The sequence below is a fragment of the Pseudomonas sp. B5(2017) genome (assembly GCF_002112825.1).
GTDB classification, from domain to species: domain Bacteria; phylum Pseudomonadota; class Gammaproteobacteria; order Pseudomonadales; family Pseudomonadaceae; genus Aquipseudomonas; species Aquipseudomonas putida_Z.
In genome coordinates this window covers 1-57,671 of sequence record NZ_NEIR01000014.1, presented here as the reverse complement: position 1 = coordinate 57,671, position 57,671 = coordinate 1, and the positions used below count along the sequence as shown (strand labels likewise).

Here is a 57,671-nt window from a genome sequence, read left to right as displayed (position 1 = left end):
TGAACAGGTAGCCCAGGCCGCGCACGGTGTCGATCGGTTTGAAGCCGTGCTCGCCCTCGAGCTTGCGCCGCAGGCGGCCGACCAGCACTTCGATGACATTGGGGTCGCGTTCCTCGTCACCCGGGTACAGCTGCTCCATCAGGCGGTCCTTGGCCACCACCTGCTGGTGATGGCGCATGAGGTATTCGAGGATGCGGTATTCGTAGGCGGTCAGGGCCAGGGGCTGCTCGTCCAGCGTCGCCTGCTTGCGGTTGAGGTCGAGCACCAGCGGGCCGGCGGCAATGGTCGACTGTGTGAAGCCGCTGGAGCGGCGCAGCAGGGCGTTCAGGCGTGCCTCGAGTTCTTCGAACTGGAACGGCTTGACCAGGTAGTCGTCGGCACCGGCGGCCAGGCCCTCGACCTTGTCCTGCCAGTTGCCGCGGGCGGTGAGGATGAGAATGGGGAAGGTCTTGTCCTGGCTGCGCAGGCGCGTGATCAGCTCCAGCCCGCTGATGCCAGGCAGGCCCAGGTCGATGATGGCCAGGTCGAAGTGGTATTGCCCGGCCTGGTACAGCGCCTCCTCGGCATCGGCGACCGCCTCGACCACATGGCCGCTTTCGCCCAGGCGGGTGTAGAGGTGATGGCGAAGCAGGGCTTCGTCCTCGACCACCAGCAGTTTCATGTGCAGCTCCTTGATATGTATTGCCTGTACCGGCCCTTTCGCGGGTAAACCCGCTCCCACAGGTACTGCACAGGTTTGAAGAACTGCGCGATCCCTGTGGGAGCGGGTTTACCCGCGAAGAGGCCGGTACAGGATAACCCGGCTCGCCCGTCAGAACTTGTAGCTTGCAGCCAGGTAGGTCTGCGCGCTGCTGGTCAGGCGCAGGGTGCCGTCCTTCGGCCCGCCGTGCGCACCCACTTCGGTGGCGGCGTTGGTACGCAGGTAACGATAGCCCAGTTCCACCGAAGCCTTGTCGGTGATGTCCTGGATCACGCCGGCCTGCAGGCCATACGCGTAACCGTAGTCGGTATCCCGGCTGGCACCCGGGGAGTCCTGGGTCAGCTTGGTCACGCCCAGGCTGCCGCCGCCGAACAGCTTGGTGGTGTCACCCACCGGCAGGAACAGGTCGTAGCTGCCCAGCAGGTTTTCCTGGCGCAGCTTCAGGCCGCTGTGGTCGCCCGAGACATTGTCGTAAGTCATGTAGTAGCGGCCCTGGTCATTGATCTTGCCCACGCGCACGCCCCAGGTGTCGTCCTTGCCGATGATGCCGTCGGCGTTGAGGTGGTCGGTGTTGCGCTGCAGCAGGCCGGACTTGCGAACCTTGTCGCTGGTCTGGCCGTAGGTCAGGCTGGCGAAGTTGTCGTCAGCGGCCTGGGCAGTGGTGATGCCAGCGGCGCAGACGGCCATGGCGGCAAGCAGGGTGTTGAAGGTTTTCATGGCTGGATACTCCAGTTGAGTGCGCTGTTTCGGTCTGGAAGCTAGAGTAAGCAGGGCACCCTGAACCGCGACTGAACCCTGGCTGAACCTCGGCTGAACGAACCGTTTGCAGAACAAGGAGTAGTGACCATGCGCGCCCTGCTGGCCTTGACCCTGATGTGCAGCGCCGCCCTCGCCCAAGCGGCGGTACAAACCCGCGAGATCCCCTACCAGGACGCCGACGGCAACCGCCTGGTCGGCTACTACGCCTATGACGACGCCATCGAAGGCAAGCGCCCCGGCATCGTCGTGGTGCATGAGTGGTGGGGGCTGAACGACTACGTCAAGCGCCGCGCCCGCGAGCTTGCGGCGCTGGGCTACAACGCGCTGGCCATCGACATGTATGGCGACGGCAAGCAAACCGAACACCCTGCCGACGCCAAGGCGTTCATGACAGCGGCGACGAAAGACCCCAAGGCCGCGGAGCGGCGCTTCGATGCCGGCCTGGAGCTGCTCAAGCTGCAGCCCAATACCAACAAGCACCAGTTGGGGGCAGTGGGTTACTGCTTTGGCGGCAAGGTAGCGCTGGATGCCGCGCGGCGAGGGGAAAAGCTCGATGGCGTGGTGAGCTTCCACGCCCCGCTGGGCACGCAGACACCGGCCAGGCCGGGCGTGGTGCGGGCCGATATCCTGGTGGAGCATGGTGCGGCGGACACCCTGGTGACCGAGCAGCAGGTGGAAGCGTTCAAGGCGGAAATGGATGCAGCCAAGGTCAATTACCAGTTCGTCAGTATTCCCGGGGCCAAGCACGGGTTCAGCAACCCGGATTCGGACCGCATGGGGCACGGTGAACATGGCGGGCCGGATATTGCCTATGACCAGGCGGCGGATGCCAGTTCCTGGGCGGATATGCAGGCGTTCTTCAAGAAGGTGTTCAAGTAAGGAGTGCCGGGGCCGATGTGGGAGCGGCCTTGCGTCGCGAAAGGGGCGCAAAGCGGCCCCAGGATCTCAGCAGTTCTGCAAAATCGCCGGGGGGCGCTGCGCGCCCCTTTCGCGACGCAAGGCCGCTCCCACAAGGATGCATTGCCACGCTGGCTCCCTTAGTGCCCGTACAGCTGGCACAATACCCCCCATGAACACACTCCCCGCCTGCTGCGCCCCGCTCCAGCACCACTGGCCCCTGCCCCGCCCACTACCCGGCGCGGTGCTGGTCAGTTGCTACTTCGACCCCGCCCGCCTGGCACCCGACGACTTCCAGCGCGCCGGCGTCGTGCCAGGCGCCAGCCTGCAGCGCTCGGTGGCCAAGCGTCAGGCCGAGTACCTGGCCGGCCGGGTATGTGCCCGCGCCGCGCTGCAGCGCCTGGACGGCCGTGACTACGTGCCCGGTACCCACGAGGACCGTTCGCCCATCTGGCCCGCCGGCATCCACGGCTCGATCACCCACGGCAAAGGCTGGGCTGCCGCCGTGGTTGCTGCCGAGGGCAGTTGCCAGGGCCTGGGCCTGGATCAGGAAGCACTGCTGGATGACCAGCGTGCCGAGCGGCTGATGGGCGAAATCCTCACCCCGCCCGAACTCGAGCGCCTGGACCGCCGCCAGCTCGGCCTTGCCGTCACCCTGACCTTCTCGCTGAAGGAAAGCCTGTTCAAGACGCTCTACCCGCTGACCCGCCAGCGCTTCTACTTCGAGCACGCCGAAGTGCTGGACTGGTCCGCCGAAGGCCTGGCCCGCCTGCGCCTGCTCACCGACCTGTCGCCGCAGTGGCGGCATGGCGCCGAACTGCAGGGCCAGTTCTGCCTGCAGGACGGCCACCTGCTCAGCCTGGTCAGCGTCTGACCGTCACAACGGTGCCTGCTGCCGTGGCCAGTTCAGGCTGAAGCAGGCACCGCCCAGCGCGGCGCTGCGCCCCACCGTGGCCCGCCCCGCGTGCCAGTAGATGATCCGCCGCACGATAGACAGGCCCAAGCCATGCCCGCCCGAGGCGCGGGTACGGCTGTCGTCGAGGCGGGTGAACGGTGTGAAGATGCGGTCCCAGACGCCCTCGGGGATGCCCGGGCCGTCATCCTCCACGTCGATGCGACAGCGTTGCTGCCCCAACTGGTAGCTCAGGCGCACCTCGGCCTCTGCGTGGCGCATGGCGTTGCCCACCAGGTTCTGCAGGGCCCGGTGCAGGTAGCGCGGTTCGGCCTCGACCCAGGCGCCTTCGCCATCGGCGCCCTGGCACTCACCACGCACCACCCGTACCTCGGCACGCAGCGGCGCAAGCTCTTCGATCACCCGGTCGAGCAAGGCGTCCAGGTCTACCCGCTCGAACTTCAGCGCCGGTGCGCCCTGCTCCAGGCGGGCGTAGGTGAGCATCTCGTCGACCAACTTGTCGAGGTCCTGGATATCGCCGTCCATGCCCGCCAGGTGCTTGGCGCGGGCCTGCTCGGTGGTGGCACTTTCGATCATCTCCAGGCCAAAGCGCAGGCGTGCCACCGGCGTGCGCAGCTCGTGGGAAACCGCCCGCACCAGCTCGCGCTGCATGGTCAGCGAGCGCTGCAGGTGCTCGGCCATGCCGTTGAAGGCCGCGGCCAGGCGCCCCACCGAGTCGGCATCGCCGGCCGGCACACGGGTGTCCAGGCTGCCCTGGGCGATGCGCGTGGCGGCAATCTCCAGGCCCGACACACGCCGCTCCAGTTGGCGCACCAGCAGGTAGACCACCAGGCCGATCAGGCACAGGCCAAGAAAGGTGATCAGGACCAGCAACTGCGGCGGATACGGGTTGAGCTGGTACAGCGGGCCGATTTCCAGCACCCAGGGCGAACCCGCCAGCCCGGCGAACACGCGGATCGAGTCACCATCCTTGCCCAGGGCCATGACCGTGTCGCCCTCCTCGACCCGGCGCCGCTGGTCATCGTCCAGGCTCACCCGCTCGATGCGCTGCAGGGCCACGCCAAAGCCGAAGCCCTTTTCTTTCTTGATCTGCGCCAGGCGCTGCTGCTGTTCGGTCACCGGGTAGCGCACCAGTTCGTCGGCCAACAGATAGAGGGTGGCCCGCGCCAGTTGCTCGCTGATCTGTTTGATCTGCGCTACCAGCATCAGGTCTTCCTGGCCGACCTTGCGCAGCACCTGGGCCGCATGCGGGCCGGTCTTCTCGACCACCACCAGGCCGCGGTACAGGCGCGCCCGCTGGCCGCCATCGAGTGTGCGCGCGGTCATCGGTTGCAGCGCCAGTGGCACGCCGAGCAGGCGCTCCCAGATCAGCAGCGAGCGCTTGCGCTCGGTGTCGTTCTGCAGCGCCAGGTTGTCGGCCATCAGGCTGAAGGTACCCTGGGCCAGGCCCTCGCGGTGCTGGGCGGCACGTACTTCGTTGACCAGGTGCAGGCTGAGCACCCCGAGCAGGGCCACCAGCACCAGCACGGCCAGCATGCCGCCATAGATGCGCAGGAAGATCGAGTTGTTCATGGGGCCTCGCCGACGAACAGGTAGCCCTTGCTGCGCAGGGTCTTGATCAGCCTTGGCTGGAGCGGGTCGTCGCCGATCTTGGGGCGGATCCTGGAGATGCGTATGTCGATGGAGCGGTCCTGGCCGTCGTAGCCGACGCCACGTAGCGCGGTGAAGATCTGCTCGCGCGTCAGCACCCGCCCGGCGTTGCTGGCCAGCAGCCAGAGCAGGTCGAATTCGGCGCCGGTCAGCTCGATCAGCTGTTCCCCCAGACGCGCCTCGCGCAGGCGATTGTCGATGCGCAGCGCGCCGAAGGCCAGGTCCTGGCGCTTGCTGTCCGGTGCTTCGCTGCGGCGCAGCAGGGCCTGAATGCGTGCCAGCAGCAGGCGTGGGCGTACGGGTTTGCAGACGTAGTCGTCGGCCCCCAGGTCCAGGCCCTGGACCTGGTCGAGTTCATCGCTGCGGGCGGTCAGCATGAGGATCGGGCCGGGGTACTGGCTGCGCACTCGGCGGCAGATGCTCAGGCCGTCCTCGCCGGGCAGCATCAGGTCGAGAATGACCAGGTCGGGCTGGCTGTCGACGATGCGCCGCGCGGCGCGCGCGCCATCGCCCTCGACGCTGACTTCGTAGCCGTTGGCCTGCAGGTACTCGGCGGTGAGCTCGGCCAGGCGCTGGTCGTCTTCGACGATGAGGATGCGGGGTGCGGGGTGGTCCATGGCTTGTGCCTTTGTTTGTTGTTTTTCTGTGGCCTGTGCCGGCCCCTTCGCGGGTGAACCCGCTCCCACAGGGACCGAGCCGCTTTCGAAGCCTGTGCAATACCTGTGGGAGCGGGTTCACCCGCGAAAGGGCCAGCACAGGCAACATAACCCTTTAACCAAAAAGCAACATCCCCTGGGAATACTACGGCTGCCATCCGGTACTGCCAACCTGCCAGCAGCCCCTAGACTGAACCGTTTTTTGTGATAGGGTTCGCGCCCGAAAAATTCTGCCCCGGGGCAGCAAGGCGCAGAAAAATACTGCAAACCACTTGGCACAAGGCCTACAGCGAATACCCACCATTCACTCACAAAGTACGCACAAGTTATCCACAGGCGCTCGCCTTGCAAAGCCCCCGATACCGCATTATCTTGTATCCCGATCGCAGCGAACCACTAGATATAGGGGTTCGTGCAAAATCACACACAAAAGTCAACCCGCAAAATCAAGCGATTTTTTCGGGTGAACTTCAAGTGATTCCAGCAGCCAAACCGCTCCTGCGGAGGCGACCGAGGCAAGCCCTTCCAGGGCCTTGTTCGGGTATGGGTGTTACAGGCCAGGCCTGGCATCCATCAGCAACAGTTTTTGGGCCCGGCCCAGAACCTTTGACTTCGGCCAGGGAGCGGCGAGCCAATTGCCCTTATTCCTGAGTCTGTCCCGAAGTTGGTACGCCCGCGCGGGCGGATGCGCATGCATTGCCCATCCCCGCCGGGCCATCGAGCAAGTGGACGGAACGGTGGGCGCCCAAAAGGCGCCTGAACAATATAGAAACTGTGGAGACACCCACCCATGCAAACCGACACAACTCGCGAGAACCCGCAGGCCAAGGTGCCGCAGGCCGCCGATTCCAACCAGGATCTGGCCGCCACCGCTCCCGGCCAACTGCGTGTGATCAAGCGTAACGGCACTGTCGTCCCCTACACCGACGACAAGATCACCGTGGCCATCACCAAGGCGTTCCTCGCAGTTGAAGGCGGCACCGCCGCCGCTTCGTCGCGCATCCACGACACCGTCGCGCGCCTGACCGAGCAGGTCACCGCCACGTTCAAGCGTCGCATGCCATCGGGTGGCACCATCCACATCGAAGAAATCCAGGACCAGGTCGAACTGGCCCTGATGCGCGCCGGCGAGCAGAAGGTCGCCCGTGACTACGTGATCTACCGCGAGCAGCGCGCCAAGGAGCGTGCCACCCGCGTCAACACCGAGTCCGTGGTCGAGCCGCACCCAAGCATCCGCATCACCCTGGCCGACGGCAGCCTGGCGCCGCTCGACATGGCCCGCCTGAACACCATCATCAGCGAAGCCTGCGAAGGCCTGGCCGAAGTCGATGGCGACCTGATCCAGCGCGACACCCTGAAGAACCTGTACGACGGCGTGGCCATCAAGGACGTCAACACCGCCCTGGTGATGACCGCCCGTACCCTGGTCGAGCGCGAGCCGAACTACTCGTTCGTTACCGCCCGCCTGCTGATGGACACCCTGCGCGCCGAAGGCCTGGGCTTCCTGAACGTGGCCGAGAGCGCCACCCACCACGAAATGGCCGACCTGTACGCCAAGGCCCTGCCGGCCTACATCGACAAAGGCGTCGAGTTCGAGCTGCTGGACCCGGCCCTGAAAGGCTACGACCTGGACCGCCTGGGCAAGGCCATCGACCACGAGCGTGACCAGCAATTCACCTACCTGGGCCTGCAGACCCTGTACGACCGCTACTTCATCCACAAGGATGGCGTGCGCTTCGAGCTGCCGCAGGTATTCTTCATGCGTGTGGCCATGGGCCTGGCGCTGGAAGAGAAAGACAAAGAAGCCCGTGCCATCGAGTTCTACAACCTGTTGTCGTCCTTCGACTACATGGCCTCGACCCCGACCCTGTTCAACGCCGGCACCCTGCGCCCGCAGCTGTCCAGCTGCTACCTGACCACCGTGCCGGACGACCTGTCGGGCATCTACCACGCGATCCACGACAACGCCATGCTGTCGAAATTCGCCGGTGGCCTGGGCAACGACTGGACTCCTGTGCGTGCACTGGGCTCCTACATCAAGGGCACCAACGGCAAGTCGCAGGGCGTGGTTCCGTTCCTGAAAGTGGTCAACGACACCGCCGTTGCCGTCAACCAGGGTGGCAAGCGCAAGGGCGCCGTGTGTGCCTACCTGGAAACCTGGCACCTGGACATCGAAGAATTCATCGAGCTGCGCAAGAACACCGGTGATGACCGTCGTCGTACCCACGACATGAACACCGCCAACTGGATCCCTGACCTGTTCATGAAGCGGGTCTTCGATGACGGCAAGTGGACCCTGTTCTCGCCTTCGGAAGTGCCAGACCTGCACGACCTGACCGGCAAGGCCTTCGAAGAGCGCTACGAGTACTACGAAGCCCTGACCGAGTACAACAAGATCAAGGTGTTCAAGACCATCCAGGCCAAAGACCTGTGGCGCAAGATGCTGTCGATGCTGTTCGAGACCGGCCACCCGTGGCTGACCTTCAAGGACCCGTGCAACCTGCGTTCGCCGCAGCAGCACGTGGGCGTGGTCCACAGCTCGAACCTGTGCACCGAGATCACCCTGAACACCAACAAGGACGAGATCGCGGTCTGCAACCTGGGCTCGATCAACCTGCCGAACCACATCGTCGACGGCAAGCTGGACACCGCCAAGCTGCAACGCACCGTGAACACCGCCGTGCGCATGCTCGACAACGTGATCGACATCAACTACTACTCGGTGCCGCAAGCGCGTAACTCGAACTTCAAGCACCGCCCGGTCGGCCTGGGCATCATGGGCTTCCAGGATGCGCTGTACCTGCAGCACATTCCGTACGGCTCCGATGCTGCCGTCGAGTTCGCCGACAAGTCGATGGAAGCGGTCAGCTTCTACGCCATCCAGGCGTCCTGCGACCTGGCCGACGAGCGCGGTGCGTACGAGACCTTCCAGGGTTCGCTGTGGTCCAAGGGCATCCTGCCGCTGGATTCGCAACAGATCCTGATCGAGGCCCGTGGCGCCAAGTACATCGACGTCAACCTGGAAGAGTCCCTGGACTGGGCCCCGGTGCGCGAACGCGTCAAGAAAGGTATTCGTAACTCGAACATCATGGCCATCGCGCCGACCGCGACCATCGCCAACATCACCGGCGTGTCGCAGTCCATCGAGCCGACCTACCAGAACCTGTACGTGAAATCGAACCTGTCGGGCGAGTTCACCGTGATCAACCCGTACCTGGTCCGCGACCTGAAGGCCCGTGGCCTGTGGGACTCGGTAATGATCAACGACCTGAAGTACTACGACGGTTCGGTGCAGCAGATCGAGCGTATTCCGCAAGAGCTGAAGGACCTGTACGCCACCGCGTTCGAAGTCGAGACCAAGTGGATCGTCGATGCCGCCTCGCGTCGCCAGAAGTGGATCGACCAGGCCCAGTCGCTGAACCTGTACATCGCCGGCGCCTCGGGCAAGAAGCTGGACGTGACCTACCGCATGGCCTGGTACCGTGGTCTGAAGACCACCTACTACCTCCGTGCCCTGGCCGCGACCAGCACCGAGAAGTCGACCATCAACACCGGCAAGCTCAACGCCGTTTCCAGCGGTGGCGACAGCGCCCCGGTCCAGGCAGCCGGCCCTGCGCCAGTGCCGAAGGCCTGCGCGATCGACGAGCCTGACTGCGAAGCCTGCCAGTAAGGCCAGGCCGAGGCTTCCTGCGGGAAGCCTCAACGCGTTTTCCGCACCACTGCGGACCCTGTGGGAGCGGGTTCACCCGCGATGAGGCCGGCACTCCCGCCGCCTCTCCACAGCCAGACACAACAAGCCGTGGCTACAAAGCCGCGGCCAGCCCTTTTCGGGCACCTCAGATTTGCGTGCACCGCACCGCAACCAAGATCCACCGGCCATACTTGATAGATGGCCCTCAAGCAGGAGCATCTCACCATGCTGAGTTGGGACGAATTCGATAAAGAAGACGGCGAAGTAGCCGCCAAAGGCAACACCCCTGCGCAGGCCGCTGCCGCCGCCACCCTCGACAAGCTCGACAGCGCCGGTGGTGCCGCCGCCCTGGAAGCCCGTGCCGCCACCGCTGACGACTCCGACGCCGTCAAGCGCGCCAAGGCTGCCCTGAACGACCTCGACATCGCCGAAGGCCTGGCCGAGCTGGAAGGCTCCGGCGCCCGCGTGCGTGTTGACGAAAAGCGCATGATCAACTGCCGCGCCGACCTCAACCAGCTGGTACCGTTCAAGTACGACTGGGCCTGGCAGAAGTACCTGGACGGCTGCGCCAACCACTGGATGCCGCAAGAGGTCAACATGACCGCCGACATCGCCCTGTGGAAGAGCATGGACGGCCTGACCGAAGACGAGCGCCGTATCGTCATGCGCAACCTCGGCTTCTTCTCCACTGCCGACTCGCTGGTAGCCAACAACCTGGCCCTGGCCGTGTACCGCCTGATCACCAACCCGGAGTGCCGCCAGTACATTCTGCGCCAGGCCTTCGAAGAGGCGATCCACACCCACGCCTACCAGTACTGCATCGAGTCGCTGGGCATGGATGAAGGCGAGATCTTCAACATGTACCACGAGATCCCATCGGTAGCGAAGAAAGCCGCCTGGGGCCTGAAGTACACCCGCGCCATCTCCGACCCGGAGTTCAACACCGGCACCGTCGAAACCGACAAAGAGCTGCTGCGCAACCTGATCGCCTACTACTGCGTACTGGAAGGCATCTTCTTCTACTGCGGCTTCACCCAGATCCTGTCCATGGGCCGCCGCAACAAGATGACCGGCGTGGCCGAGCAGTTCCAGTACATCCTGCGTGACGAGTCGATGCACCTGAACTTCGGTATCGACGTGATCAACCAGATCAAGATCGAGAACCCGCACCTGTGGGACGCGGCGATGAAGGAAGAAGCGACCCAGATGATCCTGCAAGGGACCCAGCTGGAGATCGAATACGCCCGTGACACCATGCCACGCGGCGTGCTGGGCATGAACGCAGCGATGATGGAGGACTACCTCAAGTTCATCGCCAACCGTCGCCTGACCCAGATTGGCCTGAAGGAAGAGTACCCGGGGACTACCAACCCGTTCCCGTGGATGAGCGAGATCATGGACTTGAAGAAAGAGAAGAACTTCTTCGAGACCCGCGTGATCGAGTATCAGACTGGTGGGGCGTTGAGCTGGGATTGATATCCGAGCGAGCATAGAGAAGGCTGCCGATTGGCAGCCTTTTTTATTGGCCGGGAAAAGCCGAAGAGGAAGCTTCCTACAAGGTTCTCATTGTGACTTTTGTATCGTCGCGATAACGTCTGTCGGCGCTTAAGAACGCTCACGCAGCGGTATTCCGTTCCCGTTAGCAGCGGCTCTCCAAATCAGGATGGCCAAGATGGACAGTTTCAATACACCTACCCTCTTCACCCGCCACAACCGCCCCCTCCACACCCTCTGGCTCGAATCCCAAGCCTGGTTCTGCGCCCACGAACTCGGCCGGTTGAGCGGGCACTTCTACGACGAACACTGCATGCGCAAGCTCGACCCGGATCAGTACCGCTCCGTGCAGTTGCTGCGCTATGGCAAATACCAGGAAACCACGATGGTCAGCGAATCCGGGGCCTATACCTTGTTGGCGCATCACCATGTGCCGGAGAACCGGCATTTGCGCTGGTGGCTGACGCATGAGGTGGTGGCGGTGCTGCGTGATCGGCAGGAGGACGGGGTGGAGGATGTTCCGCGACTGGGGCAGATGTGCTGGCCTGGGGGGCGGAGCGCGACGTTGTTGTATTGGCAGAGTGAGCCTTGGGTGAGGATGCGGGATATGCCGGTGGTGCTGGCTGGGGAAATGCAACAGCTGCTGCCGGTAGAGAAGCCGAAGTTGAGTTGGCGGGAGTGTGCGCAGCGGGCGCTGCGGTTGCATGGGGTTTAAGCGGCGGGTTTGCCTGGGCGGGCCTCTTCGCGGGTGAACCCGCTCCCACAGGTACTGCGCTGGCTTCGGGTTAATGCTGTACCTGTGGGAGCGGCCGTGGCCGCGAACACCGGCGCAGCCGGTGCCATGCACCGCGTCGCCTGCTTCGCGGGCTTGCCCGCTCCCACAGGTACTGCGCTGGCTTCGGGATCACGCTGTACTTGTGGGAGCGGCTTTAGCCGCGAACACCGGCGCAGCCGGTGCCATGCACCGCGTCGCCTGCTTCGCGTGCTTGCCCGCTCCCACAGGTATTGCGCTGGCTTCGGGATCACGCTGTACCTGTGGGAGCGGCCGTGGCCGCGAACACCGGCGCAGCCGGTGCCATGCACCGCGTCGCCTGCTTCGCGGGCTTGCCCGCTCCCACAGGTACTGCGCTGGCTTCGGGATCACGCTGTACTTGTGGGAGCGGCTTTAGCCGCGAACACCGGCGCAGCCGGTGCCATGCACCGCGTCGCCTGCTTCGCGTGCTTGCCCGCTCCCACAGGTATTGCGCTGGCTTCGGGATCACGCTGTACCTGTGGGAGCGGCCGTGGCCGCGAACACCGGCGCAGCCGGTGCCATGCACCGCGTCGCCTGCTTCGCGGGCTTGCCCGCTCCCACAGGTACTGCGCTGGCTTCGGGATCACGCTGTACTTGTGGGAGCGGCTTTAGCCGCGAACACCGGCGCAGCCGGTGCCATGCACCGCGTCGCCTGCTTCGCGTGCTTGCCCGCTCCCACAGGTATTGCGCTGGCTTCGGGATCACGCTGTACTTGTGGGAGCGGCTTTAGCCGCGAACACCGGCGCAGCCGGTGCCATGCACCGCGTCGCCTGCTTCGCGTGCTTGCCCGCTCCCACAGGTATTGCGCTGGCTTCGGGATCACGCTGTACCTGTGGGAGCGGCCGTGGCCGCGAACACCGGCGCAGCCGGTGCCATGCACCGCGTCGCCTGCTTCGCGGGCTTGCCCGCTCCCACAGGTACTGCGCTGGCTTCGGGATCACGCTGTACTTGTGGGAGCGGCTTTAGCCGCGAACACCGGCGCAGCCGGTGCCATGCACCGCGTCGCCTGCTTCGCGTGCTTGCCCGCTCCCACAGGTATTGCGCTGGCTTCGGGATCACGCTGTACCTGTGGGAGCGGCCGTGGCCGCGAACACCGGCGCAGCCGGTGCCATGCACCGCGTCGCCTGCTTCGCGGGCTTGCCCGCTCCCACAGGTACTGCGCTGGCTTCAAGTTCATGGTGAACCTGTGGGAGCGGCTTTAGCCGCGAACACCGGCGCAGCCGGTGCCATCCACCGAGGCGCCTGCTTCGCGGGCTTGCCCGCTCCCACAAATGCCGGTGACATCCACAGCTAGTTCATTTGCTTGCCTACAACACCACTGCCCTGCTACTTCCCCTCCCCAACCGGCTCCACCCGCTGCACCACGATCTGCATATGGCTCGCCATGTCGCTCAGTATCACCTCCCCTTCCTTGTACTCCGGGGTGATCATCAGCGAGCGGACAAAATGCTCGTTGCCACCTTCGCGCTTTTGCACGTTCTCGAACGCCACGATGATCGTGTCGTTGCGCCAGTTGCTGATGTCGAAACCGCCCGCAGCAACGAACTCACTAATGTCGCGCTCGTCGTTGAACACATTGGCAGGCAGGATCAGCAGGCGGTCCTTGAGAAACACCTGATAATACTGGCGAGGCCCCACCGGCCAGTTCTGCTCCACCACGTGCTCGATGCGCCAGTGATGGACGTTATTCTCATAGACCACGACACGCTCGACCTTATGGCCATTGCAAGCAACGAGCAAGGGCAATAGCAAACCACCGAGCCAGGTACGCTTTCGGCGCAGATTCATCCCGATCCCCTCGTTACATCAGAGAAAGGTGTCATTTGGAGGTTTTAGCCGCGCGACGGTTGAATTTACGGATGTCCCGATACTCCACCAGGCGCACGCGCATCTCGCGGTAACGCTGGCTGTTGATGATCAGCAGAGCCAGCAAACCGAACACCAGGACGGAAATGTACGCCCCCATGTGCGGGCGATAACCGTAGCTGGGCAATGCGGCGAGCAAGGCAACCACGAGGATGCCGATCACACCGCGCACGCCCCAGGCAAAGCCACGCACCATGGCGATATGCGAGGCGGTGCTCACTACACCGGCTGCCGCCAGCACCATCACCGAGAGTTCAGGGTCTGAGCTGCGCATATAGGTGGAGAACACCAGCGAGACGGTGCCACCCAGCGCCATGCAGGAAAAGAAAAACTCGGCAATGAACACGCCGAAATAACGGGAAAGAAACGTTTGCAGCTCCTGGTCACGGGTCACTCGGTAATCTCCTCGTAAAGCCCCACTGCAACCGATTGCACGAAGCTACTGCTGCCAAAGCCCGACAAGCCGCCTATCGAGTCTTTGATCAAGGTACGCGTGGCATGCTGAATTTCGGTAGGGGTAAAACGTTTGATCGCAGTACCCGCCGCTTGCTTCAGCTTGAGCTGCTTGGCAGTGAGCGACGGATGCTTGATGAGCAGAAGCTCCTCGGCCAGCGCCTTGCGTTGCTGCCGCGACAGGCTATGGAACAGCTCCCTCCAGCCCTTGCCGGTAGCCGCTTTGCGAGCCTGCAGGAACCGCACGGTGTTCAGGCTCGATGCGCCCACACCTGCCAGCGCGACGCCGTCCAGTATGCTCATCACGGTCTGGACCGTGTCGTTACTGTCGAGCCAGTCGTTCTGCCCTGGGTCGAACACTTCGTTGAACACTCGGTACCCGCCCATCATGCACTGCCCGGTACCCGCAGCCGCGGCGGCATAACCGACCGCCGTCAACACCATGCTGGCGCCGCCAGTGAACGGTACGGCAATGGTGCCACTGAACATGACGACCCAACCAAGATAGGCCGAGAGGCAACCCAGACTGGCGTTCACGGCCTCTGCCATCACCTTGCGCTCACGCGCGCCGGTTTGCAGCTGGGTCATGAACTGTTCAGGTGACTTGTAAGGTGCTGCCTCCTGCAGAATCACACGCTTGGGCGCAATGCTGCAGATAGGCTTGAATTCGCGCAGCACGATCACGTTGTACTCGGCATCGATATACACAACACCAGCACCCACGATACCCGGGTCGGCATCGATGGCCCTGAACAGCTTCTGCTGGTCGACGGTCAACAACAGCCGCTGACGCGCCATTTGCTGCCGGTAGCCGCCCAGGGCGCCGGACATCAGATCAGTCACGACAACTCTCCTTGATTACAAAAGCCGCTGCGCCGGCCCACGCACGCCCCGTGCAGGTCAGGCGACCTGCCAGGGGGCTGCACGTGCACCGGCGCGAGCGCAACGGAGCGTGGGTTACACGTTCGGGCAAGGCACCGGCGCCCAGTCACCCATGTCGGGGCTGCGGCACATCTTGTTGACCTGGTCGACGCCGGCATTGGCCACCTGCTGGGCCTCGGCTTTCTTGGTAGTGGCCTTCTGCAGGGTCTTCTCGGTGGCGACCGCCTCTTGCGGCACGTTCGTGTTCACCTTGACGGCCTGGGTCTTCTTCTTGCCAGTGGTGGTCTTGGGCGGTTCAGCCACGGTCGCTACCTCGGTACGGGCCACGCCAACCTGCTTGAGGTCCTGCTCGTAGGCCTGGGTGTAGTTGTCGAGGTTTTCCGCAACGCGGCCGTTGACGGTGGCCAGCAGCTTGTTCGACTCCTGCAGGCCCGAGACGATCTCGGCCAGGCGCTTGCGCCCTTCGGTGTCGTTGATGCGGTTGGCCTTGCGGCCGTCGATCAGGCTGGTGAACTCACGCTGGTAGCAGCTCTGCGAAGCCTTGGCATAGGCCGTGGTGCGGTCCAGGTCGGCAGCGCTCTTGTCGATGTCGGTGGCGTACGAGGCAATGCGCTGCTTGTCGTCACTGATCTGCTTCTGGCGCTCGGTGTAGTAACCGGCCGCACCGCCCACCAGGGCACCACCCGCCGCACCGATGGCAGCATTGCGGCCGCGGTTGTCGCCGTCGACCAAGGCGCCGGTCAAGGCACCGCCGAGGGCCCCGATGACGGCGCCTGTGGCAACCGAGCGGGTCATGTCACCGTCGGTGGAGCGCAGGTGCTGCACGGGCTCGTAGCAGCTCGGGTAGTACTCGACCTTGGTCGTGGCACCAACCTTGGACACCGGAGAGCTGGAGCAGCCTGCCAGCAGAACAGTGCTGAAACCGGCGGCGAGCAGCAGGGCGGAACGGGCATGGGTAGCCGTGAAGATGGTCTTGAACATGTCACTTTCTCACGTGGGTGGTTAAAACGGGGGGCTTCATGCCACCCCGCGGTTGCGTCAGGCAGAAGCCACTACGAAGGCCGCGCGGCGGCCGATGCCAGGAGCTCCTTGAGGATCGTTGCCGGGTCGGCCCGCCGGTTCTGGCGGTACTCCCCAACATGGCGAACGAACAGGGTCGCGCGGCTCACCAGGCTCTTGCCCAGGACCGGTTTGCGGTTGAGTTCTTCCTTGACCCGCTGGAACTGCGCCTGGATCACCGCATCGGTGTAGCGCGTACCACTGGCCAGGTTGTCGATGTAGATCGCCACGGCGCCATCGAGGGCGGCGCGGCCGTTGGCGATGGCTGCGGCGTACATGCTCACGGTGGTCTGGTCGCCACGCGCCTTGGCCTCGGCCTGGGTGTTGCGCAGGTTGGTCAGGCGAATGTTGTAGTTGTTGATGGTCTCGGCCACCAGCGCGGCAGACTGGATCAGGTTGCCGGCAGCCTCTTCGCGCTGGCGACCGATCAGCGAAACGCTGCGCTTGAGTTCTTCGTTGACCAGCCCCAGCTCGGCCTGCTGACGCGGGTCGGCGGTGGCGGCGATGATGCTGTCCAGGCGCTTGGTCGGGTCCTGCACGGCATCAATATCGTCGGTAAGGCTGGCCAGGCGCCCTTCCTTTTGCCACTGCTCGAACAGTTCCTGGTAACGCGAACGGGGTGCCGACAAGGCGCCGATGGCCACCCGGAAGCCCGTGGTCTCGTTGCGCTGTTCGGTACCGTCAGCGCCGAACAGCGGGTACTCGCGGCGCATGCCGGTAAACAGCGTGCCCTCGCCTTCCAGGTAGTTGCCGCCCTTGACCACGAAGCCGCCATAGGCGCCTTGCAAGCGGCCGGCATGCACCAGCTGGAACGACTCCTGAACCATTTCGGCGGCATTGCCGATCACATCGAACAGCCCCAGCGGGTTCGGCAGCCGGGTACCGATCGGCATCAGGCGTGCGGCCTGCCCGGTGCCGCCAGCCACCTGGTTGAACACTGCCCAGTCGCCAAGCGGCCCGTCGCTGTCACTACCCTGGACCTTGCGCGGGAACAGCCGCCCTTCCAGTTCCTGGCGGCTTACCGCAGAGCCGCCACGGGCAGCGAACTCCCACTCCACTTCGGTGGGCAGGCGCACAAAACCGACCCCGCCGTCCTCGGCCTTGCTGCCCCGGCCACTGATCGGCAGCAGGTCACGGTGATGCTTGAGCAGCCAGGCACTGTAGACCGCGGCAAAGCGCTCGGCCTCGAAACGCGACAGCTTGACCTTGGGCAGGCGCCCCGCCGCCGTGGTATCGGGCTGACAGGCCGGCGCCGCCTCGCCGCTGGCCAGCGTCTGGGCCTGAGCCATCACCTGGGCATACTGCCGGGCGCTGACCTCGTACTTGCCGATGAAATACATCATCGGCTTGAGCGGGCCAACCTGGTCGAGTACGGGCAGGTTGGGGGCGACAGCCTTCTGCCAGGCGGGCGAAAGGTCCTGGAGGCTGAACTGGCCATTGATGAAGTCACGCCGATAACCGGAAATGAACGACTGCTGGTAGCCGGCCTCGCCCTCGCTGAACGGGTAGCCGAGGTTGACCTCGCGGTCGTCCAGGCTGCCCTGGGCCAGCACGTAGACGCTGCGCAGTACCAGTTCGCCGCCGCATGGCAGCGGCAGGCTGACGTCGCCTGGCAAGGGCTTGGGGTTGTCCAGCTTGCTGGTGTCGACCGGCTGTGCCGGGGTGCTGGCGGCAGCGGCGTTGGCCGGCTTGGCCGAATTGGCAGGCGGCTCGTCGGTACCCGGCGAACAGGCCGCCAGGCCCAGCGTGGTCAGAAGCAGGGCCGTAGCCCCGAGGCGAAGTTCAGACATCACGAATTCCTTGACTGGCATCGATGCGCGTCACCCGCCAGCCACCCAGGGCAGCAGCGGCTGTGCTGGCCAGCAGCACCGCAGACAACGCAACGAAGTAATGCATGGGCAACAGATGGCTGGCGTATTCGCCTGGCACCTGCGTGAAGATCCGGTTGAGGCCCTGCTCGGCCAGCAAATACAGGCCGCCGGCAACTGCGGCCGCCAGCACGCCGCTGTACAGCGCCTGCAGCACCACGAACAGCAGCAGTGCGGCCGTGCCGAACCCCAGCAGGCGCAGCACCGCCAGCTCACGCTGCTTGCGCTGTACCGCCGCCACCGCGCCAGCGGCGATGGCTGCCACGGCACCGGCCACGGCCAGGCTGGTGATGATCCAGAACACCAGGTCAAGGTTGCGGCTCAGCGCCTGCACCTGGGCGATCTGCGCTGATTGGGTCGATACCAGCCACTTGCGTTCGGCAAAGTAGGCGCGCAGCGTCTCGACATCAGCCAGCCCACGGGCATACAGGCGAAACGCCGGGTATATCCGCTGCGCATCATTGCCTGCGGCCTCGCCCGGCCAGCCCAGCGCCGGCACGCCGCGCCCGTCGCGGTAGTCCTCGACCGCTTCGAGCAGGGCCAGGGAAGCAAACAGGCCATCGCGCTCGAACGCCGCCAACGGCAGCACGGCAGCTACCTGCAGGCGCATCTGGCGCCATTGCACCTGGCCGGCCTGCTGCCGGCTGAAGCTGGCCTGCAGCTCATCACCGGCAGCGGCACCGAGCTTCTCGGCAGCGGTAAAGCTCAGTACCACCTGCTGCAGGCCCTGCGGCGGCGGCACCTGTTGCAACAAGGGGTCACCGGCAGCGGTCGGCAGCATCTCGACGGTTACCGCACGCCCCTTGGCAGGCAGCAGCAGCTCTGCAGTGGCGGCGATCTGCCGGGTCCGCGCGATGGCGAAGGCGACGTCCGGTCGCTGCCCCAGGGCATCGATGAAATCGGCGCGGAAACGGCCCCCGCCCAAGGGAATGATCTCGCGTACGCTCGGGTCGCGTTGCAGCCGCTCGGTCAGGCTGCCGACCAGGCCGAACTTGAGACCGAACAGCACCAGCAAGGGCGCGATCACCGCGACCAGCGCCAGCACGCTGCACGCCGACAGCCGCGCATCGTTGCGGTAGTCCTGCCAGGCCAGGCCGGCGATCAGCCACGGGCGCATCAGACGGCCTGCGCCAAGGTGGCGGTGACGCCGCCGTCGGCATCGCGCCGGCAGGCCATGCGCAGCACGCTCAACCCGGCCCGGCGCGCCAGCGCTTCGTCATGGGTGGCGAGCACGCAGGTCACCTGGCGCGCCTGTGCTTCACGCAGCAGCAACTGCATGACCCGCTCGGCGTTCACCGGGTCCAGCGCCGCGGTAGGCTCGTCGGCCAGCAACAATGCCGGCGCATGCGCCAGGGCCCGGGCGCAGCTGACCCGCTGACGTTGCCCCAGCGACAACGCGGCAGGTTTCTTGGCCAGCTGGTCACGCACGTCCAGCGCCTCGGCCAGGCGTTGGACGCTGCCGTCCTCGCCCAGCCCCAACAGCTGCCGTGGCAGGCTGATATTGCCGCGCACATCGAGGAAACCGAGCAATCCGCCGGCCTGCAGCACATAGCCCAGCTGGCGGCTGCGCAGCGCCGCCAACTGATCGAGGCGGCGCTGGCGCCACAGGCCAGCCACATCGGTGCCGGCGAAGACGAAGCCCTCGGCGGCATCCGGCGCCAGCACCAGCGCCAGCAGGTCGAGCAAGGTACTCTTGCCGCAGCCGCTGGGGCCGACCAGGGCCACCCGTGCCCCTGCCGCCAGCTGCAGCCGGTCGATCTGCAGGCTGTAGCGCTGGGCACCCTGGCCGCGCGTCTTGTGCACCGCGTGCAGGCTGATCATCACGGCAGCGTCGACAGCGGAACACGGTACAGGGCATCGCCCGGCTCGGCCTTGCCGAAGCGCACCCAGTTGGCCATGTCGTTGTGGAAGGTTTCGTACAGGCGGATCTTCGAGTCCAGCTCGTCGATGAAATCCTCCTGTTCGGCCACCGACAGCGACAGCCACAGGTCCTCGGTCATGCTCAGGGACTTGCTGCGGTACGGCAGGCCTTCGAGGTATTCGCCCAGTACCCCGCCCTGGGCCAGGTTTGCGCCCTTGCGCAGGGCACCCGGATCGCGGCTCATGTAGGCACTCGCGCTGGCGATCTCGTTGAAGAAATCACCCGGTGAACTGCGGGTCTTGCGCGCGGCATCGACGATCAGCTTCAGCGACTGCTGCAGGTCATTGAGCTGCAGCTTGGTCAGCATCACGCACACCTGCAGGCTCGGCAACGCCGGGTTGGCAAGGTCATGGTCGGCGGCCCAGGCGCTGACCAGTTGCGGCGCCTGGCTGGCGCCGTTACGGCCGAGGAAGTCCATGTGCATGGCATAACCGATCGCCTGGGACTTCGCCGCCAGGCTCGCGCCCGAGCCCAACTGGGGCAACGGCTGCGGCTGCTGTTCACGCACCTGGTGCACCAGTTCGGCGAACGTCGAGCCGATCTCGCGCACGCGCTCGCCAAAGGCGCCCACATCACCGCCCGGCACAGCCACGTACAGGTCACCGATCTGCGGGTTGCTGTCGGCGGTAAGCACGCGGTACTGGCTTTCGGCAGCGCCATGGTTTTTCGCACCGGCCGGGGTGCGCAGGTGCAGGGCGTATATCCTGATCTGCTTGCTCAACGCAGCCTGGCGAACCTCGGCCTCGTTCATCTGTGTGCTGCTGTAGGGGTCGTTCTTGCGCAGGGCACCGGCATCGCTGACCAGCAGGACGATACGCCCGCCATAGCCCGACCAGTCCATGCCCTCCACGGCCTGCATCACGCCGGCAAAGGCATCTTCGTTGAACGAATGGCTGGAGACGCTGGTGGCCTTGACCTGCGCGGCAGCCTTGAGGAAGCGCGCCGGGTCGCGGCCCTCCTCCAGGCTGACCAGGGTCTTGCTCAGGTAGTCCAGGCCCGGGGTGCGCTTGACGCTGTTGCGAAAGCCCACCAGGCCGAAGCTGACATTGCCCAGCTCGCCCCGTGCAGCCAGTTGCGCCTGCAGTTCGCTGACCACCTGGCGCACGCGGTCGATGTAGGGTTGCATCGACACCGACGTGTCGACCACCAGGACGATGCCGGTACGGAAGCGGTTCTCCGTTGCCACGGCCGCACCGGCAGCCGTGGCCGCCTGGCTGCGAACGCTGCTGCCGGGGTCGATGGAGGCGACATTGAGCAACTGCACCGGCTGGCCGTCGGCGCCGAAGCTTTCGCGGTAGTCGAAGATCGGCATCAGGTAGAACTGGTTCTGCGGCACCGCGCTGGCGGCGGGCTCCAGGGCCAGCACCTGGGGCACCTGGTCGGGCTCGTTCTGCGCCTTGAGCAGGTCGGCGCGGGCCTTGCCGGTGTCGTCGAGCAGTTGCTGCAGGTCATCGGCCTGGCGCATGAACATCACCGGTGAACGGCCGGAACGCTCGGTAAACTTCAGCACCAGGCTTTGCTTCCAGTCGCTGGTTTGCGCCGCAGGCAACCAGCCGTCGCGCTGGCCGCTGCTGGAGGCGCCAACTTCCAGCCAGGGCTGGCCGTCGATGTCCTTGCGCTGGTACACGTACAGCACCGAGAACGCCGGCAGCGGTTCACCCGCGCTGTCACCGGGCCGTGCGCGCAGTTGCACTTCGGGCTTGCTCAGCACGCGTTGGAACAGGGTTTTCTTGCCCGGCATCAACAAAGGCCGGCCGTCTTCGCTGGCCGCTGGCGGTGGAGCGGTTGGCGTCAGCGGTTCGCTCGCGGTTTGCGCCACGGGCGGCTGCACATCCGGTTGGTCGCTGCCACTGCGCAACCAGAACAAGGTCGCGCCCAGGCCCAGTGCCGCGGCTATGGCCACAGCCAGCATGGCCTTGGCCGGCATGCCCGAGGCTGGTTTCGGCGGCGCAACGGGCCTGGGCCGGGACGGCTCCTTTGCAGGCGTGGGTGAGGCGACCGGCTCGGCCGTGGCCTGCGGAATATCGATGGACACCGGCGTCAAGCCGCCAAGGTCTGCCTTGCCCGGCATCGCGACCGGCAACGGCCGGATCACTGTGCTGTCCTGGTCATCGGCAGGCAAGCGGTCGAGTGCGGCCAGCAACGCGTCGGCATCGGCGAAGCGTTGATCGGGGTCCTTGGCCAGCAGCCCGCGCAGGATGTCCTGGTAGCGCCCGTGCTCGATGGGCAGCTCCGGTAGTGGCTCGGTCAGGTGGGCCAGTGCGGTCGACAACGCATCGGTGCCACGGTAGGGCAGCTCGCCGACAAGGATCTCGTACAGCACCACCCCAAGCGCATACAGGTCGGCGCGGCCGTCGATGTCCATGCCCCGCGCCTGCTCCGGGCTCATGTAGCTCGGGGTGCCGACGGCGAAGCCAGCCTGGGTGAACTGGGTGCGGTCATCCAGCGACTTGGCGATGCCAAAGTCCGAGAGCACCGCCGTGCCGTCGGCGCGGAACAGGATGTTGGCCGGTTTCACGTCGCGGTGCACCAACCCCTGGCCGTGGGCATAACCCAGCGCCTGGGCGATCTGCCGCACGTACAGCAAGCCCTGCTCGGGTGCAAGCCCGGCGGCGATGCGCTCCTTGAGGGTGCCGCTGGGCAGGTACTCCATGGCCATGTAGTACAGCTCGCCGACGTTGCCGATGTCATGGATGGTGGCGATGTGCGGGTGCGCCAGCCGCGCCAGGGTGCGCCCTTCGCGCAGGAAGCGCTCGCAGAAGGTAGGGTCGGCGGCAAGGCTCGCGGCCATCACCTTCAGCGCCACCTTGCGCTGCAGCGAGCGCTGAGTGGCCAGGTAGACACTGGCCATGGCGCCCTGGCCAATCTCGCTGTCGATGTCGAATCCGGGAATCTGCATGTTCGGGGTGCTCTTCATTTCGCCTTCACCACCACGGCGGTGATGTTGTCAGGGGCGCCACGGGTCAGCCCCAGGTGTACCAGGCTGCGGACCACCTGATAGGGGTCGGCGTGGCCGAGCACGTCGGCGATCTCGTGGTCTTCGGCGGTCTTGTTCAAGCCGTCGCTGCACAGCAGGTAGGTGTCGCCCGGCAGTACCTGCACATCCACCGCCTGGAGTTCGAGCTGGTCCTCGACGCCGATGGCGCGGGTGACGATGTTGCCGCGCGGGTGCACGCGGGCTTCGGCCTCGTTGAGCAGGCCGCTGTCCTGCAGTTCCTGGACATAGCTGTGGTCATGCGACAGGCGCTCGATGCGACCATCGCGCAGCCGATACAGGCGGCTGTCACCAGCCCACAGGCCTACCGCCCGGTCGCCGCGTGCGGCCAGGATCACCACCGTGCTGCCCATCATCGCCACGCCCCGGCGCAAGGTCTCCTCGCGTACGGCGCTGTTGACCTGGGCCAAGGTGTCGCGCAGGGCCTGGGTGAAATCCTCCAACCCATCGATGAGCGGCAACTGGCGCAGGCTGTCCACGGCCAGGCTGCTCACATAGTCGCCGGCGGCATGCCCACCCATGCCGTCGGCAACGGCCCACAGGCCATCCCAGGTCAGCTCCAGGCAGGCGTCTTCGTTGATCTTGCGGACCATGCCTACATGGCTGTAGCTGGCCGCGCTGTAGTGCACGCGGCTCATGCTGGTCTCGCCTCGCTGCCCAGCAGGAACGCGGCGAACTGCTCGCTGCGCGGCAGGCCCTGGCTACGCAGCAGGCCAGGTGCGATCCGCTCGCTGCCCAGGCCCCACCACAGGCTCATGCCTTCGCAGGCACATTCGGCCAGGGCCAACGCCCTGCCCTGCGGCGTGCTGCCGTCCAGCCGCTGCAACCCGCCCACGGCCACACGTGGCCCCTGCAGCAGCGGCCGGGGTTGGTCGAAAGGCTGCAAGGCTGCCTCGAAATGCTCGAAAGCCGCATCCGCTTCAAGCGTGCCCAGCAACGCCGCCTCTACACCTTCGAACCACTCATCGGCCCCACCAACGATGCCTGCGATCGCCACCCCGGGCTCCAGCACCTGCGCCACGCTCAGCGGAAAATACCGCCCCACCCGGTCGATGCTCGGCATCAGCACGCCGACCACCGCGTCCGGGCCACACACCCCAGGCGCCAGGGCAAAGCGCCACAACGGGCTGACCAGGTAGGCCTGCAGCCAGGCCTCGCCAAGCGCCTGCTGGCTGGCCTGGATACCGGCGGCCAGCCACTGGTCCCAGGGCTGGATGAAGGTCTGCGGCAAGCCCCGGCTGACGAAGTCGCCGCGGCAGGCCAGTTTTCCGTAGAAACCCACGTCGTTCACAGATGCTCCGGCAGGCTGAAACCGCTGACCACTCGGCTGCGGAACGGGTTGAAGGCGCTGCTGGCACGCAGCTCGTACGACACGCTGGCGCCATCCACGCGCAAACGCAGGTTGAAACGTTCCGGCGAGCTGCCAGCCACCAGGTCGGCCTGGTCGAGCAGGCGGAACCACGCCCATGGGCCCTCCACGGTCAGCCCCGAACGGCCGCTGGCCGATGGCGGCGCGATCGACAGGCGAACCACGCCGATGCTGTTCGGGTTGGGCCACTGCAACGCCACCGGGCGGCTCGGGCCGTGGTCGTAGCTGACTTGCTGGCCGTCGAGATCGAGCAGGAACTGGGTGATGCTCGCGTCCATCGCCACCGGCTTGAGCTCGAAACGCACGCTTGGCTGCAGGCCGTTACCGCTGCGGAAGAACGCATCGCGGATGGTCGCCGCGCGCTGGAAGGTGTACAGCACATTGCCGCTGATCCCGAGCTTCTGCGCAGCGCCCGGCTGCCAGCTCCAGGGCGTGCTGGAAGTATTGACGTAGGGCTGCAGGTACTTGCGGAAGTAGTTGTCCATCACCCCACCGACCCCGAAGAACTGGCCGAAGTCTTCCAGGGTGGCGTCGCGCGAACTGCCAGCCACCAGCGGGTAGCGGCCGCTGAGCGACTGGCGGTAGACATTCAGCACTTCGCTGGCCCAGGCGGCATTGAGCTGGTTGCGCACCCCGCCCATGACGATGCCATGGGTCGAGCCGAGTACCGAACTGACCAGGTTCTGCACCACCCTGGGCTGGCGCGCCGCGCCCAGGGCTACCCGTTGCGCCGCAGCCTGGGCCTGGTTCTTGGCCTCGCCGAGCAAGGCGTCGCCGCTGGCACCGACCATGGCGCTGACCTGCACGTACAGCGCATTGAGGTCGGTGAGCAAGCCGTCGATGGCGGCGGGCTGGCCTTCACCGCTGCCGACCAGCGTGGCCAGCTCGGCGAAATGCGCGGTCACCGGGTCCTGCGTGCGGGCCGCGGGACTGTCGACGGGCAGCGGCGCGTCGCCGAGCAGCCCGCCAAGGCGCTGGCGCAGCTGGTCGACACCGGCCTGCTCGGCCTTGTCCTGGACCTTGTCGAGCGTGGTCGGCTGCGCCAGGTTGGTTTCACGGGCCACCGCCTGCAGCAGCTGCTTCATCGGCGAGGTCGGCCCGGACAGCACCCGCAGCACGTCGGCGGCTTGGCCAACGCTGGTGACAGGCACGACGTCCAGGTCGTCGAGCAGGGCATCCCAGTGGCGGATGTAATCCTGGTAGTAGAGTTGCTGCACATCGTCGGCCAGGCGTTTGGCATCGCCCGCTTCGCCCGGCGCGCGGCCCAGTACCCAGCGTTCCTCGGCCAGCGTGGTGCTCTGCGCCAGGCTGGCGGCGAGAAATGCCTGGCGGTAGCCCTGCACGGTGAACAGCCCCGGCAGCGGCTCGCTCAGCGGCTTGCCGCTCTTGAAGCGAAACACCAGGGCGGCATCACGCCCGGCAGCGTCGCTGACGCGGAAGTCTTCGACCCCACGTGGCAGCTTCTGGCGCTTGACCCGGTCGTAAACACGCTGGGCCACCGGCAACTGCTGCAGCTGGCGACGGGTGTCGTCGATCAGGCGCTGGTCCAGGCGTGCGTTCGGCGGACGTTTCTCGAACAGCGCCGCCAGGTGCTGCCCCAGGGCTTGGCGCAGGTCGGGCGCAAGGTCGCGGGGTAACTGGCGCTCCCAGTCGAGGGTGATCCAGGCCTTGATGAAGTCTGGGTCGTAGTGCTCGGCATCGGCCAGCATCAGGTAGGCCTTGAGCCCTTCGTAGAGGTAATCGGATGGCCCCCCGGCATACAGCTGTTCCTCGATGCGGGTGACCAGGCGCGGGGCGAAAATGGCGATCAGCAGCTTGCGGTACAGGCTCTGCGATTCGCTTTCGAGCATGTCGCCCTGGTACAGGCCCAAGCCCTCGGCCCAGTTGGGAGGGTCGTCCGCCAGGTGGCGGACGGCGTTGAGCAGCGGCAGCACGTCGACCACGTTGCGCTGCGCAGGGCTCAGGCCTTGCACGCTTTTGCCCAGTGGCTGAAGGCGGCTGTCGACTTCGGCGATGTATTGCTGGTTGGCCCGATAACTGAAGGCCCACAAGGTTCCGACCAGCAGCACCAGCGCCACGCTCACGGCCAGCGCACCACGGGCGATCCACCGGCGCCGCCGCTCCACCTTGGGGTTGCTGCCGACCAGGCCGCGCTCGGCGAAGGCCACGGCAGTGAACAACCGCTCGATGAAATAGCTGCGCCCGCTACCGCTCTGGCGTGCCAGGTGCGCACGGTCCAGGCCCATGCTCTGGGCCATGCTGCCGATCAGCCGGTCGATGGGGCTGCCTTCCTGGGTGCCGCTGGTGAAGTACACACCGCGCAGCAACGCCCGTGCCTCGAAGGCGTTGGGCTTGAAGATGCCGTCGAGGAAGGTTTTAAGGTTGCCACGCAGGGCGGCGAACTGTTGCACGAAGCCGTAGACAAGGTCGCGCCGGGCCGGGTCGCGCTCCTGTTGCAGGCGCTCGACCAGGCGCTCGCCGAGCCGCCGTTCGAGCAATGCGAACTCGTTGTCGAACTGCGCCAACGGGCCGTCAGCGCCCTGCTCGAGAGTATCCAGCGGGAAGGTCATGCCCCACACCTGGGCGCGTTCGTCCTTGCCCAGGTTGTCGAAGAACTCCATGAAGCCCGGCACCAGGTCGAGCTTGGTCAGCATCAGGTACACCGGGAAGCGCACGCCCAGCTGGCTGTACAGCTCCTGGATGCGCGCGCGGATCGCCGCGGCGTGGGCGGCGCGCTCGGCGTCGCTGCCCAGCAGCAGGTCGGACAGGCTGATGGCGATGAATGCACCGTCGATGGGGCGTCGCGAGCGCTGGGTCTTGAGCAGGTCGAGAAAGCCCAGCCAGGCCGCCTTGTCGACCTGGGCGTGGCTGTCCTGGGTGGTGTAGCGGCCGGCAGTGTCGAGCAGCACCGCCTGGTCGGTGAACCACCAGTCGCAGTTGCGCGTGCCGCCCACACCGCGGATGGCGCCCTCGCCCAGTTGCGCGGCCAGCGGGAAGTGCAGGCCGGAGTTGACCAGCGCGGTGGTCTTGCCAGAGCCGGGCGGGCCGATGATCACGTACCACGGCAGCTCGTAAAGGTTGCGACGCTCGTCACCGCCCAGGCGGGCCTTCTTCAACAGGGCCAGGGCCTCGTCCATGCGCTGGCGCAGCGCCGCCAGCTCTTCGGTGGTGGCCACGCTGGCAGGGTCCGGGGCGGTTTCTGCGGCCAGGCTCTGCATGACCTTGGCCGCCTGCCGGCGCGCCTGCACGATGCGCCAGGCGCGGTAGCCGCCCCACAGGGCGAACAGCAGGACGATCAGCAGCCAGCGTGGCGTGGGCGACGCCAGCATTTCCAGCAACGGCCCGACGAACCAGATGATCAGGCTCAGGGCGATCAGGCCCAGCAGCGGGATCACCCAGCGAATGACAAAACTGAAAAACGCCTTCACTCGACGCCCTCCGCCAGAACGGTGATTTCAACCCGGCGATTCTTCGCCCGGCCCTGCGCGGTGTCGTTCGACGCCAGGGGCTCGGTGTCGCTCAGCCCTTGGGCGCTGAAGCGCTCGGGTTGCCCGGTGCGCGCGGCGAGGATGCCCTTGACCTCTTCGGCGCGCGCTTGCGACAACGCCCAGTTGGACGGGAAGCGCAACGTCGCGATGCGCTGGTTGTCGCTGTGCCCGGTGACCCGGACATTGCCCTTGACCTTGGCCACTGCCTCGGCGATGCGCAGCATCAGCGGCTGGAAATCGCCCTTGATGCTGGCGCTGGCGCTGGCGAACAGCTCGTCACCGCGAATGGTCACCACCGAGCGGTCGACCGCGTCTTCGACGGAAACCCGGCCGGCCTTGATGTCATCGGCGAGGAACCCGGCCAGGCGCGGGCGCTCCACGGGCTTGGGCTGCAGCACCGGGCGGTCCATGGCTTGTACCGGGATTTCGCCCAGCGCGTGGATACCCCGGAACACCGGCTCGGCATCGGCGGCCAGCTTCAGGCGCAGGCCGAACAACAGCAGCAACAGCAATGCCGCGGCCACCGCCAGGCCCACCCATGGCGGCACGAACTGGGCCAGGCGGTCACGGCTGACAGCCACCCCACGCCAGTGTGGCGAGAGTTCGCGCTCACGCTCGCCACGGGCACTGCGAATTGCCGCAGCGGTACGCTCGCGCAGCGCTTCGAGCTGGGCGCGGCCATCGTTCATGACCCGGTAGCGGCCCTCGAAGCCGAGGCTGGTGCACAGGTACAACAGCTCCAGCAGGTTGAGGCGTTCGCGCGGGCTCTGCAGGCAATGCTCCATCAGCTGGAACACCTTCTCACCGCCCCAGGCCTCGTTGTGCACCGTGATCAGCAAGCTCTGGCGGCTCCAGTCGCTGGCACTGCCCCACGGCGTGCTGAGCACTGCCTCGTCCAGCGCGGTGCACAGCGCATAGCGCGCCAGCAGCACCTCGTTGCGCACCACACCGGCGGCTTCGGCACGGGTCTCGAACTGGCGCAGATAGGCCAGCAACTGCGCCCGCAGGCTGGCCGGCGCCGAATGAGCGATGGTGTTGCGCAGGCGGGTAAGCAAGGCCAGCAACGGCCCGGCCGCCTGCTCGAGCGGGTTGACACCCACGCCCTGGCCAGGCGCCAGGGGCTCGGCCGGTACCTGCAACGGCGGCGGCTGCGGCGCTGGCGCGGCGGGTTGCGGGGCAGCACGGCCACCGGGGCGCGGCATGAACTGGGTACGGTCGTTGGCCTGCGGATCTTCCGGGTGCATCACGGGTTATCCTCGAATGGCCCAGAAGGCCAGGCTCAGGCCGGGGAACTCGCCGGCAACGTAGAAGGCAAAGCCACCGGAGTGTTGCAACTGCTTCCAGTGCTCGCTGCCCCGGTCGAGCTCGAAGTAGGTGGAGCCGGCATGGAACGGGATCTGCCGGGGCGCCACCGGCAACGGCAGCAGGCCGATGCCCGGCAGTTGCAGGTTGACCAGGTCGCGGATGTGCTCCACCGAGCCGATCTTGCTCTGTTGGCCAAAGCGGCTACGCAGCGTCTCGCTGGGCACATCGGCACGCACCACCAGGACGAAACTGGCGCTGTCGAGCAGGCTGCGGTCGGCAAGCATGCCAACGTGGATGCCGTAGGCCTTCTCGACGATGGGAATGGCCACCGCCTTGCTGTCGATCAGCGTCGACAAGGCCTCGCGCAAGGCGGCCATCACTGGCGCGAAGGTCGCCGCCAGGTCGTCGTGCTGATACACCGGGAAGCTGTGCGGGCGGCGGCCATCGCGGGTGAAGGTGGCGAACTCGCCAGCCAGGGCCACCAGCTCGCTGTACAGCCGCTCGGGATGCAGCGGGCTCAGCTGGTTGAGGTGTTCGACCAGCGGCTGGGCGCGGTTGACCAGTTGCAGCAGCATGAAGTCGGCAATCTCCGACGCCCCGCCATTGGCCGAGGCGACCACCCTGCCCGCCAGCGCTTCGCCACGTTGGTGCAGCAGGCCCAGCAGCTCGCCGCAAAAGCCGGACAGTTGCTGGCTGGCCGCCACGTCGAGTACCGGCGGGATGTAGCTGTCATCCACCACCAGCGCGCGGTCGGCGCGCTTTTCGCGGATGCGCAGCATGCCGAGGGCGGCGTAGTCGCTCAGGCCGTCCTCGCTGCGCAGCAGGCGCAGGGCGCGGCTGCCGAGGGCCAGCGGCGCACGGTTTTCGAACGGCGCGTTGTCGTCGCGCACCTCGCTGACACGGCTGACATAGCGGGCGCCAGCGACGGCTTCGCCCTCGTCGACGGTGTCGCGGGCCCCCGCCCGCTTGAGTGGCAGCCCCAGGTGGACAACGCCATCGCGCAGATCGTCGGGCACTTCCAGCGGCGCAGGTGGCAGGTCGTCGCGGGGGATGTCGAACGGCGTGCCGTCGGGCAGCAAGCCGCGGGCGCTGAGAATCGCCACCTTGCCCTGGGCAAGCAGGCCCTGGTCGAGCAGCAGCTCGGAGAAACCCCACGCGGCCACGCTCAGCGGCCGGTTGCGGGCGTCGACCAGGTGTTCGAGGTAGCGATCATGCTGTTGGAAATGCTGGGTCGTGATGAACATGCCTTCCGACCACACCACGCGATTGTTCCAGGACATGGGGACTCCGATTGCCTAGCGGGCAGGTTCAGGTTGGGGGGTGGCCACGGCGCTGCGCACGGCACGCACATCGAGGCTGATCTGATAGTCCCGCGGCGGCACCGGCAGCACGCTGCGCCACTGGGCCTGGTCGATCTCGCGGTAACCGACCACCAGGCCGATGTGGCGAGTGGCAGGGTCGAGCGGACGTTCCAGGCGCAACTGGCCGCCGGGCTGCAACAGCACTTCGTCCTGGTCGATCAGGTCGGCGCCGAGGGTGGCCTGGGCGCGCTCGGCCAGGGCGAAGTAGTCGGCGCGGGCAAATGCGGCGCTGTTCTTCAGCTCGTACAGGCGCACCCGTACCGGCGCAGGCGTGCCGCCAGGGCCTGGGTTCAGCCCCTCGGCGGCACTGAAATACAGGGTCACGGCTGCGCTGTCCGGTGCACTGTCGGCAGCGGGGGCAACCGGCGTGTCCTTGCTGCAGGCAGCCAGCAGCACCAGGCTCAGGGCTGCGACCAGTCGTATTGCTTTCATCCTTGTCCTCTTGACGTACCGTGGTCTTCCTGGGTGCGCTCAACTACGTTGCAAACGGCTGCTGTGGGCCTCGTAGGCGCGGCTGAATTCGCGGCCGAACAGTTCCTGGAAATCGTCTTCGGCTTCACGGGAGATCTGCCCGTAAAGCTCGGTGAACTGCTGCCAGCAGTGGGCCTGGCGCGAGCCACCGAACAACTTGGCCAGCCCCGCCGCAGGTGCCAGGCGCTGCTCCAGGCGCGCCGGCTGGAAACACGCGAGCAGGTGCTTGATTGCGGCCTGCACGCCCGCCATCACCGCCAGCTGGTGGGCGCGCACATCATCGAAGCTTTCGCGCACGGCCTGGTCCGGCGCCATGAACGCCTGGTTACCGTGACGCAGCAACAGCAGCAACGCCTCGTCGGCATTGGGGGCGAACTTCAGCGGGTTGTTCTGCACCGGGGCGATGGTGGTCTGCTGCATGCGGAACTCGCCCTTCAGGCTGCTGCGTGCACGCAACACGTCGATCAGGCCCTCCACCATCAAGCGGTAGCTTTGGCCGATGGCCTCCATTTGCGCTGCGGCGTCGGCGGCGTCGATGCGCAGGTGCTCGATACCGGCGCCGCGCAGGAACGCCTGCAGCAACGCATCGCTGCTTGCGGCTGGCGCAGGTGCGGCGACTGGTGCGCCTGCAGCAGGCTGTACAGGCGCTGCCGGAACGGCTGGCGCAGGCGGCGCAGTCGGGGCCGGGATCTGTGCCGGTGCCGGTGCCGGTGCCGAGCCGAACAGGTTCCAGTCTTCCGGGATCATCCCCGGCGCAGCAGGTTCGGCGGCCGGGGCAGGCGCCACCACCGGGGTTGGCGGGCGGAAGTCGTGCTGCTGAGCCGGCACATGGTCGGGCTGGCTGACCGGCGGCACGCTCGAGGGGCCAAGGAAGTCGAACAGGTCAGGCAGCGTGTCGTGGTTCGACGCACCTTGCAGGAACGCAGCCGGCGCACCGGAAATCGGCGGGGCGGGAACGGCCGGGGCCGCCACCTGGTTGGCCATCAGCGCCTCGAAACTGTGTACCTGGGGTTCGCCCTCCAGGGCGCCAGGCAGGTTCGCGTCGATGCGCGCCTGTATCTCGTATTCCCCAATACGGATAACTTCGCCATCCAGCAACTGCTCACTGTTACCGCGACGCAAGCGAATACCGGCACGAACTAATTCCACACCGTTCGTACTGTCATCGGTCAAAAAATATCGCCCTTCCTTGAACTGGATCACACAATGCCGGGCCGATACCAATCGCTCGGGGTCAGGAAGTACCCAGTCATTTTCCGCCGCACGGCCAAGCGTGATGGCACCGGTTTCCAGCCGCATCTCCGGGCATTGCCCGGGAGTAATCTTGTGGTAACTAGTGATAGTTAGGCAAAGTGCCATCACGCCTCCATGCATCCATTTAAAACATCGATCCATCCATTTGAGTTGTTTTCCCACAACCACTCAAATACAGCTGTACCCCTTGATTCACGGGGGCTTCGTGCGCACAACCGAACGTACGACGGCTATTCAACGCTAATGCCGAGGCTAACCGAATGGAATCGGACGAGTGGTGCTCGGTAACTGCCAACGGATTCACAGCTGGCACTCGGGGGCGCGTAGCTTACCTTGACACTCGCGAATAAATAAACCATAAATGCGCAACTTCGAAGTGCCAAAATAATATCACCATGATATCACCCCGGCACTCTTTGGAAAGTTTGTGCGCCAGTTCACACTTGCAACTTCGCACAACAACACGCCCTCACCAAGGGCCGATATGGAGATCGAATTCTGGTGAACGCATCGCCGCTGCTCGCCGCTGTTTCCGCTGACTTTCCCTGCGGCGATGACCTCGAATATGACGCCGAGTTTCTGCAACTGGAGCGTGACGCCCAGGGCCGCCCCGAGCGCGTCATGGGCGACGCCGTCCAGCCTGCCGAGCCACCACAGTGGCGCGATATCGAGCAGGCAAGCACGACCTTGCTGCAACGCAGCAAGGACCTGCGCATCACCCATTTCCTGCTTCAGGCCAACCTGGCCCTGCACGGCCTCCCAGGGCTTGCCGCCAGCCTGGAACTGATCCGCGATCTGCTCGGCGAGTACTGGCTGCACCTGCACCCACAACTGGACGCCGCCGACGACAACGACCCTACGGTACGGGTCAACGCCCTCGCCGGCCTGGCCTGCGACACCAACATCGCGCTGCTGCGTGATGCCGTGCTGGTGCGCTCCCGTGCCTTTGGCCCGGTCACCCTGCGCGCGGCACTGCACGCCGCAGGCGTGCAGCATTTCGCCAGCGAACAGCTCAGCGCCGAGGAACTGGCCGCCGCCCTGCGTGACGCCGACCCCGACCAGCTGCAGCAATGCCAAGAGGCGCTGCGGCTGGCCCGCGAGGCGGTGGACGCCATCGAGAGCCGGGTCAACGACCAGGTCGGTTCGGCCAGCGGTATCGATTTGTCAGCCTTGCGCCAGCCGCTGCGCCAGGTGCAGCAGGTACTGGCTGACTACTGCCCCGACGGGGCGGGCCCAGCCCCGCAAGCCGATGACACGCCGGCTGCCGAGCGCGATGACGAGCGGCAGGCGACCGCCAGTGCCGCCCCGGGCACACGGCCGGCTGCCCGCCCTGGTGAAGTCAACAGCCGCGAAGACGTGCAGCAGAGCCTTGACCGCCTGCTGCAGTACTACGCCCGCCACGAACCATCAAGCCCGCTGCCGGTACTGCTGCACCGGGCGAAGAAGCTGGTCCATGCCGATTTCGCAACCATTGTGCGCGACCTGATCCCCGATGGCTGGTCGCAATTCGAGAACCTGCGCGGCCCCGAGGACAACTGACGTCCTCGGCCCGCATCAACACCGACGCCCGCAACGAACAGCGCCGCCGTACCGGCGACCAGGAGGAACAACGTGGCGAAAGACAGCTCCCAGAAATTCATCGCGCGCAACCGTGCGCCGCGGGTGCAGATCGAATATGACGTCGAGCTCTACGGCGCCGAGAAGAAAGTCCAGTTGCCGTTCGTCATGGGCGTGCTGTCGGACCTTGCCGGCAAGCCGGCCGAACCGCTGCCAGCGGTGGCCGAGCGCAAGTTCCTGGAAATCGACGTTGACAACTTCGACTCGCGCCTGAAGGCGATGAAGCCACGCGTGGCCTTCAACGTGCCCAACGAACTGACCGGCGAAGGCAACCTGAGCCTGGACATCACCTTCGAGAGCATGGACGACTTCAGCCCGGCCGCCGTGGCGCGCAAGGTCGACGCCCTCAACCAGCTGCTCGAGGCCCGCACCCAATTGGCCAACCTGCTGACCTACATGGACGGCAAGACCGGTGCCGAGGACATCATCCTCAAGGCCATCAAGGACCCGGCCCTGCTGCAAGCCCTGGCCAGTGCACCGAAACCCGTCGACAACGAGCCCAAGGCCTGAGGAGACAGCCCATGAACGATCCATTGCGCGACGCCCAGGCCCAGCCGGGAGCTGCCACCCAGGACCCGAGCGAGTTCGCCGCCCTGCTGCTGCAGGAATTCAAGCCCAAGACCGAACGTGCCAAGGAAGCGGTCGAAAGCGCCGTGCGTACCTTGGCCGAGCAGGCCCTGGCGCAGACCAGCCTGGTGTCCAACGATGCCATCGGCTCGATCGAGCAGATCATTGCCGCCATCGACGCCAAGCTGACCGCACAGGTCAACCAGATCATCCATCACGATGACTTCCAGCAGCTGGAAAGCGCCTGGCGTGGCCTGCACTACCTGGTCAACAACACCGAGAGCGACGAGCAGCTGAAGATCCGCGTGCTCAACGTCTCGAAGACCGAGCTGCACAAGACCTTGAAGAAATTCAAGGGCACTGCCTGGGACCAGAGCCCGGTGTTCAAGAAGCTGTACGAGGAAGAGTACGGCCAGTTCGGCGGCGAACCTTATGGCTGCCTGGTCGGCGACTACTACTTCGACCAGTCGCCACCCGACGTCGAGCTGCTGGGCGAGATGTCGAAGGTCTGCGCCTCGATGCACGCACCGTTCATTGCCGCCGCCTCGCCGACCGTGATGGGCATGGGCTCCTGGCAGGAGCTGAGCAACCCGCGCGACCTGACCAAGATCTTCACCACCCCGGAATACGCCGGCTGGCGCTCGCTGCGTGAGTCCGAAGACTCGCGCTACATCGGCCTGACCATGCCGCGCTTCCTGGCGCGTCTGCCTTATGGCGCCAAGACCGACCCGGTCGAAGCATTTGCCTTCGAAGAAGACACCGACGGCGCCGACAGCAGCAAGTACACCTGGGCCAACGCCGCCTATGCCATGGCCGTGAACATCAACCGCTCGTTCAAGTACTACGGCTGGTGCTCGCGCATTCGTGGCGTGGAGTCGGGTGGCGAAGTGCAGGGCCTGCCGGCGCACACCTTCCCCACCGACGACGGTGGCGTGGACATGAAGTGCCCGACCGAAATCGCCATTTCCGACCGCCGCGAAGCGGAGCTGGCCAAGAACGGGTTCATGCCGCTGTTGCACAAGAAGAACACCGACTTCGCTGCCTTCATTGGTGCCCAGTCGCTGCAGAAGCCGGCCGAATACGACGACCCGGACGCCACCGCCAACGCCAACCTGGCCGCGCGCCTGCCGTACCTGTTCGCCACCTGCCGCTTCGCTCACTACCTCAAGTGCATCGTTCGCGACAAGATCGGCTCGTTCAAGGAGAAGGACGAGATGCAGCGCTGGCTGCAGGACTGGATCCTCAACTACGTCGACGGCGACCCGGCGCACTCCACCGAGACCACCAAGGCCCAGCACCCGCTGGCAGCAGCCGAGGTTGTGGTCGAGGACGTCGAAGGCAACCCGGGTTACTACAACTCGCGCTTCTACCTGCGCCCGCACTACCAGCTCGAAGGGCTGACCGTGTCGCTGCGCCTGGTATCGAAGCTGCCTTCGGCCAAAGGGGCCTGACAGACTTCGGGGCCGCTTCGCGGCCCTTTCGCGACGCAAGGCCGCTCCTGCACAGAGGGCCGACGTCGTGTGTTGAGTGAGAGACCGACGCAGCTTCTGTAGGAGCGGCCTTGCGTCGCGAAAGGGCTGCGCAGCAGCCCCAACTGCACCAAACCGCCAACCTGACGCGTAATACCGAGGACACCATGGCTGTAGACATTTTCATCAAGATCGGCGACATCAAGGGCGAGTCCCACGACAAGGCCCACAAGGACGAAATCGACGTGCTCAACTGGAGCTGGGGCATGTCCCAGTCCGGCAACATGCACATGGGCAGCGGCGGCGGCTCGGGCAAGGTCAACATCCAGGACCTGTCGATCACCAAGTACATCGACAAGGCCAGCCCCAACCTGATGGCCCACTGCTCCAGCGGCAAGCACATCGACAAGGTCAAGCTGACCGTGCGCAAGGCCGGGGGCGAGAGCCAGGTCGAGTACCTGATCATCAACCTTGAAGAAGTCATCATCAGTTCGCTGAGCACTGGTGGCTCGGGCAGCGACGACCGCCTGACCGAGCACGTGACCCTGAACTTCGCCAAGGTCACCGTCGACTATCAGCCGCAGAAAGCCGACGGCACCAAGGAAGGCGGCCCGATCAAGTACGGCTGGAACATCCGCTCCAACGTCAAGATCTGACCGACCGCGCCCGCGCCGCCTTGGCTGGCGCGGGCGCCTTCCCCCACCTCACCCGCTCACGGTGAACCCCATGGCCAAGCCTTCTTTCATCAACCTCTGGAATGCCTACCCGACCGACTCCTCGCCTTGCGACGGCGGCTGGGACAACCAGTGCGCCATCCGCATGAGTATCGCGCTCAACGGCGAGCACACCATCAAGGTGAACGCCGGTACCTACAGCGAACCACGTTGTGCCCATGGCCATGCCCGGGGTGCCGAATCGCTGGCCAACTGGCTGTGGAAGCACCATCTTGGCGCCCCGCTGCAACTGAGCGGCAGCGCAAGCGACCGCCTCAAGCTCGGCGAAAAGCGCGGCATCATCTTCTTCAAGGACTGCTTCGCCCGTGCCGGGCAGGCATTCGAAAACCGTACCGGCGATCACATCGATTTGTGGGACAGAGGCCGGGTCACGGGCTATTTCGCCGACCAGGCCCATCGTTCCAAGGCCGTCTGGTTCTGGGAGCTGAAATGAAACGTGCGCCCAAAGCCATGCCGGCCCTGCTGGTCGCGTTCGCCCTGAATGCCTGTGCACAGCCCCCCGCTCCCTCGTCGAACGCGGCGCCAGAGGTCAGCCTTGCCGGGAAAAAGCTCGTGCTGGTGAACCACGAAGGCCGCTGCGCGCTGCGCAAGGCCGATGCCTCGCTGTTGCAGCTGGAGATGCCCTGGCCCTGCCAGCTCAGCCCGGAGCGAGATGGCGGCAAGCCTCGCGTGGAGCAGTTCAATGGCGCGCAGATCATCATTGTCAGCCATGTGCAGCCAGACCCGTCACAACCCGGCCGTTGCGAAAGCCAGTACCAGGCGGTTCGCCAGCTGGGCGAGCGCCTGGAGCCTTCCATCCTGGCACGTGGCGCCAGCTGCTCGAACGGCCCTGTAGACCAGAAGAACTTCGTGGGGCTGTTCGAGTGGTAGCCGAAATCGCCGCCCGCGACCGTCTGCAGCCCTCGCTGCTGGACCGCCTGACCGACGACGACCCGGGCAACCCGCAGGAAGCGCCGGACAAGCGCGTGCTCAGCCTGCACCAGCTCAAGGCCTCGGTACTGCGCGACCTCGCCTGGTTGCTCAACACCACTTCGCTGCTCGACAGCGCCGCGACCCTGGGCACCCCGGCCGGGGCTTCGGTGATCAACTACGGCCTGCCGGCCCTGGCCGGCAACAGCGCCTCGAACATCGACCTGGCCGCCCTGGAGCGCATCATCCACCAGGCCATCGCCACCTACGAGCCGCGCATCCTCGCCCATACCCTGAAGGTGCGTGCCCAGGCCGCACCCGGCGAGATGAATGCCAACGCCCTGAGTTTCGAAATCGAAGGTGACCTGTGGGCCCAGCCGGCGGCCTTGCCGTTGCTGCTGCAGACCGAGGTGGACCTTGAGTCCGGCCATGTGCGCGTGGCCCCTGCCGAACGCCGGAGGCGTGCATGAACCCGCGCCTGCTCGAGCTGTACAACCAGGAGCTGCAGCACATCCGCGAAAGTGCGGCGGAGTTCGCCCGGGAATACCCGAAGATCGCCGGGCGCCTGACGCTGTCCGGGATCGAGTGTGCCGACCCCTATGTCGAGCGCCTGCTCGAAGGCTTCGCCTACCTCACCGCGCGGGTGCAACTGAAGCTGGATGCCGAGTACCCGACCTTCACCCATAACCTGCTGGAGATCGCCTACCCGCACTACCTGGCGCCGACCCCGTCGATGACCGTGGTGCAACTGCAGACCGACCCCGACGAGGGTTCACTGGCCGCCGGGTTCCGCCTGCCGCGTGACAGCGTGCTGCGCGCCAACCTGGGGCGCAACTCGCAAACCCCGTGCGAGTTCCGCAGCACCCAGGACGTCACCCTCTGGCCCTTGCAGGTAGCCCGCGCCGAGTACTTCGGCAACCCCGGCGCGGTGCTCGGGCGCCTGGCCAGCAGCGTGCCACAAGCCCGCGCCGGCCTGCGCCTGACCCTGCGCAGTGGCGCCGAGGTGCCGTTCGCCAGCTTGCCGCTCAGCCATCTGCCGCTGTACCTCAACGGCGCCGACGAAACCCCGTTCCGCCTCTACGAGCAACTGCTGGGCAGCGCCTGTGCGGTGTTCGTGCGCCAACCCGGCGCCGATTGGGTGGAACGTATTCCGGTCGAACAGGCCCTGCGCCCGTGTGGCTTCGATGACCGTGAAGCGGCGTTGCCGGTGGTGCCCCAGGCCTTCCAGGGCTACCGCCTGCTGCAGGAGTACTTCGCCCTGCCGCAGCGCTTCCTGTTCGTCGATTTTGCCGGGCTGGAGCAGGCCGTACAGCGCTGCACCGGCCAGACGCTGGAAGTGCTGGTATTGTTCGAACGCTTCGACCAGAGCCTGGAGAGCAGCGTCGGCGCGAGCCAGTTCGTGCCGTTCTGCACTCCGGCGATCAACCTGTTCCCGCGCCGTGTCGACCGCCTGCACCTTTCCGATCGAGTGCATGAGCACCACGTGATCGCCGACCGCACCCGGCCCACCGATTTCGAGATCCATTCCCTGCAGCGGGTCACCGGCCACGGCACCGGGCCGGATCAGGAATTCCTGCCGTTCTATGCGGTGCGCGACCCGTCGCGCTACGGCCGCGACCAGGCCTACTACATCGTGCGCCGGGAGCCGCGGGTGCTGTCCAGCGACCAGCGACGCAATGGCACCCGCTCCAGCTACATGGGCAGCGAAACGTTCATCAGCCTGGTCGACGGCCAGCAGGCACCCTACCGTCACGACCTGCGCCAGCTGGGTATCAGCGCCCTGTGCAGCAACCGCGACCTGCCACTGTTCATGAGTGTTGGCGACGGGCGCAGCGACTTCAGCCTGGCCGACAGCGCACCGGTTGCCGGCGTGCGTTGCCTGGCCGGCCCGAGCCGGCCCAAGGCCAGCCATGCCCACGACAACCGCGCCTGGCGCCTGATCAGCCAGCTGTCGCTGAACTACCTGTCGCTGGCCGAGCACGGCCAGGGCGCCGCCGCCCTGCGCGAATTGCTGCGCCTGTATGGCGACCCGCAGGACAGCGCCCTGAATCTGCAGATCGACGGCCTGCGCGACGTCAGCAGCAAGCCCTGCACCCGACGCCTGCCGATGCCCGGGCCGATCGTTTTCGGGCGTGGCCTGGAGATCACCCTGACCTTCGACGAAAACGCCTTCCGCGGGACCGGCGTGTTCCTGCTCGGCGCGGTGTTCGAGCGTTTCCTGACCCGCTACGTGTCGATCAACAGCTTCACCGAAACGGTACTGCGCACCAGCGAACGCGGCGAGATCATGCGCTGGTCGGCCAAACCGGGGCGCAGGCCAACCTTATGAACACCTTGCAGGCCATGCAGGACGAGCCCTGGGCGTACGACTTCTTCCAGGCGCTGCGCCGCCTCGAAGCGCAATACCCCGAGCTGCCACGCTTCGGTCATTCCCTGCGCCTGGCCGACGAGCCTGTGCGCCTGGGCCAGCGCCTGGACTGCGGGTTCGCCCCGTCGACCCTTGCCTCGGTCAGCGCCGACGGCAACCAGCCGGCGCGCCTGGAGCAGTTTTTCTTCGGCCTCGGTGGCCCCAACGGGCCGCTGCCACTGCACCTGACCGAATACATGCGCGAGCGCCAGCGCAACCATGCCGATTCGACCAGCAAGGCGTTCCTCGACGTCTTCCATCACCGCCTGCTGAGCCTGTTCTACCGTGCCTGGGCCGAAGCCCGACCGACCGTCAGCCACGATCGCCCGGGTGATGACTACTGGGCCGCGCGCCTGGCGGCGCTCAGTGGCCGTGGCCAGCCCGAACTGCAAGGCCAGGGCGCGCTGGCCGACACCGCCAAACTGCACTGGTCCGGCCACCTGAGCGCGCAAACGCGCTACCCGGACGGCCTGTGCAGCATCCTCAGCGGGTATTTCGGCGTGCCTGTGACGCTGGAAGAGTACGTCGGCCAGTGGCTTGAGCTGCCCGAACGCAGCCAGCTCGGCGTGCGCGCCAACCGCCTGGGCATGGACCTTTGCCTGGGCCGCTACGCCTGGGACCGCCAGCACAAGTTCCAGCTGTGCCTCGGCCCGCTCAGCCTCGACCAGTACCACGCCCTGCTGCCCGGCGGACAGGCCTTCGTCGAACTGGCGGCATGGGTCGCCGAATACCTGGGCCAGGAACTGGACTGGGACCTCAACCTGATCCTCGCGCAGGACCAGGTGCCTGCACTGCAACTCAATGCCGGCCTACGCCTGGGCTTCGATACCTGGCTCGGCCGCCCTTCGCACGATGCACGCGACCTGAAGCTGGCCCGGTACTACGCCGACCAGCCGGCCGCCGCCCACCATACAAGGAACCAGGACCATGGGTGAAATCAGCCGCGCCGCGCTGTTCGGCAAACTCAACAGCGTCGCCTACAAGGCCATCGAGGCCGCAACGGTGTTCTGCAAGCTGCGGGGCAACCCCTATGTCGAACTGGTGCACTGGCTGCACCAGTTGCTGCAACTGCAGGACAGCGACCTGCACCGTATCGTGCGCCAGTTCGATATCGAGCCGGCGCGCCTGGCCCGCGACCTGACCGATGCACTGGACCGGCTGCCACGCGGTTCAACCTCGATCACCGACCTTTCCTCGCAGGTGGAAGAAGCCGTCGAGCGCGGCTGGGTATACGGCAGCCTGATGTTCGGCGAGAGCCAGGTGCGCAGCGGCTACCTGCTGGTCGGCATCCTCAAGACACCTGGCCTGCGCCATGCCCTGCTGGGGCTGTCGAACGAGTTCGCCAAGCTGAAGATCGAGGCGTTGAGCGAACGCTTCGACGAGTACGTGGGAGACTCACCGGAAAACCACCTGGCCGCCACCGACGGCTTCAGCGCTGGGCAGCCTGGCGAGGCCAGCGGCGCCGTGGCGCCTGCGGCGATGGGCAAGCAGGAGGCGCTCAAGCGCTTTACCGTCGACCTTACCGAACAGGCCCGAAGCGGCAAGCTCGACCCTATCGTCGGCCGTGACGAAGAGATCCGCCAGCTGGTCGATATCCTCATGCGACGCCGGCAAAACAACCCGATCCTTACCGGTGAAGCCGGTGTCGGCAAGACCGCCGTGGTCGAAGGGTTCGCCTTGCGCATCGTCGCTGGCGACGTGCCGCCAGCGCTCAAGGACGTCGAGCTGCGCAGCCTGGACGTCGGCCTGCTGCAGGCCGGCGCCAGCATGAAAGGCGAGTTCGAACAGCGCCTGCGCCAGGTGATCGAGGATGTGCAGGCCTCGCCCAAACCGATCATCCTGTTCATCGATGAAGCCCATACCCTGGTCGGTGCCGGTGGCGCCGCCGGCACCGGCGATGCCGCCAACCTGCTCAAACCGGCACTGGCCCGTGGCAGCCTGCGCACGGTGGCGGCTACCACCTGGGCCGAGTACAAGAAGCACATCGAGAAGGACCCGGCCCTGACCCGCCGCTTCCAGGTGGTGCAGGTGGACGAGCCGAGCGAAGCCAAGGCGCTGCTGATGATGCGTGGGGTGGCATCGACCATGGAGCAGCACCACCAGGTGCAGATCCTCGACGAAGCACTCGAAGCCGCGGTCAAGCTGTCGCACCGCTACATCCCGGCGCGCCAGCTGCCGGACAAATCGGTGAGCCTGCTCGATACCGCCTGCGCGCGCGTGGCCATCAGCCTGCACGCGGTGCCAGCCGAGGTCGACGACAGCCGCCGGCGTATCGAGGCGCTGGAGGTCGAGCAGGCGATCATCGCCCGTGAAGCCGCCATCGGTGTGCCTACCGGGCAGCGCCAGGCTCAGGCCGACACCCTGCTGGCCGAAGAGCGCCAACGCCTGGCCACGCTGGAAAGCCGCTGGGCCGAAGAAAAGGCCCTGGTCGACCAATTGCTGGCCACCCGCGCCCAGCTGCGCGACCAGGCCGGGGTGGTCGACCAGGACGCGCAGGTGCCAGGCAACCCTGAACTGCGCGAAACGCTGGCCGACCTGCAACGGCGCCTGAGCGCCCTGCAAGGCGAGAGCCCGTTGATCCTGCCGACCGTGGATTACCAGGCAGTGGCCTCGGTGGTGGCCGACTGGACCGGGATTCCGGTGGGACGCATGGCGCGCAACGAGATCGAGACCGTGCTCAACCTCGACAGCCTGCTGGCCAGGCGCATCATTGGCCAGGACCACGCGCTTGAAATGATCGCCAAGCGCATCCAGACCTCCCGCGCCGGCCTCGACAACCCGAACAAGCCGATTGGCGTGTTCATGCTCGCCGGCACCTCTGGCGTGGGCAAGACCGAGACCGCACTGGCCCTGGCCGAGGTGCTGTACGGCGGTGAACAGAACCTGATCACCATCAACATGAGCGAGTTCCAGGAGGCCCATACCGTCTCGACTCTCAAGGGCGCCCCACCTGGCTACGTCGGCTACGGTGAAGGCGGCGTGCTGACCGAGGCCGTGCGCCGCCGGCCGTACAGCGTGGTGCTGTTGGACGAGGTGGAAAAAGCCCACCCGGACGTGCACGAGATCTTCTTCCAGGTGTTCGACAAGGGCGTGATGGAGGACGGCGAAGGCCGCCAGATCGATTTCCGCAACACGCTGATTCTGCTCACCACCAACGCCGGTACCGAGCTCATTGCGCGCACTTGCAGCGACCCACAGGCCCTGCCCGACCCGGACGCGGTGGCCAGCCAGCTGCGCAAGCCGCTGCTGGAAATCTTCCCGCCGGCGCTGCTCGGCCGCCTGGTGACCATCCCCTACTACCCGCTCAGCGACGCCATGCTCAAGGCCATCACCCGCCTGCAACTGGAGCGCATCCGCAAGCGCGTCGAAGGCACGCACAAGGTCGGCTTCGCCTACGACGAAGGGGTGGTGGAGCTGATCGTCTCGCGCTGTACCGAAACCGAAAGCGGTGGCCGCATGATCGACGCCATCCTCACCAACGGCCTGCTGCCGGACATGAGCCGCGAGTTCCTCACCCGCATGCTCGAAGGCAAGCCGCTAGCGAGCGTGCGCATCAGCCGCCGCGACAACGACTTGCACTATGACTTCGGCGCAGCCGACTGACAGGACGGACCATGCTGTTCACGCAGTTCACGCGCCTGGCGCAGATCAACAGCCCGTTGGGGCCGGACAAGCTGATCCTGGCCGAAATGGGTGGCAGCGACGAGCTCGGCCGCCTGTTCGACTATGAGCTGCAGCTGACCAGCGACGACCCGGCCATCGACCTCAATGCCCTGCTGGGCAAGCCGATGAGCCTGAGCGTGCAGCAGGGCCTCGGCACGTCACGTTACTTCCATGGCATCGTCGCCCGCTGCAGCCAGTCGGTGGACCAGGGCCAGTTCGCCAGCTACCGGGTCACCCTGCGCCCGTGGCTGTGGCTGCTGACCCGCACCAGCGACTGCCGCATCTTCCAGCACCTGAGCGCGCCACAGATCATCAAGCAGGTGTTTCGCGACCTGGGCTTTTCCGACTTCGAGGATGCCCTGAGCCGCAGCTACCGCGAACGCGAATACTGCGTGCAGTACCGCGAGACCAGCTTCGACTTCGTCAGCCGGTTGATGGAAGAGGAAGGCATCTACTACTTCTTCCGCCACGAAGCGCAGCGCCACGTGCTGGTGCTGGCCGACGCCTATGGCGCGCACCCGCAGGTGCCTGGCTACGAAAGCGTGCCCTTCTACCCGCCGGACGGGCAGCACCGCGAGCGTGACCACATCAACGACTGGCACCTGGCCCAGGAAGTCCAGCCAGGTTCCCTGGAGCTCAACGACTACGACTTCCAGCGCCCCAGCGCGCGCATCGACGTGCGCTCGGCCATGCCACGCCCGCACCAGGCCGGTGACTACCCACTGTACGACTACCCCGGCGCCTACCAGCAAAGCCAGGATGGCGAACACTACGCGCGTACTCGCCTGGAGTCGCTGCAGAGCCTGCACGAGCGGGTCGAGCTGCGCGGCAACGCCCGCGGCCTGGGCAGTGGCCACCTGTTCAGCCTCAGCGGGTTCACCCGCCAGGACCAGAACCGCGAGTACCTGATCGTCGGCGCACGCTACTACGTGCATCAGGAGCGCCTGGAAAGCGGCACCGGCAGCAGCGCAGCGCAATTCGAAAGCAACCTCAGCTGCATCGACGCACAGCAGAGCTTCCGCCCGCAGGGCAGCACCGTGCGGCCGATCGTCAAGGGCCCGCAAACCGCCGTGGTGGTCGGGCCCGCCGGCGAGGAAATCTGGACCGACCAATATGGCCGGGTGAAGGTGCACTTCCACTGGGACCGCCACGACCAGTCCAACGAGAACAGCTCCTGCTGGATCCGCGTATCGCAGGCCTGGGCCGGCAAGAACTGGGGCTCGATGCAGATCCCGCGCATCGGCCAGGAGGTGATCGTCAGCTTCCTCGAAGGCGACCCCGACCGGCCCATCATCACTGGCCGCGTCTACAACGCCGAACAGAGCGTGCCCTACGACTTGCCCGCCAATGCTACGCAAAGCGGCATGAAGAGCCGCTCGAGCAAAGGCGGAAGCCCGGCCAATTTCAATGAAATCCGCATGGAGGACAAAAAGGGCGCCGAGCAGATCTACGTGCATGCCGAGCGCAACATGGACACCGTGGTCGAGCAGAGCGAGACGCTGGCGGTCGGCATCAACCGTACCCAGACGGTGGGCATGCTGGAAACCATCACCATCGGCCAGGACCGCATCCGCGCCGTGCGCCGTGACGACATGTTGCTGGTCGGCGCCAGCAAGACCGATAGCGTCAGCACCAGCTACCTGATCGAAGTGGGCGAAAACCTGCGCCTGGTGTGCGGCAAGAGCGTGATCGAGCTCAACGCCAGCGGCCAGATCAATATCAGCTGCGAGCAGTTCAGCTTCCATGCCAGGCAGAACGGCGAGATCAATACCGACGGCACCCTCGACTTGAACGTCGGCAGCGGTGCGCAGACCGCGCCCGACAACCAGGGTGTGAAAAAGACCATCGACGACTCGGTGAAGGCGATCTTCTCCGGCTCCGACCAGTAACGAGACCTGTCATGAGTTATCGCGTCAACGAATTCCGCCTGGCCCTGCCCGATGCCGCCGTGCAGGACAGCAGTATCAACATCCTGCGTTTCGAGGCGCTGGCCACCTCGCTGATCATCAGCCGCAGCCTGCTGGCCGAAGGCGAGACCTTGCAGAGCAATTTCGACGGCCAGTTGCAGCGCCTGCAGCAGCAGGTCAAGGACCTGCGCATGCAGCCCGCCCAGGCGGTGCTGGTAGGCGCCGGGCAGTCGATCGCCGCCATCGAGCTGAGCAGCCAGTTCAGCAAGGGCCACGAGAAGGTCTATCAGTACCAGCTGGCCCTGGTGCTGCCCGGCACGCGCAAGATGTTTGCCCTGAGCTACGTCAAGGCCAGCCCGCTGGGCGCGGCCGAAGCGGCGCACTGGGCAAGCATCAAGCAGTCGCTCGACTTCGACAGCCTGGGCTGATCGCGCACCATGTCCGACGCACTGTGGGCCGCCCGCGAAGGCGACGCGCTGATGCACACCTCGATGCTGGCCGACATCGTCGGGGGTGTGCTGGAAATCGCCGCCACGGTGGCCATCGGCGCCCTGGCCACTGCCGCAGTGGCGGCGGCATTCGGCCTGACCGTGGCCACTGGCGGCCTTGGCTGCTTCGTGCTGGGCGCGGTGGTCGGCCTGGTGGTCGGTGTGGTCATGGCCAAGACCGGCGCCGATACGGGCCTGAGCCGATTATGCGAGGGCATCGGCAATTTCCTGTTCCCGCCGTCGGTGCAGGCCAACATCATCAGTGGCTCGTCGAACACTCGCACCAACGGCAAGCGCGCGGCACGTGCTGCCGGCGTCGTCACCGGCCCGCCGGCACCGTTGGAGCAGGCCGGGGCCGAGGCTGGCGAGGCGAAGGAAGAAACCTTCCTCGACATGGCCAAGGGCTTCTTCTCGCAAATGTGGCGGCCGACCGTGGCCACGCCCGCCGCCAATACCTTGCCGGCCCCGGACGACAAGGTGCTGTGCAGCAAGCACCCGCCGATGCCACCGCAGTACCTGGCCGAGGGGTCCAGCAAGGTGCTGATCAATGGCCACCCGGCCTGCCGCAGCGGTGACCGCAGCACCTGCGAAGCGGTGATCGTCGATGGCGGCCTTGTGTCGAACAACGTGCGCATCGGCGGCGAGCCGATCGTGGTGCGCGAGATTCGCAGCGGCAAGACGCCGGGCATCGGCCTGGCAGTGACCGCGTTGATGCTGCTACGCGGGCGTGGCGGCAAGTTCTACAGCAAGTTCGGCTGCATGTTGCTGGGTGGGGTGAGCAGTTTCGTCTCCGGGCAGGTTACCAATGCCATCGTTCAGGCAACGTCCGGCTCACCCAACCCGGTGCACGCGTCTACCGGGGCAAAGATCCTGTGCGGGCCCGACGAGCTGGATTTCAGCCTGCAGGCGCTGCTGCCCCTGGACTGGCAACGGCTCTACAACAGCCGCGACGAGCGCCGTGAAGGGCTGTTCGGCGCAGGTTGGAGCATCGAGTACGAGGTGTTCGTGCAACTGCACCTGGACGCCGATGGCAGCGAGCGCTTGTCGTTTACCGATGAACAGGCTCGAGTCATCGACATGGGCTACATTGCCCGCGCCGATGCCGTGTTCAGCGCCGGTGAAGGGTTGAGCGTACGCCGCTCGCAACAGGACGAAATCCTGATCGAGGATATCGACAAAGGGCTGTACCGCCTGTTCCAGCCCTCCCCTGGAAAACCGGGCCACTGGCGCCTGAGCGCCATGGGTGACCGCAACGACAACCGCATCTATCTGGACTATGACGAAAGCGGGCGCCTGATCCGGCTGCGTGACACGTTCGACCTTGTACAGGTCGAGTTGCACTATGCGCCACAGTGGCCACAACGGGTCGCCCGCCTGGAACGTCGCCATGCCGATGGCGACCTGCAGTTGCTGGTCAGTTACCAGTACGACGCCTGTGGCGACCTGGCGGCAGTGTACGACAGCCAGGGCAGGCTGCGCCGCCGCTTTGTCTACGACGAACAACGGCGCCTGGTCGAGCATGAGAACGCTGCTGGTCTGCGCTGCTTCTACGAATGGGCATTGACCGAAGACGACTGGCGGGTGGTGCATTACAGGAGCAGTGGCGGTGATGAGTACCAGTTCGAGTACGACATCCCTGCACGCACGACCCGGATCACCGATGGCTTGCAACGTGTCAGCACGCGACGCTGGAATGCCCAGTACCAGATCACCGAATACATTGATGCAGTCGGCGCGACCTGGCGGTTTGAATGGGACGACGAGCGTCAGTTGCTCGCAGCGGTCGATCCGATGGAAGGGCGCTGGCAATACTTTTACGATGCTTCGGGCAACCTGACCCAGACCGTCGACCCGCTGGGGCGCAGCGAATCGACGCAGTGGCTGGAGCATTGGTCGCTGCCGCGCTCGACGATGGACCCGGCCGGCAACAGCTGGCAGTACCGCTATGATCCGCGCGGCAACTGTATCGGCGAAACCGACCCGCAAGGTAACGTCACGCAGTACCGCTACGACCACCGTGGCCAGCCGACCGAGATCATCGACCCCGCAGGGCATTCGCGAACCCTGCGCTGGAGCGACCTGGGACTGCTTCTGCAGGAAACCGACTGCTCCGGCCACATCACACGCTATCGTTATGACCGCAACGGCCATTTGCTGTCAGTGACCGATGCGTTGAGCGAACGTACCGAGTTCGAGTACGACAGCGATGGCCTTCTGCTTGGCGTGACACGGCCAGACGGTACCCGTGAAGGTTATCGCTACGATGAGGCAGGAAGGCTGACGCAAGCGATCGACCCCGCTGGTGGTATCACCGCGTACCGCTTCGATGCCCGTGGTGTCCTGCTCCAGTCCAGCGACCCGCAAGGACGCACGCTTGGCTACCAGGTCGACCCCTACGGTCGACTGCTGTCGCTGACCAACGAAAACGTCGAGCACTTTTACTTCCGGTGGGATGCCGCCAATCGCCTGGTCCGCGAGCAGTTTCTCGATGGAACCGCCAGGGAGTACCGTCACGACCCGTTACACAATGTGGTGCAGGTGGCCTACATCCCGACGCCCGGTAACAGCTCGGTCGAGCCGATCGTCCACCGCCTGGAACGTGATGCCCTGGGTCGTCTGATTACCAAGACGACCGCGGATGGCGTTACCACCTATGGCTACGATGAGCTCGACAACCTTACCGAGGTTCATTTCGACGATGCTGCCGGCAACAGCGAAACCCTGCAATTGTGCTTTGACGCGCTGGGACAGCTGGTCGAGGAGCACAGTGGCAACGGCGTACTGCGCCATCGCTACGATGAGTTGGGCAACCTGTGCCGCACCCAGTTGTTCGATGGCCGCTGGATCAACCGCATGTACTACGGAAGCGGTCACCTGCACCAGATCAACCTGGACGGACATGTCATCAACGACTACGAACGCGATCGCCTGCACCGGGAAGTGCAGCGTACCCAGGGCGCGTTGCTCACACACCAGGAATATGACCGCAACGGACGTTTGCGCACCCGCAGATGCAGGCCCGCCAGCCAACCCGTGCAATTACCCGCACCTTTCCAGCAGCGCTTCGAATACGACCCGCGCGATGACCTGAACCGGCGCGTGCGGCAGGTAGCCGGCCGGGTGCAGCATGACCAGATCATCCAGCTTGATGCGGGTGGGCGCCTGATGGGCAGTCATGACATTGCCAACGGCAATCATGAAACCTACCGCTACGATGCCGCCGGCAACCTGCTGGATGCCACGGCCAATGCCCCAGTTCTGCACGACAGGTTGCTGGCGTACCAGGACAAGCGCTACCGCTACGACGCCTTTGGCCGCCTGGTGGAAAAGCGCAGCAGCCGGCGCGGCATACAGCATTTCAGCTACGACGCAGAGCACCGCCTGGTAGAGGTACGCACTCGCCAGGCAGGGCGGGAACGCAGTGTACGCATGCGTTACGATCCGCTCGGGCGGCGGGTGGAAAAAAGCGAACATGATGGTGCCGGGCAGCTGCTCGGCCAGACGCGCTTTGCCTGGGACGGATTACGCCTGTTGCAGGAACAGCGCCATGGCCAGGTAAGCCTGTACCTGTACGAGGGTGACGGCTATGAGCCGCTGGCACGCATCGACGGCAGCGGGCCGAACCAGCAGGTGCTGCACTTCCATAATGACCTCGGGGGGCTCCCGGAGTGGCTGACCGATGAACAGGGACGCGTGGTATGGCAGGCCAGCTATCTGGGCTGGGGTTCTACCCTCGATGAGTCCCGCCAGGCCAGTTGCCTGCAGGAACAGAATCTGCGCTTCCAGGGGCAATACCTGGATCGGGAGACCGGGTTGCATTACAACACCTTCAGGTTCTATGACCCGGAGGTAGGCCGCTTTACCCAGCCTGACCCGATTGGCCTGTCTGGTGGTCACCAACTGTACCGGTATGCGCCAAACCCGGTGACATGGGTCGATCCACTAGGTTGGCTGACCTTGACCGGTTATACCAAGGGCGGTATCAAGCGAACCACCGAAGCCTGGCGCAGCAGGCATGGTCCGGCGTCAATGCGTGACCACCACATGATCCCGCAAGAAATGTGGCGGGAAGACCGCGATTTCCGTAACCAGATGAAAGCTGCCGGAATTCGCAACCCCAAACGCTACATCGACCAGCAGATCTCGCGCATTCCGAATGCATTTCACGCCGACATTCACGCCAAAGGTTGGAACGAGGACTGGAAGAAGTGGTTCAACAACAACGCGAACTTCACCAAGAAGGACCTGCAAAAGCAGATCAAGGTGATGATGCGCCAATACAATGTGCCCAAGGCGACGAGGAACCATGTGCGTCGCTACGGCAAGAATGGCAAGGGCTGCGGAGGCTGACATGAACATCTATCACTTGGACAACGCGCCGACTCCCTGGGGAGACTGGGGCGCGGTACTGCTCCAGGGCATGATCGCCTGGGACGAAGATACCGATGTAGACAGCATCGAGCGGGCCGGCCCGTACACCCCGGCCGCCTACATACGTTCGGGTTCGCTGGTGCTCACCCAGCCGGTCAAGGAAGCCCTGGAAAAAAGCGGCCTGAAGGGGATCGGGCGTTACGAGCATCTGGAGAAGACCCATATCGTTCACATCGACTGGCTGCACTGGGACACCAGCAAGCCCATTACCGATTACCTCGATCTGGAAGGCGGGCCGAGCTCGATCATCGACTCCCTGCCGCATGACCCTGAGCTTGCCGCGCGTATGCCGGAGTACTGGCAGGCATTCGTGATGGGCAAGCTCAACCTGCTCAAGGACCCGCAGCATGACCCTGCCGACCTCGGCCAGTATCTCAAGGTGCTCAAGGCCGACGAGCAAGCCGACTTCTTCAAAGGGGATGTCTATCGCGGGTACTTCCTGAGCGAACGGGCCAAGGAGTGGCTGGAACAGCAGTGCCCAGGTTGCTTTACATTCACCCTGCTCGGTTGAATCAGTCCAGCTGCCGAGCCCTCAGTTCCTGCGCCAGCATGTCAATGAAGGCGCGGACCTTGGCCGAACCGTACTTGCTCTCCCGGTGCAGTATATGGATTGGCCACGGCGCCTCTTCGTATTCGGCAAGGATCACCTGCAACTGCCCACTGGCCACCTCATCCGCGACCTGATACGACAGCAGGCGGGCAATGCCCAACCCGCCGCTGGCAGCGGCGATTGCCCCGTCATTGCTGGTCACCGTCAAGCGAGGCTTCATGCGCACCAGAGTCGGCTCATCGGTCACCCCAAAGCGCCAACCGGCTCGCGGCGACAGGTTGGTGGTGCCGATCACCGCATGCTCCGCCAGGTCGGACGGGTGCTTCGGCACGCCATGGCGCGCCAGGTACTCGGGAGAGGCGCACAGCATGCGCCGGACCCTGCCCACCCGCAGTGCTTTGAGCCCGGAGTCGGGCAAGGGGCCGATACGAACGGCCACATCCATGCCCTCCTCGACCATGTTGACGATGCGGTCGAGGAAGTAGGCGGAAACGTCAACCTCGGGGTACTGCTGCAGGTAGTGGACGATGCACGGCATGACGAACTTCTTGCCGAACAGGATGGGCGCAGTGACGGCCAGGTCGCCCTTGGGCGTGGCGTTGATGCCGGCGGCGGCTTCGTTGGCCTCGTTGATGCTGGCGAGGATATGCCGGGTGTCTTCCAGGTAGCGGCCACCGGCTTCGGTCAGGCGTACGCTACGGGTGGTGCGCAGCAGCAGCTTGACCCCCAGCTGATCCTCCAGGGCGCTGACGGCACGGGTGACCGCGGCTGGGGAGATGTCCAGGCGGCGGGCAGCAGCGGCGAAGCTTTCCAGCTCGCCTACGGCGACGAACACCTTCATCAGGTGGATCTGGTCCATGCGGGCTCCTGGGGCTATGAAGTGCCGGGATTATCTTTCATCCGAGCGTTTTGTGTTGCCTCTGTCCCGTACGCGGTCCCTTGTAGGAGCGGCCTTGTGTCGCGAAAGGGCTGCACAGCAGCCCCAGCAATTGATGCTTCACTACTGAAATCCTGGGGCCGCGCTGCGGCCCTTTCGCGACACAAGGCCGCTCCTACAGGGGACCGCGCACGATCAGATATCCAGCACCAACGCCTGTACCCCCTCCTCGACCCGGGCCGGCACGGCACAGCAGATCAACACCGACCCCGCCTCCGGCAACTCGGCCGGCGGGTTCGGGTAATGTACCTGACCACTGACCAAGCGGGTCTTGCAAGTACCACACGACCCACCTCGACAACTGAACTCCGGCGACAATCCGCGAGCCTCGGCCAGCTCCAGCAGCGTCCCGCTACCCGGCGCCCAGCGTGCCTCTTTGGCTGAAGCCGCAAAGTACACCGGTACCGGCTCGCTGGCAGCAGGTGGCTGTTGCAGGGTGGGCTGGTCATCGTCGGTGTGCCGCCGGAGCGTCGACGGGCCAAAGGCTTCGGCATGGATCCGCGCATCCGGCACATGCACCCCGCGCAGCCCTTCATACAGGTCCTGGGTAAAACTGCCCGGGCCGCACAGATAGAAATCGTAGTCGTCCAGCGCCAGCGTGGCCTTGACCTGCTCGATACCCAGCCGACCGGCAAACTCGTAATCACGCCCCGCCAGCGCATGCTCTTCCGGCTGGCTCAGGGCGCGGTGCACGTGCAGCAGGCCGCCGGCCTGTTGCCGCAAGCTTGCCAGCTCCTCACGGAACGGCAGGTCGGCCAGGCTGCGCGCCCCATGAAACAGATGAATGCGCCGTGCCTGCCCCTTGCTCAACTGCTCGCGCAGCATGGCCAGTAACGGCGTGATACCCACACCCGCGCCAATCAGCACCAGCGGCCGTGTGCTCTGCTGGTCCAGCGTGAAGCTGCCCATTGGCGGGCGCACGTTCAGCATATCGCCTGCCACGACGCGCTCATGCAGGTGCCGCGAGGCCGGGCCCTGGGCTTTGACGCTGATGCGCAGGTAACCGTCGGAAGGCGCGCTGGACAGGCTGTAGGTGCGGATCAGCGCCGCCTCACCGTCGAGCCGGACTTGCACCGGAACATGCTGCCCCGGCGCAAAGGCCATCGCACTGCCAGCAGGAGGCTCAAGGTAGAACGAGCGGATATCACGGCTTTCCTGCTCCACCCGCAGCACGCGCCAGGCTTGCCATTGGCGCTGCCGCTGGCGTTGCTGCAGGCGTATGTCGGCCTCGGCCCAGGTGCCGGTCATCAGGCTGGTCGGCGCGTACTCCTTGAAGGCCCAACGCAGGGAAACGGCAGCCGGGCGCCACACCACCTGCTCGACCTCCAGCGTCCACAAGCGCTCGGCACCTTCGAATGCCTGGATGGCGGGGCTGTCCAGCAGCAACTCGGCATGCCCGTATAGCTGCAACACGTTGCCGTTGCTGAAATCGATGAACAGCAACCCTGCTTGCGGGTTCACCAGCAGGTTGCCCAAGGTGTTGAAGTGCAGGTTGCCTGCATAGTCGGGAATGGTCAGGCGGTTGCCTTCGACCTTGACGAACCCGGGCCGCCCGCCACGGTGGGAGACATCCACCGAGCGCTGGCCGTCGTCATGCTCGACATAGCTGGCGACAAAGAAGGTGTCGGCTGCCTGGATCATGCTGGCAGCCGAGGCATCGAGTGTCGTCGCATCGACACGCCCTTGGGCGGGTTCCGCGACACGGGTGTAGTCACGCAGCTGGATGTACTGCGGGCAGTTGCCGAACGACTGCTCCACAGTCACCTGCAGTTGCCCGTCGCCGGCCTGGTGGATCTGGCCGTTGAGGCGGTTGCGCCGGCGGGTGTGCAGTTCGATCCCCAGCAGGCCGACCGCCTGCCCGGCAGCCAGCCCCGGGGTAGCAGGATCGTCTGCTGGCAGTTGAGTGTCGATCGTCAGCTGGCGCGGGTCCGGCGAGCTGACGAAACCTTCCGGCCCTTCCAACAGCGTTGCCCAGGGCCGCCCCAGTGCGTCCACGCTGGCGGCGACCATGAACGGCAACTGGTGATAGAAAATACGATGCTGGTCGGGCATGTAGTCACGAATGACCTTCTGCCCGAACGCCTCCATGCGCTCCGCGACACCGGCTTTTTCCTGCAGGGTCTTCTCCCCTGCATGCCAGGGCGAGGAGTGGTGATCCGGGTTCTGTTGCATGGCGGCGTTCCTCGCAATGGCGGGATGTCAGGCGCTGGTCTGCAGGCCGATCACGGTGCGTGGCATGGGCACGAAGCCCGGCAGCGCCTCGATCCGCGCCAGCCAGCTGCGTACGTTGGCATAGGGCTCCAGCGACACATTGCCCTCCGGTGCGTGGGCGATGTAGGAGTAGTTGGCGATATCGGCGATGGTGGGTGTGCTACCGGCCAGGAAGGGGGTGTTGGCCAGCTCGGCGTCGATCACCTTCAGCAGGGTATGGGCGCGGGTAATCACTTCGTCGGTGTTGAACGAGGCACCGAACACCGTGACCAGACGCGCGGCAGCAGGGCCGAAGGCCAACGGGCCGGCAGCGACCGACAGCCAGCGCTGGACGCGGGCGGCGGCAGCGGGTTCCTCGGGGAGCCAGGTGCCGTTGTCGTACTTCTTGGCCAGGTACACCAGAATGGCGTTGGAGTCGGCGACCACCGTGCCGTTGTCGTCGATGACCGGGACCTGGCCGAACGGGTTGAGGGCCAGGAAGTCCGGCTGCTTGTGCGCGCCTTTGGCCAGGTCGACGAACACCAGCTCGGTGGGCAGGTTCAGCAGCGAAAGCATCAGCTCGATGCGATGGGCGTGGCCGGACTTGGGGAAGTTGTAAAGCTTGATCGGGTTCGACATGGGCTTGGCTCCTGATCAGCACCGGGGTGGGCTGGTGGAGCACATGCTGCACCGGTTCGGCTGGCAGCAGAATCCGTGTGGCGGGGAAACCATAATTTCGCGGGGCGGAATAATGGAAATATCCAGATCCGCGTATCCCCTGTGTAGGAGCGGCCTTGTGTCGCGATAGGGCCGCAAAGCGGCCCCCGACTATGGTTTATCGCTGCTGAAATCCTGGGGCCGCTTTGCGGCCCTATCGCGACACAAGGCCGCTCCTACAAAGGCAGGTGCAAGATCAGTGCAGCTTGTTGAAATACCGGAACAACCCACGCGCAGCCTCGATCACCTGTGGCACACAAGCCTGGATGTCCTCTTCGCTCATCTGGTCCAGCAACTCGAAGTTGTCCTCGAGCCCATGCAGCGAAATGGCCTTGAGCAGTTGGTCCTGCTCCGGCGGCAGCTCGGCCCAACCAGCGACCTGAGTGCCGCGCATGTAGCCAAAGCACCACTCCTCCATGATGATCACACTGCCCTCTTCGCCTTCGCTTTCTTCGAACAGCGGCTCAAAGTGGTCGACATCGTCGCCCAACTCCTCCGCCACCTGGCTGGCATAGCGCAGCATCAATGCCGTATACGCCTCTTCATGTGCCGGCTTCTTGAATTTCGGCACCTTGCCACCAGCCACCGCGGGCAGCCACTGTTCCGGAGTGACAGTGGTCGGTGAGCTGGCCAGTGCAGTGAAAAAGCCATTGAGCTCGGCCAGGTTGAGTACCGAGTAGTCATTGCCGTAGGTGATCAGCAGGTCTTCGAGGCGGTCGAGTTCTTTTTCGCTGAGTGCGGGGAGCATGGGTGAACATCCTGGGAAGCAAAAGTGTGTGCACCCTAGCACAGAACTACCCTGAGTCCGCGATAGCGATTATTCATGCCATCACCGCGGCATTGGTGCATGGAAGCGATAGCCAAGCGTTGCATCGTACATCGCGGCTGCCTTAACAGTTGTTTGGAAAGGCGCTTGTAAAGCTGTTGAAGGAATATGAAATGGATGTGGCAGGTCGGGTCTTATACGCAGAACAGGTGGTAAATGTGATCCATGTAGGAGCGGCCTTGTGTCGCGATGGGCTGCATGGCAGCCCCGGCGATTGTTGCGTTGACGCTGAAATCCGGGGGCCGCTTTGCGGCCCATCGCGACACAAGGCCGCTCCTACACAGGTTCGGCGCCAGCCTTCAGGTGGCGCCGTACCTGTCAGGCCTTACACCGCCAGCGCGCGCTCACGCAGCTCGCTGTTGAGGATGCGGTCGTTCTCGCTGTAATCGACCGGGCAGTCGATCACGTGCACGCCCGGGGTCTTGATGCAGTGCTCGAGCAGCGGCAGCAGGCCTTCGGCGCTTTCCACGCGGTGGCCGTTGGCGCCGTAGGCTTCGGCGTACTTGACGAAGTCCGGGTTGCCGTAGTCCAGGCCGAAATCGGTGAAGCCCATGTTCGCCTGCTTCCAGCGGATCATGCCGTAGCCGTCGTCACGCAGGATCACCACGGTGATGTGCATGCCCAGGCGTACCGCAGTTTCCAGCTCCTGGCTGTTCATCATGAAGCCGCCGTCGCCGCAAACCGAAATCACCGGGCGGTCCGGATGCACCAGGTGCGCGGCCATGGCCGATGGCAGGCCGGCGCCCATGGTCGCCAGGGCGTTGTCCAGCAGTACGGTGTTCGGCTTGTGCGCCTTGTAGTTGCGGGCGAACCAGATCTTGTAGATGCCGTTGTCCAGGGCAACGATGCCTTCGGATGGCAGCACGCGACGGATATCGGCGACCATGCGCTGCGGGTAGACCGGGAAGCGGTTGTCGTCGGCACCTTCGGCGATCTGCGCTTCATTGGCTTCACGGATCGCCATCAGGCGGGTGAAGTCCCAGTGTGTGGTGTCGGTCAGCGCTTCGCTGATCTGCCATACGGCGTTGGCGATGTCGCCGATCACTTCCACCTGCGGGAAGTACACGGCATCGACTTCGGCGGAGCGGAAGTTGATGTGGATGACTTCGGTGCCGCCACGGACCATGAAGAACGGCGGCTTCTCGATCACGTCGTGGCCGATGTTGACGATCAGGTCGGCGGCTTCGACGGCGCGGTGCACGAAGTCACCCGACGACAGTGCGGCGTTGCCCAGGAAGCGCGGGTGACGCTCGTCGACCACACCTTTGCCCATCTGGGTGGTGATGAACGGGATGCCGGTCTTGTCGATCAGCTGCTTGAGGACCTTGGCGGTCATCTTGCGGTTGGCGCCGGCGCCGATCACCAGGATCGGGCTGCGAGCTTTCTGCAGTTTTTCCACGGCGGCTTCGATGGCCTTGTGCTCGGCCAGCGGGCGGCGGCTCAGGCTAGGCGGAATCGGCAGGCTTTCGGTCTGTTCGGCGGCGATGTCTTCCGGCAGCTCCAGGTGCACGGCCCCTGGCTTCTCTTCTTCGGCCAGGCGGAAGGCTTCGCGCATACGGGCCGGGATGTTGTCGGCCGAGGCGAACTGGTGGGTGTACTTGGTGATGGGGTCCATCATGCCGCACACGTCGATGATCTGGAAGCGGCCCTGCTTGGACTTCTTGATCGGCTTCTGGCCGGTGATCATCATCATCGGCATGCCGCCCAGGTAGGCATAGGCGCTGGCGGTGACCAGGTTGGTGGCGCCAGGGCCGAGGGTCGACAGGCTGACGCCAGTCTTGCCGGTCAGGCGGCCGTAAGTGGCGGCCATGAAGCCTGCGGACTGCTCGTGACGGGTAAGTACCAGCTTGATCTTCGACTTGCGCAGGGATTCGAGCAGGTCGAGGTTTTCTTCACCGGGAATACCGAATACATACTCGACACCTTCGTTTTCCAGGCATTGCACAACGACATCGGCGGCCTTGGCCATCTTGCTTGCTACCTCAAGTGATGGGACGGTGGAAGTCCGGAAATGCGCAGCACGGTACGCTGGCATCGCTCAGCCCGGGGCCAGGAATGCCCCGAACCAAAGTCTTGACGTAGGGTGGGCGCGGGAAAGTCACGTGAATGTGACGGGAATATTGTCGCAGCCTGGGTATTGCGCGCTCAGAGTGGGAGTTGTGGGAGCGGGCGAGTCGAGGCGTCGAACCGCCGCGAACACCGGCGAAGCCGGTGCCATACACCGCGTCGTCTGCTTCGCGGGCGCGCCCGCTCCCACAGGGACTGCGTATGCCCGGGATTTTTTGCACCACAAAGACAAAACCCCTACCTGCATGCGCAGATAGGGGTTTTGCGAAATGAATCTTGACGATGACCTACTCTCACATGGGGAAACCCCACACTACCATCGGCGATGCATCGTTTCACTGCTGAGT

General features: G+C 65.3%; 43 protein-coding genes (1 of these 43 running past the window's edge). 19 read left to right on the top strand and 24 right to left on the bottom strand.

All coding sequences use genetic code 11. The features are described 5' to 3' along the window. Both CAG00_RS20875 and CAG00_RS20870 read right to left on the bottom strand, forming a co-directional pair. Positions 1-661, bottom strand: partial view of a response regulator gene (locus CAG00_RS20875; RefSeq protein WP_025340281.1) — the 5' portion only. 17 nt of this gene lie to the left of the window's left edge; only the first 661 of its 678 coding nucleotides appear in the window; it begins with the start codon at positions 659-661; the stop codon falls past the left edge of the window. A gap of 150 nt (positions 662-811) precedes the next feature. Beyond that, on the bottom strand, positions 812-1,417 hold the full coding sequence (locus CAG00_RS20870; protein WP_013973837.1) for an outer membrane beta-barrel protein: 606 nt from the start codon (positions 1,415-1,417) through the stop codon (positions 812-814). A gap of 129 nt (positions 1,418-1,546) precedes the next feature. Here CAG00_RS20870 and CAG00_RS20865 point away from each other — a divergent pair, with 129 nt between their 5' ends. After that, positions 1,547-2,338, top strand: coding sequence for a dienelactone hydrolase family protein (locus tag CAG00_RS20865; protein WP_085665244.1), 792 nt, complete (start codon positions 1,547-1,549; stop codon positions 2,336-2,338). 190 nt (positions 2,339-2,528) lie between these two features. Then, positions 2,529-3,230: a 4'-phosphopantetheinyl transferase gene (locus tag CAG00_RS20860; protein WP_085619118.1), complete on the top strand. Its 702-nt coding sequence runs from the start codon at positions 2,529-2,531 to the stop codon at positions 3,228-3,230. A 3-nt stretch (positions 3,231-3,233) separates the two neighbouring features. Here CAG00_RS20860 and CAG00_RS20855 read toward each other — a convergent pair whose 3' ends face one another. Both CAG00_RS20855 and CAG00_RS20850 read right to left on the bottom strand, forming a co-directional pair. Continuing rightward, positions 3,234-4,841: an ATP-binding protein gene (locus tag CAG00_RS20855; protein ID WP_085590717.1), complete on the bottom strand. Its 1,608-nt coding sequence runs from the start codon at positions 4,839-4,841 to the stop codon at positions 3,234-3,236. After that, a complete protein-coding gene (locus CAG00_RS20850) occupies positions 4,838-5,536 on the bottom strand; it encodes a response regulator transcription factor (protein WP_085590720.1) in 699 nt (232 codons plus the stop codon). Before CAG00_RS20850 ends, CAG00_RS20855 begins: the two co-directional genes overlap by 4 nt. An 829-nt stretch (positions 5,537-6,365) precedes the next feature. Between CAG00_RS20850 and CAG00_RS20840 the strand changes: the two genes are divergently transcribed. From CAG00_RS20840 to CAG00_RS20830, 3 genes are all read left to right on the top strand, one after another. Further along, positions 6,366-9,245, top strand: a complete 2,880-nt coding sequence (locus CAG00_RS20840; RefSeq protein ID WP_025340287.1) for a ribonucleoside-diphosphate reductase subunit alpha — start codon at positions 6,366-6,368, stop codon at positions 9,243-9,245. Between the two features lie 246 nt (positions 9,246-9,491). Beyond that, positions 9,492-10,742: a ribonucleotide-diphosphate reductase subunit beta gene (locus CAG00_RS20835; protein ID WP_024087598.1), complete on the top strand. Its 1,251-nt coding sequence runs from the start codon at positions 9,492-9,494 to the stop codon at positions 10,740-10,742. Positions 10,743-10,938: 196 nt separating this feature from the next. After that, positions 10,939-11,475 (top strand): Bro-N domain-containing protein, encoded by a 537-nt coding sequence (locus tag CAG00_RS20830; protein WP_085665243.1) that lies wholly within the window; start codon positions 10,939-10,941, stop codon positions 11,473-11,475. Between the two features lie 1,404 nt (positions 11,476-12,879). Here CAG00_RS20830 and CAG00_RS20800 read toward each other — a convergent pair. From CAG00_RS20800 to tagH, 15 genes are all read right to left on the bottom strand, one after another. After that, positions 12,880-13,341, bottom strand: coding sequence for a hypothetical protein (locus tag CAG00_RS20800; RefSeq protein ID WP_085619128.1), 462 nt, complete (start codon positions 13,339-13,341; stop codon positions 12,880-12,882). 31 nt (positions 13,342-13,372) lie between these two features. Then, entirely contained in the window at positions 13,373-13,813 is a 441-nt protein-coding gene (locus CAG00_RS20795; protein ID WP_085665238.1) for a hypothetical protein, read from the bottom strand. Then, positions 13,810-14,703 (bottom strand): hypothetical protein, encoded by an 894-nt coding sequence (locus CAG00_RS20790; RefSeq protein WP_038408275.1) that lies wholly within the window; start codon positions 14,701-14,703, stop codon positions 13,810-13,812. The genes CAG00_RS20795 and CAG00_RS20790 overlap by 4 nt, the downstream gene beginning before the upstream one ends. 126 nt (positions 14,704-14,829) lie before the next feature. Continuing rightward, positions 14,830-15,735, bottom strand: a complete 906-nt coding sequence (tagQ, locus tag CAG00_RS20785; RefSeq protein WP_085665237.1) for a type VI secretion system-associated lipoprotein TagQ — start codon at positions 15,733-15,735, stop codon at positions 14,830-14,832. A gap of 71 nt (positions 15,736-15,806) precedes the next feature. Continuing rightward, positions 15,807-17,603 carry an SUMF1/EgtB/PvdO family nonheme iron enzyme gene (locus CAG00_RS20780; RefSeq protein WP_085665236.1) on the bottom strand — a complete coding sequence of 599 codons (1,797 nt, stop codon included), beginning with the start codon at positions 17,601-17,603 and terminating at the stop codon, positions 15,807-15,809. Then, complete coding sequence (locus CAG00_RS20775; RefSeq protein ID WP_085665235.1) at positions 17,596-18,798, bottom strand: FtsX-like permease family protein; 1,203 nt, start codon at positions 18,796-18,798, stop codon at positions 17,596-17,598. The genes CAG00_RS20780 and CAG00_RS20775 overlap by 8 nt, the downstream gene beginning before the upstream one ends. Further along, positions 18,798-19,502: an ATP-binding cassette domain-containing protein gene (locus CAG00_RS20770; RefSeq protein WP_085665234.1), complete on the bottom strand. Its 705-nt coding sequence runs from the start codon at positions 19,500-19,502 to the stop codon at positions 18,798-18,800. Before CAG00_RS20770 ends, CAG00_RS20775 begins: the two co-directional genes overlap by 1 nt. After that, positions 19,502-22,501, bottom strand: coding sequence for a serine/threonine-protein kinase (locus CAG00_RS20765; protein WP_305880054.1), 3,000 nt, complete (start codon positions 22,499-22,501; stop codon positions 19,502-19,504). The genes CAG00_RS20770 and CAG00_RS20765 overlap by 1 nt, the downstream gene beginning before the upstream one ends. A gap of 14 nt (positions 22,502-22,515) precedes the next feature. Continuing rightward, entirely contained in the window at positions 22,516-23,235 is a 720-nt protein-coding gene (locus CAG00_RS20760; protein WP_085665232.1) for a PP2C family serine/threonine-protein phosphatase, read from the bottom strand. Further along, positions 23,232-23,888: a type VI secretion system-associated protein TagF gene (tagF, locus tag CAG00_RS20755; RefSeq protein WP_075046092.1), complete on the bottom strand. Its 657-nt coding sequence runs from the start codon at positions 23,886-23,888 to the stop codon at positions 23,232-23,234. The genes CAG00_RS20760 and tagF overlap by 4 nt, the downstream gene beginning before the upstream one ends. Further along, a complete protein-coding gene (tssM, locus tag CAG00_RS20750; RefSeq protein ID WP_085665231.1) occupies positions 23,885-27,394 on the bottom strand; it encodes a type VI secretion system membrane subunit TssM in 3,510 nt (1,169 codons plus the stop codon). Before tssM ends, tagF begins: the two co-directional genes overlap by 4 nt. Continuing rightward, positions 27,391-28,698 (bottom strand): DotU family type VI secretion system protein, encoded by a 1,308-nt coding sequence (locus CAG00_RS20745; RefSeq protein WP_085619145.1) that lies wholly within the window; start codon positions 28,696-28,698, stop codon positions 27,391-27,393. Before CAG00_RS20745 ends, tssM begins: the two co-directional genes overlap by 4 nt. Positions 28,699-28,704: 6 nt before the next feature. Then, positions 28,705-30,039: a type VI secretion system baseplate subunit TssK gene (tssK, locus tag CAG00_RS20740; protein WP_025340310.1), complete on the bottom strand. Its 1,335-nt coding sequence runs from the start codon at positions 30,037-30,039 to the stop codon at positions 28,705-28,707. A 15-nt stretch (positions 30,040-30,054) separates the two neighbouring features. Continuing rightward, the gene (gene tssJ / locus CAG00_RS20735) at positions 30,055-30,552 is read right to left on the bottom strand and encodes a type VI secretion system lipoprotein TssJ (RefSeq protein WP_025340311.1); all 498 of its coding nucleotides are present in this window, start codon (positions 30,550-30,552) and stop codon (positions 30,055-30,057) included. 39 nt (positions 30,553-30,591) lie between these two features. Beyond that, positions 30,592-31,950 (bottom strand): type VI secretion system-associated FHA domain protein TagH, encoded by a 1,359-nt coding sequence (tagH, locus tag CAG00_RS20730; protein WP_085665230.1) that lies wholly within the window; start codon positions 31,948-31,950, stop codon positions 30,592-30,594. Between the two features lie 396 nt (positions 31,951-32,346). Between tagH and tssA the strand changes: the two genes are divergently transcribed. The 14 genes from tssA to CAG00_RS20660 all read left to right on the top strand — a co-directional run bounded on the left by tssA (position 32,347) and on the right by CAG00_RS20660 (position 50,548). Next, positions 32,347-33,384 carry a type VI secretion system protein TssA gene (tssA, locus tag CAG00_RS20725; RefSeq protein ID WP_075046096.1) on the top strand — a complete coding sequence of 346 codons (1,038 nt, stop codon included), beginning with the start codon at positions 32,347-32,349 and terminating at the stop codon, positions 33,382-33,384. A 72-nt stretch (positions 33,385-33,456) separates the two neighbouring features. After that, entirely contained in the window at positions 33,457-33,972 is a 516-nt protein-coding gene (tssB, locus tag CAG00_RS20720; RefSeq protein WP_025340314.1) for a type VI secretion system contractile sheath small subunit, read from the top strand. An 11-nt stretch (positions 33,973-33,983) separates the two neighbouring features. Then, positions 33,984-35,480 carry a type VI secretion system contractile sheath large subunit gene (tssC, locus tag CAG00_RS20715; RefSeq protein WP_025340315.1) on the top strand — a complete coding sequence of 499 codons (1,497 nt, stop codon included), beginning with the start codon at positions 33,984-33,986 and terminating at the stop codon, positions 35,478-35,480. Between the two features lie 185 nt (positions 35,481-35,665). Beyond that, the gene (locus CAG00_RS20710) at positions 35,666-36,154 is read left to right on the top strand and encodes a type VI secretion system tube protein Hcp (RefSeq protein ID WP_025340316.1); all 489 of its coding nucleotides are present in this window, start codon (positions 35,666-35,668) and stop codon (positions 36,152-36,154) included. A gap of 70 nt (positions 36,155-36,224) precedes the next feature. Further along, complete coding sequence (locus CAG00_RS20705) at positions 36,225-36,665, top strand: type VI secretion system amidase effector protein Tae4 (RefSeq protein WP_025340317.1); 441 nt, start codon at positions 36,225-36,227, stop codon at positions 36,663-36,665. Continuing rightward, entirely contained in the window at positions 36,662-37,102 is a 441-nt protein-coding gene (locus CAG00_RS28870; RefSeq protein WP_075046098.1) for a hypothetical protein, read from the top strand. The genes CAG00_RS20705 and CAG00_RS28870 overlap by 4 nt, the downstream gene beginning before the upstream one ends. Continuing rightward, positions 37,096-37,611, top strand: a complete 516-nt coding sequence (gene tssE / locus CAG00_RS20695; protein WP_025340319.1) for a type VI secretion system baseplate subunit TssE — start codon at positions 37,096-37,098, stop codon at positions 37,609-37,611. Before CAG00_RS28870 ends, tssE begins: the two co-directional genes overlap by 7 nt. Next, positions 37,608-39,470, top strand: a complete 1,863-nt coding sequence (gene tssF, locus CAG00_RS20690; protein WP_025340320.1) for a type VI secretion system baseplate subunit TssF — start codon at positions 37,608-37,610, stop codon at positions 39,468-39,470. The genes tssE and tssF overlap by 4 nt, the downstream gene beginning before the upstream one ends. Then, a complete protein-coding gene (gene tssG / locus CAG00_RS20685) occupies positions 39,467-40,483 on the top strand; it encodes a type VI secretion system baseplate subunit TssG (RefSeq protein ID WP_085665229.1) in 1,017 nt (338 codons plus the stop codon). The genes tssF and tssG overlap by 4 nt, the downstream gene beginning before the upstream one ends. Next, a complete protein-coding gene (tssH, locus tag CAG00_RS20680; protein ID WP_085665228.1) occupies positions 40,476-43,151 on the top strand; it encodes a type VI secretion system ATPase TssH in 2,676 nt (891 codons plus the stop codon). Before tssG ends, tssH begins: the two co-directional genes overlap by 8 nt. An 11-nt stretch (positions 43,152-43,162) precedes the next feature. Continuing rightward, on the top strand, positions 43,163-45,100 hold the full coding sequence (locus tag CAG00_RS20675) for a type VI secretion system tip protein VgrG (RefSeq protein WP_085665227.1): 1,938 nt from the start codon (positions 43,163-43,165) through the stop codon (positions 45,098-45,100). An 11-nt stretch (positions 45,101-45,111) separates the two neighbouring features. After that, a complete protein-coding gene (locus tag CAG00_RS20670; RefSeq protein ID WP_085665226.1) occupies positions 45,112-45,546 on the top strand; it encodes a DcrB-related protein in 435 nt (144 codons plus the stop codon). A gap of 9 nt (positions 45,547-45,555) precedes the next feature. Continuing rightward, positions 45,556-49,956, top strand: a complete 4,401-nt coding sequence (locus CAG00_RS20665; RefSeq protein ID WP_085665225.1) for an RHS repeat-associated core domain-containing protein — start codon at positions 45,556-45,558, stop codon at positions 49,954-49,956. Position 49,957: 1 nt separating this feature from the next. Then, the gene (locus tag CAG00_RS20660) at positions 49,958-50,548 is read left to right on the top strand and encodes a hypothetical protein (protein WP_176240906.1); all 591 of its coding nucleotides are present in this window, start codon (positions 49,958-49,960) and stop codon (positions 50,546-50,548) included. Between the two features lies 1 nt (position 50,549). On the opposite strand, the gene CAG00_RS20655 is transcribed toward CAG00_RS20660, so the two are convergent. The 5 genes from CAG00_RS20655 to CAG00_RS20630 form a co-directional block, all read right to left on the bottom strand. After that, positions 50,550-51,446, bottom strand: coding sequence for a LysR family transcriptional regulator (locus CAG00_RS20655; RefSeq protein WP_025340328.1), 897 nt, complete (start codon positions 51,444-51,446; stop codon positions 50,550-50,552). Positions 51,447-51,659: 213 nt separating this feature from the next. Then, a complete protein-coding gene (locus CAG00_RS20645) occupies positions 51,660-53,696 on the bottom strand; it encodes a pyridoxamine 5'-phosphate oxidase family protein (RefSeq protein WP_085665223.1) in 2,037 nt (678 codons plus the stop codon). Between the two features lie 27 nt (positions 53,697-53,723). Beyond that, entirely contained in the window at positions 53,724-54,353 is a 630-nt protein-coding gene (locus CAG00_RS20640) for a glutathione S-transferase family protein (protein WP_075046104.1), read from the bottom strand. Positions 54,354-54,627: 274 nt separating this feature from the next. Further along, positions 54,628-55,179, bottom strand: a complete 552-nt coding sequence (locus CAG00_RS20635) for a UPF0149 family protein (protein WP_075046105.1) — start codon at positions 55,177-55,179, stop codon at positions 54,628-54,630. Positions 55,180-55,582: 403 nt separating this feature from the next. Next, entirely contained in the window at positions 55,583-57,226 is a 1,644-nt protein-coding gene (locus CAG00_RS20630; protein WP_025340336.1) for an acetolactate synthase large subunit, read from the bottom strand. Positions 57,227-57,671: the final 445 nt, after the last annotated feature.

Coding starts and splice junctions, on each gene's coding strand:
- CAG00_RS20850 (WP_085590720.1), bottom strand. CDS start 5,536: ATGGACCACCCCGCACCCCGCATCCTCATCGTCGAAGACGACCAGCGC.
- tagQ (WP_085665237.1), bottom strand. CDS start 15,735: ATGTTCAAGACCATCTTCACGGCTACCCATGCCCGTTCCGCCCTGCTG.
- CAG00_RS20800 (WP_085619128.1), bottom strand. CDS start 13,341: ATGAATCTGCGCCGAAAGCGTACCTGGCTCGGTGGTTTGCTATTGCCC.
- CAG00_RS20855 (WP_085590717.1), bottom strand. CDS start 4,841: ATGAACAACTCGATCTTCCTGCGCATCTATGGCGGCATGCTGGCCGTG.
- CAG00_RS20770 (WP_085665234.1), bottom strand. CDS start 19,502: ATGATCAGCCTGCACGCGGTGCACAAGACGCGCGGCCAGGGTGCCCAG.
- tssC (WP_025340315.1), top strand. CDS start 33,984: ATGAACGATCCATTGCGCGACGCCCAGGCCCAGCCGGGAGCTGCCACC.
- CAG00_RS20835 (WP_024087598.1), top strand. CDS start 9,492: ATGCTGAGTTGGGACGAATTCGATAAAGAAGACGGCGAAGTAGCCGCC.
- CAG00_RS20860 (WP_085619118.1), top strand. CDS start 2,529: ATGAACACACTCCCCGCCTGCTGCGCCCCGCTCCAGCACCACTGGCCC.
- CAG00_RS28870 (WP_075046098.1), top strand. CDS start 36,662: ATGAAACGTGCGCCCAAAGCCATGCCGGCCCTGCTGGTCGCGTTCGCC.
- CAG00_RS20640 (WP_075046104.1), bottom strand. CDS start 54,353: ATGTCGAACCCGATCAAGCTTTACAACTTCCCCAAGTCCGGCCACGCC.
- tssH (WP_085665228.1), top strand. CDS start 40,476: ATGGGTGAAATCAGCCGCGCCGCGCTGTTCGGCAAACTCAACAGCGTC.
- CAG00_RS20675 (WP_085665227.1), top strand. CDS start 43,163: ATGCTGTTCACGCAGTTCACGCGCCTGGCGCAGATCAACAGCCCGTTG.
- CAG00_RS20705 (WP_025340317.1), top strand. CDS start 36,225: ATGGCCAAGCCTTCTTTCATCAACCTCTGGAATGCCTACCCGACCGAC.
- CAG00_RS20655 (WP_025340328.1), bottom strand. CDS start 51,446: ATGGACCAGATCCACCTGATGAAGGTGTTCGTCGCCGTAGGCGAGCTG.
- CAG00_RS20635 (WP_075046105.1), bottom strand. CDS start 55,179: ATGCTCCCCGCACTCAGCGAAAAAGAACTCGACCGCCTCGAAGACCTG.
- tssJ (WP_025340311.1), bottom strand. CDS start 30,552: ATGAAAGCAATACGACTGGTCGCAGCCCTGAGCCTGGTGCTGCTGGCT.
- CAG00_RS20760 (WP_085665232.1), bottom strand. CDS start 23,235: ATGAGCCGCGTGCACTACAGCGCGGCCAGCTACAGCCATGTAGGCATG.
- tagH (WP_085665230.1), bottom strand. CDS start 31,950: ATGGCACTTTGCCTAACTATCACTAGTTACCACAAGATTACTCCCGGG.
- CAG00_RS20630 (WP_025340336.1), bottom strand. CDS start 57,226: ATGGCCAAGGCCGCCGATGTCGTTGTGCAATGCCTGGAAAACGAAGGT.
- CAG00_RS20710 (WP_025340316.1), top strand. CDS start 35,666: ATGGCTGTAGACATTTTCATCAAGATCGGCGACATCAAGGGCGAGTCC.
- CAG00_RS20670 (WP_085665226.1), top strand. CDS start 45,112: ATGAGTTATCGCGTCAACGAATTCCGCCTGGCCCTGCCCGATGCCGCC.
- CAG00_RS20745 (WP_085619145.1), bottom strand. CDS start 28,698: ATGCACCCGGAAGATCCGCAGGCCAACGACCGTACCCAGTTCATGCCG.
- CAG00_RS20830 (WP_085665243.1), top strand. CDS start 10,939: ATGGACAGTTTCAATACACCTACCCTCTTCACCCGCCACAACCGCCCC.
- CAG00_RS20645 (WP_085665223.1), bottom strand. CDS start 53,696: ATGCAACAGAACCCGGATCACCACTCCTCGCCCTGGCATGCAGGGGAG.
- CAG00_RS20865 (WP_085665244.1), top strand. CDS start 1,547: ATGCGCGCCCTGCTGGCCTTGACCCTGATGTGCAGCGCCGCCCTCGCC.
- CAG00_RS20790 (WP_038408275.1), bottom strand. CDS start 14,703: ATGTCCGGCGCCCTGGGCGGCTACCGGCAGCAAATGGCGCGTCAGCGG.
- CAG00_RS20780 (WP_085665236.1), bottom strand. CDS start 17,603: ATGTCTGAACTTCGCCTCGGGGCTACGGCCCTGCTTCTGACCACGCTG.
- CAG00_RS20665 (WP_085665225.1), top strand. CDS start 45,556: ATGTCCGACGCACTGTGGGCCGCCCGCGAAGGCGACGCGCTGATGCAC.
- tssF (WP_025340320.1), top strand. CDS start 37,608: ATGAACCCGCGCCTGCTCGAGCTGTACAACCAGGAGCTGCAGCACATC.
- CAG00_RS20660 (WP_176240906.1), top strand. CDS start 49,958: ATGAACATCTATCACTTGGACAACGCGCCGACTCCCTGGGGAGACTGG.
- CAG00_RS20870 (WP_013973837.1), bottom strand. CDS start 1,417: ATGAAAACCTTCAACACCCTGCTTGCCGCCATGGCCGTCTGCGCCGCT.
- CAG00_RS20775 (WP_085665235.1), bottom strand. CDS start 18,798: ATGCGCCCGTGGCTGATCGCCGGCCTGGCCTGGCAGGACTACCGCAAC.
- CAG00_RS20765 (WP_305880054.1), bottom strand. CDS start 22,501: ATGCAGATTCCCGGATTCGACATCGACAGCGAGATTGGCCAGGGCGCC.
- tssG (WP_085665229.1), top strand. CDS start 39,467: ATGAACACCTTGCAGGCCATGCAGGACGAGCCCTGGGCGTACGACTTC.
- CAG00_RS20840 (WP_025340287.1), top strand. CDS start 6,366: ATGCAAACCGACACAACTCGCGAGAACCCGCAGGCCAAGGTGCCGCAG.
- tssK (WP_025340310.1), bottom strand. CDS start 30,039: ATGTCCTGGAACAATCGCGTGGTGTGGTCGGAAGGCATGTTCATCACG.